Origin of the sequence: Pseudomonas sp. OG7, from assembly GCF_014192825.1 — a bacterium.
GTDB classification, from domain to species: Bacteria; Pseudomonadota; Gammaproteobacteria; order Pseudomonadales; family Pseudomonadaceae; genus Aquipseudomonas; species Aquipseudomonas monteilii.
Window position 1 is genome coordinate 57,672 of record NZ_JACHYK010000009.1, and the last position, 56,811, is coordinate 114,482.

The 56,811-nt window shown below is 62.4% G+C and carries 50 protein-coding genes (2 of these 50 running past the window's edge); 24 read left to right on the forward strand and 26 right to left on the reverse strand.

Annotation, left to right across the window (positions count from 1 at the left end):
• A protein-coding gene (locus FHW75_RS21275; RefSeq protein WP_025754986.1) for an ABC transporter permease crosses the window boundary here: on the reverse strand, positions 1-615 show its 5' end (the start). 975 nt of this gene lie to the left of the window's left edge; 615 of the gene's 1,590 nt are visible here — the first part of the coding sequence; its start codon is at positions 613-615; its stop codon lies beyond the left edge, outside the window.
• A 297-nt stretch (positions 616-912) separates the two neighbouring features.
• On the opposite strand from FHW75_RS21275, the gene FHW75_RS21280 reads away from it, so the two are divergent.
• Both FHW75_RS21280 and FHW75_RS21285 read left to right on the forward strand, forming a co-directional pair.
• Positions 913-1,950: an ABC transporter substrate-binding protein gene (locus FHW75_RS21280; RefSeq protein ID WP_159265794.1), complete on the forward strand. Its 1,038-nt coding sequence runs from the start codon at positions 913-915 to the stop codon at positions 1,948-1,950.
• Positions 1,951-1,989: 39 nt separating this feature from the next.
• Complete coding sequence (locus tag FHW75_RS21285; protein ID WP_025754984.1) at positions 1,990-2,895, forward strand: TauD/TfdA family dioxygenase; 906 nt, start codon at positions 1,990-1,992, stop codon at positions 2,893-2,895.
• A 114-nt stretch (positions 2,896-3,009) separates the two neighbouring features.
• Here FHW75_RS21285 and FHW75_RS21290 read toward each other — a convergent pair whose 3' ends face one another.
• Positions 3,010-3,924 (reverse strand): LysR family transcriptional regulator, encoded by a 915-nt coding sequence (locus FHW75_RS21290; RefSeq protein WP_183674500.1) that lies wholly within the window; start codon positions 3,922-3,924, stop codon positions 3,010-3,012.
• 192 nt (positions 3,925-4,116) lie between these two features.
• Here FHW75_RS21290 and FHW75_RS21295 point away from each other — a divergent pair, with 192 nt between their 5' ends.
• The 5 genes from FHW75_RS21295 (at position 4,117) to FHW75_RS21315 (ending at position 12,684) form a co-directional block, all read left to right on the forward strand.
• Positions 4,117-6,453, forward strand: coding sequence for a TonB-dependent receptor (locus FHW75_RS21295; RefSeq protein ID WP_183674503.1), 2,337 nt, complete (start codon positions 4,117-4,119; stop codon positions 6,451-6,453).
• A gap of 17 nt (positions 6,454-6,470) precedes the next feature.
• The gene (locus FHW75_RS21300) at positions 6,471-8,147 is read left to right on the forward strand and encodes an aryl-sulfate sulfotransferase (RefSeq protein ID WP_027610178.1); all 1,677 of its coding nucleotides are present in this window, start codon (positions 6,471-6,473) and stop codon (positions 8,145-8,147) included.
• 236 nt (positions 8,148-8,383) lie between these two features.
• Positions 8,384-9,826: an NADP-dependent succinate-semialdehyde dehydrogenase gene (gene gabD, locus FHW75_RS21305; protein WP_015268576.1), complete on the forward strand. Its 1,443-nt coding sequence runs from the start codon at positions 8,384-8,386 to the stop codon at positions 9,824-9,826.
• 182 nt (positions 9,827-10,008) lie between these two features.
• Positions 10,009-11,286 (forward strand): 4-aminobutyrate--2-oxoglutarate transaminase, encoded by a 1,278-nt coding sequence (gene gabT, locus FHW75_RS21310; RefSeq protein ID WP_019096490.1) that lies wholly within the window; start codon positions 10,009-10,011, stop codon positions 11,284-11,286.
• Between the two features lie 138 nt (positions 11,287-11,424).
• Positions 11,425-12,684 (forward strand): response regulator, encoded by a 1,260-nt coding sequence (locus FHW75_RS21315; protein ID WP_161751551.1) that lies wholly within the window; start codon positions 11,425-11,427, stop codon positions 12,682-12,684.
• A gap of 30 nt (positions 12,685-12,714) precedes the next feature.
• Here FHW75_RS21315 and FHW75_RS21320 read toward each other — a convergent pair whose 3' ends face one another.
• Together FHW75_RS21320 and desA are read right to left on the reverse strand one after the other, a co-directional pair.
• Complete coding sequence (locus FHW75_RS21320; RefSeq protein WP_016714437.1) at positions 12,715-13,743, reverse strand: sensor domain-containing diguanylate cyclase; 1,029 nt, start codon at positions 13,741-13,743, stop codon at positions 12,715-12,717.
• Positions 13,744-13,841: 98 nt separating this feature from the next.
• Positions 13,842-15,026: a delta-9 fatty acid desaturase DesA gene (gene desA, locus FHW75_RS21325; RefSeq protein ID WP_019096488.1), complete on the reverse strand. Its 1,185-nt coding sequence runs from the start codon at positions 15,024-15,026 to the stop codon at positions 13,842-13,844.
• A gap of 146 nt (positions 15,027-15,172) precedes the next feature.
• On the opposite strand from desA, the gene dibA reads away from it, so the two are divergent.
• Entirely contained in the window at positions 15,173-17,068 is a 1,896-nt protein-coding gene (dibA, locus tag FHW75_RS21330) for a phosphodiesterase DibA (RefSeq protein ID WP_025754087.1), read from the forward strand.
• Between the two features lie 31 nt (positions 17,069-17,099).
• Here the strand turns inward: dibA and FHW75_RS21335 are convergent, their stop codons facing one another.
• The 9 genes from FHW75_RS21335 to tcyJ form a co-directional block, all read right to left on the reverse strand.
• Positions 17,100-17,744, reverse strand: coding sequence for a methionine ABC transporter permease (locus FHW75_RS21335; protein WP_008096606.1), 645 nt, complete (start codon positions 17,742-17,744; stop codon positions 17,100-17,102).
• The gene (locus FHW75_RS21340; RefSeq protein WP_019096486.1) at positions 17,734-18,843 is read right to left on the reverse strand and encodes a methionine ABC transporter ATP-binding protein; all 1,110 of its coding nucleotides are present in this window, start codon (positions 18,841-18,843) and stop codon (positions 17,734-17,736) included. The genes FHW75_RS21335 and FHW75_RS21340 overlap by 11 nt, the downstream gene beginning before the upstream one ends.
• 1 nt (position 18,844) lies before the next feature.
• Positions 18,845-19,645 (reverse strand): MetQ/NlpA family ABC transporter substrate-binding protein, encoded by an 801-nt coding sequence (locus FHW75_RS21345; RefSeq protein WP_019096485.1) that lies wholly within the window; start codon positions 19,643-19,645, stop codon positions 18,845-18,847.
• On the reverse strand, positions 19,638-21,029 hold the full coding sequence (locus FHW75_RS21350; RefSeq protein WP_019096484.1) for an LLM class flavin-dependent oxidoreductase: 1,392 nt from the start codon (positions 21,027-21,029) through the stop codon (positions 19,638-19,640). The genes FHW75_RS21345 and FHW75_RS21350 overlap by 8 nt, the downstream gene beginning before the upstream one ends.
• Positions 21,029-22,210 (reverse strand): SfnB family sulfur acquisition oxidoreductase, encoded by a 1,182-nt coding sequence (locus FHW75_RS21355; protein WP_183674506.1) that lies wholly within the window; start codon positions 22,208-22,210, stop codon positions 21,029-21,031. The genes FHW75_RS21350 and FHW75_RS21355 overlap by 1 nt, the downstream gene beginning before the upstream one ends.
• A gap of 79 nt (positions 22,211-22,289) precedes the next feature.
• Positions 22,290-23,531, reverse strand: coding sequence for an SfnB family sulfur acquisition oxidoreductase (locus tag FHW75_RS21360; RefSeq protein WP_019096909.1), 1,242 nt, complete (start codon positions 23,529-23,531; stop codon positions 22,290-22,292).
• Positions 23,532-23,795: 264 nt separating this feature from the next.
• Complete coding sequence (gene tcyN / locus FHW75_RS21365; protein ID WP_019096908.1) at positions 23,796-24,554, reverse strand: L-cystine ABC transporter ATP-binding protein TcyN; 759 nt, start codon at positions 24,552-24,554, stop codon at positions 23,796-23,798.
• Between the two features lie 2 nt (positions 24,555-24,556).
• Positions 24,557-25,225 (reverse strand): cystine ABC transporter permease, encoded by a 669-nt coding sequence (gene tcyL, locus FHW75_RS21370; RefSeq protein WP_016714445.1) that lies wholly within the window; start codon positions 25,223-25,225, stop codon positions 24,557-24,559.
• A complete protein-coding gene (gene tcyJ, locus FHW75_RS21375; RefSeq protein ID WP_019096907.1) occupies positions 25,222-26,016 on the reverse strand; it encodes a cystine ABC transporter substrate-binding protein in 795 nt (264 codons plus the stop codon). Before tcyJ ends, tcyL begins: the two co-directional genes overlap by 4 nt.
• A gap of 308 nt (positions 26,017-26,324) precedes the next feature.
• Between tcyJ and epsC the strand changes: the two genes are divergently transcribed.
• Together epsC and betT are read left to right on the forward strand one after the other, a co-directional pair.
• The gene (gene epsC, locus FHW75_RS21380; protein WP_016714447.1) at positions 26,325-27,257 is read left to right on the forward strand and encodes a serine O-acetyltransferase EpsC; all 933 of its coding nucleotides are present in this window, start codon (positions 26,325-26,327) and stop codon (positions 27,255-27,257) included.
• Between the two features lie 271 nt (positions 27,258-27,528).
• Positions 27,529-29,490: a choline transporter BetT gene (gene betT, locus FHW75_RS21385; RefSeq protein WP_162998291.1), complete on the forward strand. Its 1,962-nt coding sequence runs from the start codon at positions 27,529-27,531 to the stop codon at positions 29,488-29,490.
• 71 nt (positions 29,491-29,561) lie between these two features.
• Here the strand turns inward: betT and tauD are convergent, their stop codons facing one another.
• The 4 genes from tauD to tauA are packed head-to-tail and all read right to left on the reverse strand — an operon-like array spanning position 29,562 to position 33,053.
• Positions 29,562-30,395: a taurine dioxygenase gene (gene tauD / locus FHW75_RS21390; protein WP_025754082.1), complete on the reverse strand. Its 834-nt coding sequence runs from the start codon at positions 30,393-30,395 to the stop codon at positions 29,562-29,564.
• 48 nt (positions 30,396-30,443) lie between these two features.
• Positions 30,444-31,283 carry a taurine ABC transporter permease TauC gene (gene tauC / locus FHW75_RS21395; RefSeq protein ID WP_016714450.1) on the reverse strand — a complete coding sequence of 280 codons (840 nt, stop codon included), beginning with the start codon at positions 31,281-31,283 and terminating at the stop codon, positions 30,444-30,446.
• The gene (tauB, locus tag FHW75_RS21400; protein ID WP_019096905.1) at positions 31,280-32,068 is read right to left on the reverse strand and encodes a taurine ABC transporter ATP-binding subunit; all 789 of its coding nucleotides are present in this window, start codon (positions 32,066-32,068) and stop codon (positions 31,280-31,282) included. The genes tauC and tauB overlap by 4 nt, the downstream gene beginning before the upstream one ends.
• A 13-nt stretch (positions 32,069-32,081) precedes the next feature.
• A complete protein-coding gene (gene tauA, locus FHW75_RS21405) occupies positions 32,082-33,053 on the reverse strand; it encodes a taurine ABC transporter substrate-binding protein (RefSeq protein WP_016714452.1) in 972 nt (323 codons plus the stop codon).
• A 498-nt stretch (positions 33,054-33,551) separates the two neighbouring features.
• Between tauA and FHW75_RS21410 the strand changes: the two genes are divergently transcribed.
• From FHW75_RS21410 to FHW75_RS21445, 8 genes are all read left to right on the forward strand, one after another.
• A complete protein-coding gene (locus FHW75_RS21410; protein WP_183674509.1) occupies positions 33,552-34,883 on the forward strand; it encodes an OprD family porin in 1,332 nt (443 codons plus the stop codon).
• 165 nt (positions 34,884-35,048) lie between these two features.
• Entirely contained in the window at positions 35,049-35,687 is a 639-nt protein-coding gene (locus FHW75_RS21415; RefSeq protein WP_016497546.1) for a peroxiredoxin, read from the forward strand.
• Positions 35,688-35,884: 197 nt separating this feature from the next.
• Positions 35,885-36,478, forward strand: a complete 594-nt coding sequence (gene ssuE, locus FHW75_RS21420) for an NADPH-dependent FMN reductase (protein ID WP_025754079.1) — start codon at positions 35,885-35,887, stop codon at positions 36,476-36,478.
• A gap of 84 nt (positions 36,479-36,562) precedes the next feature.
• Positions 36,563-37,528: a sulfonate ABC transporter substrate-binding protein gene (locus FHW75_RS21425; protein WP_183674512.1), complete on the forward strand. Its 966-nt coding sequence runs from the start codon at positions 36,563-36,565 to the stop codon at positions 37,526-37,528.
• Between the two features lie 59 nt (positions 37,529-37,587).
• Positions 37,588-38,736 carry an FMNH2-dependent alkanesulfonate monooxygenase gene (gene ssuD / locus FHW75_RS21430; RefSeq protein ID WP_183674515.1) on the forward strand — a complete coding sequence of 383 codons (1,149 nt, stop codon included), beginning with the start codon at positions 37,588-37,590 and terminating at the stop codon, positions 38,734-38,736.
• A 10-nt stretch (positions 38,737-38,746) separates the two neighbouring features.
• A complete protein-coding gene (gene ssuC / locus FHW75_RS21435; protein WP_016714458.1) occupies positions 38,747-39,544 on the forward strand; it encodes an aliphatic sulfonate ABC transporter permease SsuC in 798 nt (265 codons plus the stop codon).
• A complete protein-coding gene (ssuB, locus tag FHW75_RS21440) occupies positions 39,541-40,353 on the forward strand; it encodes an aliphatic sulfonates ABC transporter ATP-binding protein (RefSeq protein ID WP_019096900.1) in 813 nt (270 codons plus the stop codon). The genes ssuC and ssuB overlap by 4 nt, the downstream gene beginning before the upstream one ends.
• A 40-nt stretch (positions 40,354-40,393) precedes the next feature.
• Positions 40,394-40,609 carry a molybdopterin-binding protein gene (locus FHW75_RS21445; protein ID WP_003255829.1) on the forward strand — a complete coding sequence of 72 codons (216 nt, stop codon included), beginning with the start codon at positions 40,394-40,396 and terminating at the stop codon, positions 40,607-40,609.
• Positions 40,610-40,688: 79 nt separating this feature from the next.
• Here FHW75_RS21445 and FHW75_RS21450 read toward each other — a convergent pair whose 3' ends face one another.
• From FHW75_RS21450 to FHW75_RS21465, 4 genes are all read right to left on the reverse strand, one after another.
• The gene (locus FHW75_RS21450) at positions 40,689-41,321 is read right to left on the reverse strand and encodes a TetR/AcrR family transcriptional regulator (protein ID WP_025754078.1); all 633 of its coding nucleotides are present in this window, start codon (positions 41,319-41,321) and stop codon (positions 40,689-40,691) included.
• The gene (gene gshA / locus FHW75_RS21455; RefSeq protein ID WP_026020326.1) at positions 41,321-42,898 is read right to left on the reverse strand and encodes a glutamate--cysteine ligase; all 1,578 of its coding nucleotides are present in this window, start codon (positions 42,896-42,898) and stop codon (positions 41,321-41,323) included. The genes FHW75_RS21450 and gshA overlap by 1 nt, the downstream gene beginning before the upstream one ends.
• 153 nt (positions 42,899-43,051) lie before the next feature.
• Positions 43,052-43,435, reverse strand: a complete 384-nt coding sequence (locus tag FHW75_RS21460; RefSeq protein WP_019096897.1) for a PaaI family thioesterase — start codon at positions 43,433-43,435, stop codon at positions 43,052-43,054.
• Positions 43,435-45,759, reverse strand: coding sequence for a Tex family protein (locus FHW75_RS21465; protein WP_084297255.1), 2,325 nt, complete (start codon positions 45,757-45,759; stop codon positions 43,435-43,437). Before FHW75_RS21465 ends, FHW75_RS21460 begins: the two co-directional genes overlap by 1 nt.
• A 217-nt stretch (positions 45,760-45,976) precedes the next feature.
• Here FHW75_RS21465 and ompR point away from each other — a divergent pair, with 217 nt between their 5' ends.
• Together ompR and FHW75_RS21475 are read left to right on the forward strand one after the other, a co-directional pair.
• Positions 45,977-46,717 (forward strand): two-component system response regulator OmpR, encoded by a 741-nt coding sequence (gene ompR, locus FHW75_RS21470; protein ID WP_016484407.1) that lies wholly within the window; start codon positions 45,977-45,979, stop codon positions 46,715-46,717.
• Between the two features lie 13 nt (positions 46,718-46,730).
• Entirely contained in the window at positions 46,731-48,044 is a 1,314-nt protein-coding gene (locus FHW75_RS21475; protein ID WP_016714463.1) for an ATP-binding protein, read from the forward strand.
• 30 nt (positions 48,045-48,074) lie between these two features.
• Here the strand turns inward: FHW75_RS21475 and rimK are convergent, their stop codons facing one another.
• Both rimK and FHW75_RS21485 read right to left on the reverse strand, forming a co-directional pair.
• On the reverse strand, positions 48,075-48,980 hold the full coding sequence (rimK, locus tag FHW75_RS21480; protein ID WP_012316721.1) for a 30S ribosomal protein S6--L-glutamate ligase: 906 nt from the start codon (positions 48,978-48,980) through the stop codon (positions 48,075-48,077).
• Complete coding sequence (locus tag FHW75_RS21485) at positions 48,977-49,459, reverse strand: ATP-dependent zinc protease (protein WP_025754077.1); 483 nt, start codon at positions 49,457-49,459, stop codon at positions 48,977-48,979. Before FHW75_RS21485 ends, rimK begins: the two co-directional genes overlap by 4 nt.
• Before the next feature lie 109 nt (positions 49,460-49,568).
• Here FHW75_RS21485 and FHW75_RS21490 point away from each other — a divergent pair, with 109 nt between their 5' ends.
• Positions 49,569-49,970 (forward strand): RNA-binding S4 domain-containing protein, encoded by a 402-nt coding sequence (locus FHW75_RS21490; RefSeq protein ID WP_027610171.1) that lies wholly within the window; start codon positions 49,569-49,571, stop codon positions 49,968-49,970.
• Positions 49,971-49,997: 27 nt separating this feature from the next.
• Here FHW75_RS21490 and FHW75_RS21495 read toward each other — a convergent pair whose 3' ends face one another.
• Positions 49,998-50,792 carry a phosphatase PAP2 family protein gene (locus tag FHW75_RS21495; protein ID WP_019096895.1) on the reverse strand — a complete coding sequence of 265 codons (795 nt, stop codon included), beginning with the start codon at positions 50,790-50,792 and terminating at the stop codon, positions 49,998-50,000.
• Between the two features lie 120 nt (positions 50,793-50,912).
• Here FHW75_RS21495 and hslO point away from each other — a divergent pair, with 120 nt between their 5' ends.
• The 3 genes from hslO to FHW75_RS21510 all read left to right on the forward strand — a co-directional run bounded on the left by hslO (position 50,913) and on the right by FHW75_RS21510 (position 54,121).
• Positions 50,913-51,812, forward strand: a complete 900-nt coding sequence (hslO, locus tag FHW75_RS21500) for an Hsp33 family molecular chaperone HslO (RefSeq protein WP_183674518.1) — start codon at positions 50,913-50,915, stop codon at positions 51,810-51,812.
• 179 nt (positions 51,813-51,991) lie between these two features.
• Positions 51,992-53,533 (forward strand): phosphoenolpyruvate carboxykinase, encoded by a 1,542-nt coding sequence (locus FHW75_RS21505; RefSeq protein WP_019096893.1) that lies wholly within the window; start codon positions 51,992-51,994, stop codon positions 53,531-53,533.
• A 147-nt stretch (positions 53,534-53,680) separates the two neighbouring features.
• Positions 53,681-54,121, forward strand: coding sequence for a thioesterase family protein (locus FHW75_RS21510; RefSeq protein WP_183674521.1), 441 nt, complete (start codon positions 53,681-53,683; stop codon positions 54,119-54,121).
• Positions 54,122-54,177: 56 nt separating this feature from the next.
• On the opposite strand, the gene FHW75_RS21515 is transcribed toward FHW75_RS21510, so the two are convergent.
• Both FHW75_RS21515 and FHW75_RS21520 read right to left on the reverse strand, forming a co-directional pair.
• On the reverse strand, positions 54,178-54,660 hold the full coding sequence (locus FHW75_RS21515) for a glycine zipper domain-containing protein (protein WP_019096891.1): 483 nt from the start codon (positions 54,658-54,660) through the stop codon (positions 54,178-54,180).
• 196 nt (positions 54,661-54,856) lie between these two features.
• Positions 54,857-56,811, reverse strand: partial view of an FdhF/YdeP family oxidoreductase gene (locus FHW75_RS21520; RefSeq protein WP_183674523.1) — the 3' portion only. The gene runs 391 nt beyond the window's last position; 1,955 of the gene's 2,346 nt are visible here — the last part of the coding sequence; the start codon falls outside the window, past its right edge — the gene reads right to left on this strand; its stop codon occupies positions 54,857-54,859.

Sequence of the window (56,811 nt, forward strand, 5' to 3'; positions counted from 1 at the left end):
CAGGGCCAAGCGCACGCCGGTGAGAAACGCGGGCAGGGCAGCCGGCAACAGCAGGCGCAGAAACAGCAAGTGCCGGGGCAGGCGCAGGGCCAACGCGGCTTCACGCAGTTTGGGCTGGGCATCGCGTACACCTACCAGCGTGTGCAAGGTGACGGGAACGACCACGGCCTTTACCAGCACCACGAGCTTCAACAACTCGCCGATGCCGAAGAACAGCATGAACAACGGAATCCAGGCCAACGTAGGAATCTGTGCCAGTGCTACGAAGGTTGGCAGCACCAGTGTCTGTGCCCGCTGCGAAGCGCCCAGCCATACGCCCAGCAGCAAGCCGCTGCCGATACCTACCGCCAGCCCCCAGAACAACCGTTGCAAGCTTATCCACAGGTGCCCCCAAAGCTCGCCGGAGCCAAACTCCACCGCGCTCTGCCACACCAGCGCTGGCGCCGGCAGAATCTGCTCGCTCATCCAGTGCTGCCGGCTGGCCACCACCCACAACACGGCAATCGCCGCAGGCACTAAGTACGCAAGGCCTTTGTAGGAGCGGCCTTGCGCAGCGAATGGGCCGCGCAGCGGCCCTCGAACCCACCCCCGACCCTTGCTCAGAACTCCATTCATAGGCCATCTCTCAAAACGTTGTTATGTTATTCATTAATGGAATAAAAAATTTCCAAATATGACTTTCAAGAGATAACAGCATGCGCTTCCTGCATACGGAAGCCCCCCGCCGTTGCGTTTTCCTCATATTTTCCATGCACTTTTCGCAAGCCTGTCGCAGGCCCGCATGCCGCCTGATTTATGCCTTCCAGTTACTAAAAAATGAAGTTTTGATCTTTGTAGGTTCTAACCAGACCTGCCTAGCTTCTGGCCAAAGCGCCGGCCATCGCCGGTGGCAGCCTGCCAAGGAGCCTTGCCATGAAAACCCCGTTGCGCCACCTGATTACAGCCCTTGGGCTGGCCATCACCCTCAGCGCCCATGCGACCGAACCAGCCAAGCCTGAAACCATCCGCATCGCCGTACCCGACCTCAGCGCCGGCAGCAAGCCCAGCGCAGGCGGTGTAGTCGATGTATTGCGTGACCAGCAGTTGCTGGAGAAGGAATTCGCCAAGGATGGCATCCGCATCGACTGGCACTTCTTCAAGGGGGCCGGCCCTGTGGTGAACGAGGCGCTGGCCAACGGCCAGGCCGACTTTGCCTACCTGGGTGACCTGGCTGCGATCGTCGGCAAGGCCAATGGCCTGGATACCCGCGTGCTGACGGCGGGCGTGCGGGGGGTCAAGAGCTACCTGGGCGTGGTGCCTGGCTCTGGCATCAAGACCCTGCACGACCTCAAGGGCAAGCGCGTAGCGGTGTTCCGCGGTACAGCCAACCAGCTGTCGTTCGCCAGCGCCCTGGCCAGCCAAGGGCTGACCGAGCGTGAGCTGAAGGTGATCAACCTGGACTTCAACGCCGCCAATGCTGCGCTGGCAGCCAAGCAGATCGACGCCACCTGGGGCCTGTCCAACCTGCTGTCGCTGCGTGAACGCGGGCTGGTCGAGCTGCCGGTCAACTCGCGGGACCTCGAAGGCGCCGGTAGCACCCAGGCAGTGCTGTTGGGCACTGGTGACTTCATCCGCAAGTACCCCGAACTGGTCCAGCGCCTGGTCAACGCCCAGGAGCAGGCCAGTACCTGGTTGCGAGACGAACATAACCGTGACGCCTACATCAACCTGGTGGCCAACAACGCCAACTGGCCACGCAGCATCCTCAGCGATGACCTGGCCAAGGAAGACCTCGCCCACTACTTCGATCCCCGCCTGGATGCTGACTTCGTTGGCCAACTGCAGCAGGGCGTCGACCTGGCAGTCAAGGAACGCCTGATTCGCCGTGGCTTCCAGGTAGCCGACTGGATCGAACCACGCTTTCTCGATGCCGCACTGAAACAGGAACAGGCCGTGCAGGCTGCCCGCTGAACCCGAACAACCCGACAACAACCGCTAAGGACCACGACCATGAGCAATGCCGCCCTGGCCACCGCGCCACAAACCCTCGAACTCGACATTCACCCGGTTGCCGGCCGTATCGGCGCCGAAATCCGCGGTGTGCAACTGTCTGGCGACCTCGATGCCGCCACCCTGGACGCCATTCAGGCGGCGCTGGTGAAGCACAAGGTGATCTTCTTCCGTGGCCAGACCCACCTGGATGACCAGAGCCAGGAAGCCTTTGCCAAGCTGCTTGGCGAGCCGGTCGCCCACCCCACCGTGCCGGTGGTGGACGGCACCAGCTACCTGCTGCAACTCGATGGCGCCGAAGGCCAGCGGGCAAACTCCTGGCACACTGACGTGACCTTCGTCGACGCCTACCCCAAGGCCTCGATCCTGCGCAGCGTGGTGGCCCCGGCTTCGGGTGGCGATACCGTGTGGGCCAACACGGCTGCGGCCTATCAGGAACTGCCCGAGCCGCTGCGTGAGCTGGCCGACAAGCTGTGGGCGGTGCACAGCAACGAATACGACTATGCCAGCATCAAGCCAGATGTGGACCCGGCCAAGCTGGAGCGCTATCGCAAGGTATTCACATCGACCGTTTACGAGACCGAGCACCCGGTGGTGCGCGTGCACCCGATCAGTGGCGAGCGGGCGCTGCAGCTGGGGCATTTCGTGAAGCGCATCAAGGGCTATTCGCTGGCGGATTCGCAGCACCTGTTTGCGGTGTTGCAGGGGCATGTGACGCGCCTGGAGAACACCGTGCGCTGGCGCTGGCAGGCGGGGGATGTGGCGATCTGGGATAACCGGGCGACGCAGCACTATGCGGTGGATGACTATGGCACTCAGCCACGGGTAGTGCGCCGGGTGACGTTGGCGGGTGAGGTGCCGGTCGGGGTGGATGGGCAACTCAGCCGCACTACGCGTAAAGGCTGATATCGCCGGGGCCGCTTTGCGGCTCTTTCGCGACACAAGGCCGCTCCTGCAGGCGATCGCATACCCTTGTAGGAGCGGCCTCGTGCCGCGAAACGGGGGCGAAGCCGCCGCCAGCTACACCTCGGTATCACAGGCTATCAACTGCCTGACCAACCCTTGCGCCAACGGCGACAAGCCATAACCCACCCGGCTCACCACACCATAGCGGGTATAGAACGTCTGCTCCTGTTCCGGCGTCAGGTCCGCCAGCTTCAACGCCACCAGTCCCCGTTCCATCTCATACGGCCGCAAATTGGCATTGCAGGCAATGCCGATGGTGTCCGAATGCATCACTACATTCAGCAGCGCATAGCCATGCTCGCACTCTACCGATGGCAGGAAGTCCTGCCGTCCGCTCAGGTCGCTGAGGATTTTGCGGATATTCGGCGGCCTGAAGGTCGTGGCCAGCGGGTAGTCGAACAGGTCACGTGCCTGCACGCTCTCCTGTTCGGTCAGCGGGTGCCCGGCGCGGCAGCAGAAATGCCAGCGTTGCGGGGCCAGCTTGTGCACCTGGTAATCCGGGTCCGACTCGAACTGGCGGGTGTCGGCAACAAAGAACTCGATCTCTTCGGCAACCAGCTTGCGGTTCAGCGCCTGCCAGTTGTCCACCTGGAAGCAGGTGCGCGCCGCCGGGTACTCGGCCACGAAGCGCGCAACCGCCCGTGGCACCAACCCCCCGGCCGGCGCCGGACCGGAGCCGAAGCGCACCACGCCCGTAGTGGCGCCGTTGAACTGGTGGATTTCGTTGACCAGGTTGTGCGCCCCATGCACCAGCCGCCGCGAATGCTCCAGCACCAACAAGCCTTGGCGGGTGGGCGCCAGCTCCTTGCTGGCGCGGTCCACCAGGCGGCAGCCAATGTTGTGCTCCAAGGTCTGGATGCTGCGGCTGAACGCCGATTGTGACAGGTTCACGGCAGCCGCAGCGGCCACGAAACTGCGGTGCTCGACAAGGGCGATGTAGTGGCGCAACTGACGCAGATCGATATGCATTTTCTACATTAAAACCTTCGGTCAAATGCAATTGCTGACAAGGGTGAGTCCCCTTATAAAGGGTGTTACTTATTCCACTAAATATGAATTACAAATATTTATATCACTTAAAAGAATATAAGCCCGACTGACCGCGATTCGGTTCCGCCAACGGAAATGCTCGCCAGGGCCCATGCCTCAAGGAGCATTTGCATGTCCGGACTTTCCCGTTGGCCTGCGCGCGCGTCGCGTTTTACCTTGCAACCCTTGGCCGCTGGCGTGCTGCTGGCGGCGTCTTCTGGCAGCTTCGCCGAAGAACCGGTCAGCGCCAGCCCGGCGGTGGAGCAGGAAGCCAAGCTTGGCACTGTCACGGTCAATGCCCGCCGTCGCGAAGAAACCGCGCAGAGCGTGCCCACGCCGATCAGCGTGCTCGACAGCGAGACCCTGGAAACCCAGCGCATCTACCGCGTGCAGGATCTGCAACAGCTGGTGCCCAACACCAACGTCGCCTATGTGCATGCTCGCCAGTCGAGCATCTCGATTCGCGGCCTGGGCAACAACCCGGCCAGCGATGGTTTGGAGGGCAGCGTCGGCATCTATCTGGATAACGTCTACCTCGGTCGCCCCGGCATGGCGGTGTTCGACCTGCTGGACGTGGAGCAACTGGAGGTGCTGCGCGGCCCGCAGGGCACGCTGTTCGGCAAGAACACCACCGCCGGGGTGCTGAACATCACCACGCGCAAGCCCACCTTCCACCGCGAGGGCAGCATCCAGCAGTCGATTGGCGAAGACGGCTACCTGCAAACGCAAGGCAGCTTCTCGGGGCCGATCAGCGAGACCTTGGCCGGGCGTATCAGTGCCTACCGCACCGAAGATGATGGCTATGTGAAGAACATCCACAACGGCGACGACCTCAACGGAGGCAAGCGCCAGGGCTTTCGTACGCAGTTGCTGTTCAAGCCCAGCGACACCTTCAACCTGCGCTGGATCGGCGAGTACAACGAAGAAGACTCCAACAACGGCATCCTCAGCCTGTTCAGCACCGGCCCCACCATCAATGGCGTCAACCGCTACGAAAGCCTGGCCGCCCAGGCGGGCGCGACACTGGTGTCGGGCAAGGACCGCAAGGTCAATTTCGACGCCGACCAGCAAGTAACGGTGTTCCAGGGCGGCACCTCGGTGGAGGCCAACTGGACGTTGCCCAACGATTTCACCCTGACTTCGATCACCGCCTACCGCTGGTGGGACTTCACCCCGCGCAACGACGATGGCCTGAACGTGCCGGTGTTCTACAGCGCCGGGGTATCGGTGCGCGACAAGCAGTACTCGCAGGAAATCCGCCTGGCTTCGCCCACCGGTGGCGCCTTCGACTATGTGCTGGGGGCGTACTACTTCAAGCAGGACCTGGACAACAAGTCCTTCACTTATTACGGGCCGCAGGCGGATGTCTGGAACCTGACCCCCGCCGGTGCCTTGAACAATGTCGATACCATCGGCAACGGCCACATCGACACCGACAGCTACGCGCTGTTCGCCCAAGGCACCTGGCATGTCACCGATCGTCTGGATTTCACTGTCGGCATTCGCGGTACCTATGAGGAGAAGAGCGCTTGGGTAACCCGCGATGCACCAAGCGGCGGTGCGGCTGTAACGGGTGCTGCTGCAGCGGCGCGGCAGGCCCGGATAGGGGCCTACGACTCGGGTGACCTCAACCAGTACAGCTTCAGCCCCTCCGGCCTGCTGGGCCTGAGCTACCGCTTCAACGAGCAGTTGCTGGGCTACGCCACCCTGACCCACGGCGAGAAGTCGGGCGGCGTCAACCTTACCGTCGGTGCTGCGCCACGGTTGGGTACCGATTCGCTGCTGGTGGGCACCGAGCGGGTCAACAACGCCGAACTGGGTTTGAAAAGCACCCTGTTCGACGGTCGGCTGCAACTTAACAGCAACCTGTTCTGGGCCGAAGTACATGGCTACCAGGCCAACGTCTACGACCAGATCAACCGCGTGCAATACCTGGCCAACGCCGGCCGCGTGCGGTCGCGCGGGCTGGAGTTCGAGGCCACGGCGCTGCCGATCCGCGGGCTTACCGTCAACTTCAACGGCTCGTGGAACGATGTGCGCTACACCGAGTACAAGGACGCCCCGTGCCCACCTGAGGTGAGCCTGGCCAATGCCACCGCCACCTGCGACCTGTCCGGCCACCAGGTGGTCGGTGCCTCCAAGTACATCGCCAACCTCAACACCCAATACAAATGGCAGGCCACCGAGCACGTAGAACCCTACGTCACTGCCAGCTATGCCTTCCGCTCGAAGGCGGTGGGCACCATCGACGATTCCGATTTCGGCCAGATCCCCAGCTACGCGCTGGTCAACCTTTCAGCCGGTGTGCGCCTGGACCAGGGCGACGGCGTGGTCGACCTGTCGCTGTGGGTGAAAAACGCCGGCGACAAAACCTATTTCACCAGCCTGTGGAACTCCGCCAACGGTGGCTATGCCGGTGTACTCGGCACCCCGCGCACCTTCGGCGCAACTGCCCGTTACGACTTCTGAGCACAAGGAGCTTTGCCATGAATGCCAAGACTGAAACCCCTGCATTGCCTGAGGGCGCCTGCCTGACCGCGAAAGTGCCGGAACGCGACGAAACGCTGCTCGGTGACGTGGTGGTCAACCCCTACCGGCTGGCACCGCTGACCGCGATTATCCGCGACGGTGGGCGCAGCCTGAGTGACGCGCATGTGCGCGTGCTGGGGCGCGGCGAGCGCGGGGTGGACATCGTCTATGACGTGTCTGATCGCTCATTGTGGACCTACGGCGGCATCCCGGTGTTTGGCCTGTACCCGGACCACGTCAACCAGGTGGAAGTGACCTACAAGCTGGACGGCGAGCGCATTCGCCAGCAGTACCAGATCTACGCCCCGGCCGTGCGCCTGCCGGTGGTGGCGAAGCAGACCGCCGCGTTGCCGGAAGTGGAGCCGATCAAGGTGGCGTCGGGTTTCGAAAAGCGCCTTTACCTCTTCAACCACTTGCAGGGTGACATCCCGGGTGGCCGTGCCTTCAAGTGGAACGCCCTGGGCGGTGCGGCGGAGTGGGACCAGGTGGGCAACAACTGGATCGCCGACAGCAACGGCGATGTGCGCTGGTATCTGGACATCGAGCAGATCCACGATTCCAACCGCCGCGATGGCCTGGGCGGCACCATGGGTTTCCAGCAGACCCGCGATGGCAAGCTGATCTGGGGCCAGGGCCAGACCTATTCCAAGTACGACCTGCTGGGGCGGCGTATCTGGCAGCGCACGCTGCCCGACAAGTTCGCCGATTTCTCCCATGAAATCCGCGAGACCACCAACGGTACTTACCTGCTGCGGGTGGGTACCAGCGACTATCGCCGCCCGGACGGTAAGCGCGTACGTTCGATCCGTGACCACATCATCGAGGTTAACGAGGCCGGGGATGTGCTGGACTTCTGGGACCTCAACCAGATCCTCGATCCGTATCGAGGCGACTTGCTGGAAACCTTGGGCAAGGCCGCCATTCAGTTGCCGGAAGGGGTGCAGAAGCAAGACGAGCGGCTGGCAAATGAACTGGCCGAAGGTGATTTGCCCTTTGGTGACACCCCCGGCGTGGGCACCGGGCGCAACTGGGCGCACGTCAATGCCATCGACTACGACGCCGATGACGACAGCATCATCGTTTCAGCACGGCACCAGGGCGTGGCGAAGATCGGCCGCGACAAGCAGGTGAAATGGATCCTTGCCTCGCCCCAAGGCTGGCCGCGGCATCTGCGTGAGAAGGTACTGAAACCGGTCGAAAGCGAAGGTTTCGACTGGTCGTGGACCCAGCACACGGCCTGGCTGACCGGCAAGGGTACGCTGACCGTGTTCGACAACGGCTGGGGCCGTGACTTTGCACCGACCAAGCTGAGCGGCAACTACAGCCGGGCAGTGGAATACCGCATCGACGAGACCAAGGGCACGGTCGAGCAGGTGTGGGAGTACGGCAAGGAGCGCGGTGACGAGTGGTACAGCCCGGTCACTTCGGTGGTGGCTTACCGGCCGGAGACCGATACCCAGTTCATCTACTCGGCATCGGTAAACTTCCTGACGCCGGACAAGTTGACCACGACCGTGCTCAACGAAGTGCGGCGTGGGACCCAGGAGGTGCTGGTGGAGTTGAAGGTGCACAGCCGTCAGCCGGGCAGTGTCGGCTACCGGGCACTGGTGATCGACCTGGCCAAGGCCTTCTGATTCATCCCTGCCGGGAGGGCCGTCGGTCCTCCCTTCACATTTTCTTCAGCGCGTTGGTCTACCCTGTACCGGCCATTTTGCGGGCAATTTCGGATAGGGTGTTCAACCATTCGTTCTTTTTTTCGAACAGCCTATTGTCCAACACCCCAGCAGCCGCTTAGCATTCGTTTGAGATTTCAAACGCTCGATGCCCTGCCTTGGGCGCTTTTCAACAATCAACAATTCGGGAAGCCGACATGCAGCTCAAAGACGCTCAGTTGTTCCGCCAGCAAGCCTACATCAATGGTGAGTGGCTGGATGCGGACAACGGCCAGACCATCAAGGTGACCAACCCGGCCACCGGTGAAGTCATCGGTACCGTGCCGAAGATGGGCACCGCGGAAACCCGCCGCGCCATCGAAGCCGCCGACAAGGCCCTGCCGGCCTGGCGTGCCCTGACCGCCAAAGAGCGTTCGGCCAAGCTGCGTCGCTGGTTCGAACTGATGATCGAGAACCAGGACGACCTGGCTCGCCTGATGACCACCGAACAAGGCAAGCCACTGGCCGAAGCCAAGGGCGAAATCGCCTACGCCGCCTCGTTCATCGAGTGGTTTGCCGAAGAAGCCAAGCGCGTCTACGGTGACACCATCCCTGGCCACCAGCCAGACAAGCGTCTGATCGTCATCAAGCAGCCAATCGGCGTTACCGCGGCCATCACCCCGTGGAACTTCCCGGCCGCCATGATCACCCGTAAAGCCGGCCCGGCCCTGGCCGCTGGCTGCACCATGGTGCTCAAGCCTGCCTCGCAAACCCCATACTCGGCACTGGCTCTGGTCGAGCTGGCGCACCGTGCCGGTATCCCGGCTGGCGTGCTGAGCGTCGTCACCGGTAGCGCTGGCGAAGTGGGTGGCGAGCTGACCGGTAACTCCCTGGTACGCAAGCTGTCCTTCACCGGCTCGACCGAAATCGGTCGCCAGCTGATGGAAGAATGCGCCAAGGACATCAAGAAGGTTTCCCTGGAGCTGGGTGGCAACGCCCCGTTCATCGTGTTCGACGACGCCGACCTGGACAAGGCGGTCGAGGGCGCGATCATTTCCAAGTACCGTAACAACGGCCAGACCTGCGTCTGCGCCAACCGTATCTACGTGCAGGACGGCGTCTACGACGCGTTCGCCCAGAAGCTGGCCGCCGCTGTCGCCAAGCTGAAGATCGGTAACGGCCTGGAAGAAGGCACCACCACTGGCCCGCTGATCGACGGTAAAGCTGTCGCCAAGGTTCAGGAGCACATCGAAGACGCCGTTGGCAAAGGCGCCAAGGTGCTGTCCGGTGGCAAGATCATCGAAGGCAACTTCTTCGAGCCGACCATCCTGGTTGACGTACCGAAGACCGCTGCCGTCGCCAAGGAAGAGACCTTCGGCCCACTGGCGCCGCTGTTCCGCTTCAAAGACGAAGCCGAAGTCATCGCCATGTCCAACGACACCGAGTTCGGCCTGGCTTCGTACTTCTACGCCCGCGACATGAGCCGTGTGTTCCGTGTTGCCGAAGCCCTGGAATACGGCATGGTGGGTATCAACACCGGCCTGATCTCCAACGAAGTCGCGCCATTCGGCGGCATCAAGGCTTCGGGCCTGGGCCGCGAAGGTTCCAAGTACGGTATCGAGGACTACCTCGAAATCAAATACCTGTGCATCAGCGTCTGATAGCACGGTAAAGGCTTTACCTCTGCCAGCGGGGCGCGAGAGCGACGTCTCGCTGGCCTTTTTTACATCGCAGTACCTGGTGGCCAGGGCGTTTGCGGCAGTCGATCAACGAATACTGTTCGCGAGCACTCCCAGCCACCCCCGAATAAAAGCGCCATTCCTGTCGGCGCAATGAGGGCATTATGAGCAAGACCAACGAATCCTTGATGCAACGTCGTGTAGCTGCCGTCCCACGTGGCGTCGGTCAAATTCACCCGATCTTCGTCGACACCGCGAAGAACTCGACCGTGATCGACGTTGAAGGCCGCGAACTGATCGACTTCGCCGGCGGCATCGCAGTACTGAACACCGGCCACCTGCACCCGAAAGTGGTTGCAGCCGTGCAAGATCAGCTGACCAAAGTCAGCCACACCTGCTTCCAGGTGCTGGCCTACGAACCCTACGTAGAGCTGTGCGAAAAGATCAACAAGCTGGTACCAGGCGACTTCGACAAGAAGACCCTGCTGGTCACCACCGGCTCCGAAGCCGTTGAAAACGCCGTAAAAATCGCCCGTGCTGCCACTGGCCGCGCTGGTGTCATCGCCTTCACCGGCGGCTACCACGGCCGTACCATGATGACCCTGGGCCTGACCGGCAAGGTCGTGCCGTACTCCGCTGGCATGGGCCTGATGCCAGGCGGCATCTTCCGCGCCCTGTTCCCGAGCGAACTGCACGGTATCAGCGTTGACGACGCCATCGCCTCGGTCGAGCGCATCTTCAAGAACGATGCCGAGCCACGCGACATCGCCGCGATCATCCTCGAGCCAGTACAAGGCGAAGGCGGCTTCCTGCCAGCGCCGAAAGAGCTGATGAAGCGCCTGCGCGAACTGTGCGACAAGCACGGTATCCTGCTGATCGCCGACGAAGTACAGACCGGCGCTGGCCGTACTGGTACCTTCTTCGCCATGGAACAGATGGGCGTTGCGCCTGACCTGACCACCTTCGCCAAGTCCATCGCTGGCGGCTTCCCGCTGGCCGGTGTGTGCGGCAAGGCCGAGTACATGGACGCCATCGCGCCAGGCGGCCTGGGCGGCACCTACGCCGGTTCGCCGATCGCTTGCGCCGCGGCCCTGGCCGTGATCGAAGTGTTCGAAGAAGAGAAACTGCTGGACCGCAGCAAGGCTGTGGGTGAGCGCCTGACCACTGGCCTGCGCGAAATCCAGAAGAAGTTCCCGATCATCGGCGACGTCCGTGGTCTGGGCTCGATGATTGCTGTCGAAGTCTTCGAGAAAGGCACTCACACCCCGGACGCTGCTGCTGTTGGCCAGGTTGTTGCCAAGGCACGCGACAAGGGTCTGATCCTGCTGTCCTGCGGCACCTACGGCAACGTCCTGCGTATCCTGGTACCGCTGACTGCTGAAGACGCCCTGCTGGACAAAGGCCTGGCCATCATCGAAGAGTGCTTCGCTGAACTCGCTTGATGTGACGCGCTTCAGAAAAAACCCGCCTCGGCGGGTTTTTTTTGTGCCCAGAAAAGCCCTGGGGCGCTATCGTTAGCGGAGGATTTGCTTTGGAAGCTGCGACGGACTGTGTGTCAGGCTAATCAGGAGCTGTTGGCGATGAGCGCTGCAAACCCCACCGCACCACACGTACTGATTGTCGAGGGTGATCCCTGGGTACGTGACATGCTCAGCGAGATGCTGCTCAGCGTGCGTTGTGATGCCCGGCTGCAGGTATGCGCCGACGGCTCGCAGGCACTCAACCTGTTGGCCAACAAGCCTGACCTGATCATCGCCGCCCGCGAGCTGGCCGGTGTCGACGGCCTGGACCTGCTGCGCAAGGTCCGCGCCAAAGGGCCGGGCTTGCCGTTCATCCTCATGAGCAACCGCAGCGACAGCGCCAGTGTGCGCGAGGTGTTGCCTCTGCACCCCACCGCCTACCTGAGCAAACCACTGAACCTGGACAACCTGCGCAAGCGCCTGGAAGAGCTGCTGGTGGCCGTTGGCGAAGAAATCGCCTGCCCGGTGCCGGCCTTGCAGGCTGGCGCTAGCCTTCCCGCTTACCTTGAGCAGCGCCGTGCTACCGCCGATGGTGGGCCGCTGTTGGCCGATGTGCAGGTGGCGATCAAGCGAGCGCTCAACCCCCAGGGCCTGAACCTGAAGGTGCTCGAAGAGGAAGTGCGTAACGACCCTCAGGTTACCGCCGTGTTGATTGCCGCCGCCAACAGCGCCGCGCTGCACCGTGACGCCCCGGTACAAACGTTGCTGCAGGCCTTGAACAAGCTTGGCAGTACCCAGAGCATGAACCTGATCCTGGGCATGACCCTCAAGCGCAGCGCACGCCTCAGCGACCCGTTGCTGGCGGAACATGCCGCCCGTTACTGGGACCTGTCGCTGCACACTGCCGAATATGGCCGTACCTTGGCGCGCATGCTCGAACTGGACGAAGGGCGTTGCTATTGCGCGGGTTTGCTGCATTGCCTGGGTGACTTGGCGGTGTTGCGCTGCCTACAGGAGTGGCGCCTGGCCGGCGGCGAGCTGGACGAGGACTCGGTGCAGCTGTCGCTTGACGAATTTGGTGCGGCGTTCGGCTCGGCGCTGCGTACCCGCTGGCGCTTGCCGTTGACGCTGCGGGAGTTGATCGCGGCCATTTACCAGCTTGGCGGTGGTGTCTATTCGCGGGAGATTCTGGCCATGAACCTGGCTGGGCAGTTGTCACGGCTGCCGGCCGAGCAGGGGATGGAGAAGGTGGCCAGTGGCAAGACCGCGCGGTTGCTCAAGCTGGGTTTGCCGGAGTTGAGCCGCCTGCGCAAAGTGGAGAATCCGGATGTGAAGCCACAGGAAGAGCCGCCTTTGGCTGAGGCGGAAGTTTCCAGCTGAGGACTAGGGGCCGCAAAGCGCCCCCAAAGGCTAGCCGCAGACGATCTGGTTCTTGCCCTGCCGTTTGGCCTGGTACATTGCCGCATCGGCCCGGGCATACAGGCTATCCAGCGTCACATCTTCATCCGTTAGCGCAGTTAGCCCCTGGCTCACTGTCACCCCGTACACCTGCTCTTCATGGCTAAAGCTCAAACGCTGAATCGCCCGCTGCAAGCGTTCGGCAATCTGTTCTGCCGCCTGGGCATTGCAACCCGGGAACACCGCCGCGAATTCCTCACCACCAATACGCCCGAACAGGTCGCCACGGCGTAGCACGGCCTTGCCGCTGTCGGCGATGCGTTGTAGCACCTGATCGCCTTCCTGGTGACCGTAGCTGTCGTTGATGCGCTTGAAATCATCGATATCGAGCAGCAAAAAGGCCAACGGTGTGCCGTCTTCGCGGGCGCTGTCAAAGGCTCGCTGGGCGCACTCGAAGAAGTGCCGACGGTTACTGCTTTGAGTCAGCACGTCGGTGGTGGCCAGGCGTTGCAACTCGCCTTCAAGCTGCTTCTTTTCAGTGATGTCTTCGGCGATGCCGACAATGATCACCCGGTCGCCGTCGTGCTGCTGGTTGATGTAGCACTTGTCACTTAGCCAGCGCAGTTGACCGTCGGCATTGAGAATGCGGTATTCGCGGTCTTCCACCGAACCTTTGAGCAGCACCTGGGCCAGGCTGCGCTCGGCGTACTCCAGGTCGTCGGGGTAGATGCTGTCGCGCCATTCGTTGTAGTCGGCCAGCACCAGGCTGACCGGGCGGCCGAAGATTCGCTCGTAGGCGGGGCTTACGTACAGCACCTGGCGGGTTTCCCAGTCGAAGGCCCAGAGCACCGCATTGACACTGTCGAGCAGTGAACTGAACAGTTGCTCGCGTTCGCTCAGGCGGGCGACTTCGCCTTGGGCGTGGAGCAAGGCCAGCAGGGTCTGGGCGGCTTCAGGAGGCGGAGTGCCGGGCAGGATCGTGGGGATGTTCTTGGCCATGTGCACGAATCGGGTCTCGACTTGAAAGCGTGCGGCCAGCATCCTGCCCGCCACGCGGGCGATGTGCGATTTTGAGTGGTGGCGAGGGGGCGAAGTTCCGAACGGCATGCCCCGAAAGGGGGCATGCCGACTAACGGCGGTCAGGCGCCGGAGGGGCGTAGGGAATAGGTTTTCAGCTGCGCTGCGAAGTCGCGCAGGGCATGAATGCCGCTGGTTTCGGCTTCGTGTACCCAGTCCTTCATGGCCGCTAGCATGTCGTGCCCGTTGGCGCTGGTGCGCGCCCAGATCTGCTGCAGGGCCAGGCGTTTTTCGTAAATGGTCTTCAGCGCCTGGCTGTGCGCAAGCATGGACTCGATGCGCATGTGGTGGCGGTCTTCCAGCAGGCTGGTTTCACGCGACAGCAGGCGCTTGGCGCGGCGGAAGTGGTGACTTACCGACGCGTCTACCCGGGCCAGCTCCTGCTTGACCAGCGGGCCGATCACCAGCTTGCGGTACTGCGCCATGATCTGGAAGCGGTTGTTGAGGATGGCCATGGCGGTGTCCATGTCCAGGCTGGCCTTGCCCGCCACCCGGTGAGCGATCGGCGCCACACGCTGCACCTTGGCCAGGCGCAACAGGCAGAACAGGCGTATCCAGGCCCAGCCCATGTCGAACTCCCAGCGCTTGACCGACAGCTTGGCCGAGTTGGGGTAGGTGTGGTGGTTGTTGTGCAGTTCTTCACCCCCAATGACGATGCCCCATGGCACCAGGTTGGTGGCAGCGTCGCGGCATTCGAAGTTGCGATAGCCCAGTGCGTGGCCCAGGCCGTTGACCACGCCGGCCGCCCAGAACGGAATCCACATCATCTGCACGGCCCAGATGGTGATACCGATGGTGCCGAACAGCAGCAGGTCGATGACGGCCATCAGTGCAATGCCGCCCAGCTTGTAGCGCGAATAGAGGTTGCGCTCGATCCAGTCCTCCGGGCAGTTCTTGCCATAAATGCGCAGGGTTTCGGGGTTGCGCGCCTCTTCCCGGTACAGCTCGGCGCCCTTGCGCAATACCGTGCTCAGGCCTTTGTGAACAGGGCTGTGCGGGTCGTCGGGGGTTTCGCATTTGGCGTGGTGTTTGCGATGGACGGCGGTCCACTCGCGTGTGTTCTGCGCCGTGGTCAGCCACAGCCAGAAGCGGAAGAAGTGCTTGAGCGCGCCGTTGAGCTCCAGGGCCCGGTGCGCGGAGTAGCGATGCAGGTAGACCGTGACGCTGACAATGGTCACATGGGTCATCAACAGAGTGATGCCGACCAGTTGCCAGGCCGACAAGTCGAGCAGGCCGTTGTACCACATAGGTGTAAAAACCCTCGGAATGCAGGAGGAGGGGCTGATTATCCCTCGGGAGGGAAATAAAACCAGTCACCCGTTCAGATAGGAGGTCACGACATGTTTCAGCCTTTATACTGCCCCATTATTTCTGATGGGCTATCCCACCCGACATGTCTGTTTCCGTTCGCGACGCCTTGCGCATGGCTGCGCTGTATGTGGTGCTCTCGATCCTCTGGCTGGTGCTGGCCGAGGTGGTGCTGCACGGCATGACTGACGATCCCCTTGCATTGACCGTGGGGCGGCAGATCAACGTGGTGCTGTGGGTGCTGTTCAGTGCCTTGCTGATTTACGTGTCGCGGGTGCGCCTGCTGAACTTCATCGGCCGTGGTGCCCGCTTGCGTTGTGAAGACCGGGAACGGCTGCGCATGGCGGCTGCGGTGTTCGACAGCACACTCGAAGGGGTGCTGGTCACGGACCGCCACGGCCTGATCGTGCACGTCAACCGCGCGTTCATGCGCATCACAGGCTACCAACAGGATGAGGTCATCGGGCAGCGCCCGAACAAGTTCAAATCAGGCCGCCATGGGTTGCCGTTCTACGAGCAGATCTTCGCCACGCTGGCCGATAAGGGCGAATGGAGCGGGGAAATCTGGAACCGGCGCAAAAGCGGCGAAATCTACCCGCAATGGCAGACCATTCGCGCCATTCGCGGCGACGATGGTGAACTGAGCCATTACGTGGCGGTATTCAGTGACATCAGCGCAATCAAGCATTCGGAGCAGGAACTGGCCTACCTGGCCCACCACGACCCGTTGACCGGCCTGCCCAACCGCCTGCTGTTCACCGACCGCGTCGAGCAGGCCTTGGCGGCGGCCCAGGCCAACAAGCGCGGTTGTGCCCTGTTGCTGCTGGACCTGGACCACTTTCAGAGCATCAACGATGGCCTGGGCCACACCATCGGTGACCAGTTGCTGAAGCTGGTGGGCGAGCGCCTGGGGGAGGTACTGGGTGCAGGCGTGACCTTGGCGCGCCTGGGTGGCGACGAATTTGGCGTGCTGGCGGAGAACTGCCAGCAGGTCGGCCAGGCGGGCAAGCTGGCGCAGTGCATCATCGAGCGTATGCGCGAGCCGTTCCAGTTCGATGGCCATCGCCTGTTCATCAGTGTCAGTGCGGGCATCAGCCTGTTCCCCAGCGATGCGTTGAGTGCCGAACAACTGCTGCGCAATGCCGATTCGGCGCTGTTCAAAGCCAAGAGCAACGGGCGGGCGTGCTATGCGCTGTATACCGAAGAGCTGACCGCCCATGCCCAGCACCGGGTAGAGACCGCCGGTGATCTGCGCCGGGCCCTGGAGCAGGATGAGCTGCGGGTGTACTTCCAGCCGGTACATGACCTGGCTTCAGGCCGACAAGTCGGGGTCGAAGCGCTGGTGCGCTGGCAGCACCCCCAGCGCGGCCTGGTGCCGCCGGGCGAGTTCATCCCGATTGCCGAGCGCACGGGGCTGATTGCCGAGATCGACACCTGGGTGCTGCGCCAGGCCTGCCGACAAATGGTGCAGTGGCAGGCTGAAGGCCGGCAGCTGGCGTTCGTGGCGGTAAACATCTCCAGCCGCCTGTTTGGCCAGCACGAGTTGTACCGGCAAGTGGCCGAAGTGCTGCACGAGACGGGCCTGGCCCCGGCCATGCTGGAGCTCGAAGTAACCGAAAGCGCGGTGATGGAAGACCCGGAAGTGGCACTGGAGCAGTTGCACCGGTTGCGTGAGCTGGGGGTGACCTTGGCCATCGATGACTTTGGCACCGGGTATTCGTCGCTGCTGCGGCTCAAGCGTTTGCCGGTGCAGAAGCTGAAAATCGACCAGGGCTTCGTGGCCGGTTTGCCGCACGATGAAGACGACATCGCGATCGTGCGGGTGATCATCGCCCTGGCCCACAGCATGGGTATGCAGGTGCATGCCGAGGGCATCGAGCTGGCAGAGCAGGCCAGCTTCTTGCTGCAAGAGCAGTGTCAGCTGGGGCAGGGCTACTGGTTCGGGCGGCCGGTACCGGCTGGGGATCTTCGCTGGGATTGAGATTGCCGGGGCCGCAAGGCGGCCCCGGCATTCAACGCTTGTTCAAACCCTTCGCCAAGCGGTCCCCGCCCAGCTGGATCAACGCCACCAACGCCACCAGCATGGCGATCACGGTCAGCATGATCTGGCTGTCGAAACGCTGGTAGCCATACCGGTAGGCAATATCCCCCAACCCCCCCGCACCAATCGCGCCGGCCATGGCCGAAGAGTTGATCAGGGTTACCAGGGTAATGGTGAAGCCGCCGACAATGCCGGGCAGCGCCTCAGGCAAGAGCACATGCCAGACGATGTGCCAGCGTCGGCAGCCCATGGCCTGCGCAGCTTCCACCAGGCCATGATCCACTTCGCGCAGGCTGACCTCGGCAATCCGCGCGAAGAACGGGGTGGCGGCAATGGTCAGCGGCACCACCGCCGCCCATACGCCGTAAGTGGTGCCTACCACCAGGCGGGTGAAGGGAATCAGCGCGACCATCAGGATCAGGAACGGGATCGAGCGGAACAGGTTGACGAAGGCGCCCAACACGCGATTTAGCAGCGGTGCTTCGAAGATGCCACCTTTGTCGCTGGTGACCAGCAGCACCGCCATCGGTACCCCTACCAGCAGGGCGATCAGTGACGATACGCCGACCATCAACAGGGTATCGAGCAAACCTTCCAGCAGGCGATCAAACCACATGGCCCAGTACCTCCACGTCCTCGGCCCAGCGGCGGGCGCGCTCCAGTAATTGATGAGTGTCATGCGGCGAGTGCCGCACCGACAGGATCAGCTGGCCCAAGACATGTTCGCCAATGGTCTCCACGCCGCCCTGCAGCAAGCGCACACGCCCACCCAGTTCGTTGAACAGGGCAGACAGTTCAGGTTCGCCCAGCACCGTCAGTTTCAACACCACGGCACTGTCGCGGCTCGCCGGGCTGGCTTGCAGGCTGGCTTGCAGCGCGGCAGGCAGCCTGGCCTGCAGTGGTGCAAGCAAGGTGCGGGTGACCTCGTGGCGAGGCGAACCGAACACCCGCCAGACCTCGCCCTGTTCGACCACTTCGCCACGCTCGAGCACCACCACCCGGTGGCAGATATCGCGGATCACGGCCATTTCGTGGGTGATCAGCACGATGGTCAGCCCCAGGCGCTGGTTGATGTCGCGCAGCAGCTCAAGGATCGAGGCCGTGGTTTCCGGGTCCAGCGCGGAGGTGGCCTCGTCGCACAGCAGAATCTCGGGGTCGTGTACCAGCGCCCGGGCAATACCGACGCGCTGCTTTTGCCCGCCGGACAGCTGCGCCGGGTAGACGTGGTGTTTTTCCTGCAGGCCAACCAGCTCCAGCAGTTCACGCACCTTGCGCTGGCGCTCGGCCTTGGCCACACCGGCCACTTTCAACGGCAGCTCGACGTTCTGCCACACGGTTTTGGCCGACATCAGGTTGAAGTGCTGGAAGATCATGCCGATGCGCCGACGCAGCGCCACCAGGTGGTCTTCGTCGAAGGGGGCGATGTCCACCTGATCGATCAGCACCCGGCCCTGGCTGGGTTGCTCCAGCCGGTTGATGGTGCGCAGCAGCGATGACTTGCCGGCCCCGCTGCGGCCGATGATGCCGAAGATCTCGCCATGACGGATGTTCAGGTCGATGCCTTGCAAGGCCGGTTGTGCCTGGCCAGGGTAGGTCTTGCCCAGGCCGATGAAGCGCACATGGGCTTCATTGACCTCCGGGCGCAGGGCCTGTTCCTTGACCGTTGGCGGCAATGGTTGGGGGGTAGGCGCCCTGAGCGCGCTGGCCTGGCTCATGTCAGCCTTCCCAGCCGGCCTGGTAGAGCTTGCCGTGGGCTTTGTCGAGCGCTGCACGCACGGCTGGCGAGTGCTGGTAGATGTCGACGAACTTGGCCAGGCGCGGGTCGTCCTTGCTCTGTGGGCGAATGACGAACTGGATCACGTATTCCTTGTTCTCCAGGCCGTCGAACAGCAGCGCAGAGCCTGCGTCGAAGCTGTTGGCCAGGCGGATGTAGGCCGGGTACCCCTGCACCAGGTCGGCGTCATCGTAAGCGCGGACCAGCTGAACTGCCTCGACCTGAAGGATTTTCAGTTTTTTCGGGTTGGCGACGATGTCGTCCTCGGTGGCCTTGTAGCCAACGCCCGGCTTGAGGGTAATCAGCCCGGCCTTGGCCAGCAGTTGCAGGCCACGGCCGCTGTTGATCGGGTCGTTGGCAATGGCCACGCTGGCGCCTTCAGGCAGCTCGGCAAAGCTTTTGTACTTTTTCGAGTACAGGCCAACGTTGTTGATGATGCCCGGTGCATAAGGCACCAGGTTGAAGCCAGCAGCTGCCTTGGCGTTTTCCAGGAACGGGATGTGCTGGAAGTAGTTCACGTCGATGTCGCCGCTGTTGAGGCTGACGTTGGGTGCGATCCAGTCGCTGAACTCGATCAGCTTCACTTCCAGGCCTTGTTTGTGCGCTTCTTCCACGGCGGCTTCCAGCGGTATCGCAAAGGCCGAGGTGGTGCCGATCTTCAGTGGGTCGGCTGCCAGGGCGTGGGCGGACAGGCCAAGGGTGAGGGCAATGGCCGCGACGGGCCGGAACAGTTTCTCAAGCATGGTGCGGGACTCCAGTCGGGGCAGGGGAAGGGACAAAACGATAGGCCGAACCAGGGTGATCGGCGGGCAAGTGCGGGTGGTCGGACTGGAACAGCTTCTCGCGCAGGGTGCCTTCGGCGTAGGCCGTCTTGTAGCGGCCACGCCGCTGCAGTTGCGGGATGACCAGGTCGATGAAGTCTTCGAAGCTTTCCGGGGTGACGGTACGGGTCAGGTTGAAACCGTCCAGGCCGGTTTCATCAATCCATGCGATCAACTGATCGGCCACCTGTTCGGGTGCGCCGACCAAGGTTACGTAGCGGCCACCGAGGGCGTGCTGCTCAAGCAGACGGCGGCGGGTCCAGGCGTTGTCTTGTAACTGGCGCGTGGCGGACTGAATGGCGTTGCCCTGGCTGAAGCCGATTGGCTCATCCAGTTCATAGGCCGCAAAGTCTATGCCGGTGGATGCAGCGAAGTGCGCGACGCCGGCTTCAGGGCTTGCATGGCGCAAGTACTCGGCATGCTTGGCCTGGGCCTCTTGCTCGGTGGCTGCGACGATTACCGTGATCCCCATGAACACCTTGATTGCCTGCGGGTCGCGGCCGGCCGCTTGCGCAGCGGCGCGTACCTTGTCGACCTGGGCGCGTGTGGCCGCTTTGTCCTGGCCACTGATGAACACGCATTCGGCGTGGCTGCCGGCAAAGGCCAGGCCGCGCTGCGAGCTGCCGGCCTGGAACAGCACCGGCGTGCGCTGTGGCGAGGGTTCGCTCAGGTGATAGCCCTCGACGTTGTAGAACTCGCCGTGGTGGCTGACTTTGCGCACCTTGTCGGGCTGGGCGTACACGCGCTGCTGGCGGTCGGCGACCACCGCATCGTCGGCCCAGCTGCCTTCCAGCAGCTTGTACAGCACCTGCAGGTATTCGTCGGCCTGGTCGTAGCGGCGGTCATGCTCCGGTTGTTGCGCCAGGCCCATGGCCCGGGCGGCGCTGTCGAGGTAGCCGGTGACGATGTTCCAGCCCACCCGGCCATTGCTCAGGTGGTCGAGGGTGGACAGGCGGCGGGCGAACAGGTACGGCGCCTCGTAGGTGAGGTTGGCGGTAAGGCCGAAACCCAGGTGGCGGGTAACTGCTGCCATGGCCGAGACTAGCAGCAGCGGGTCGTTGACCGGCAGCTGGATCGACTCCTTGAGGGTGACGTCCAGCGACTGGCCGTAGATGTCGTAGGTACCCACGATGTCGGCAATGAACAGCCCATCGAACAGGCCGCGTTCCAGCAGGCGTGCCAGGTTGGTCCAGTAGTCCAGGGTCTTGTACTGGGTCGAGGTGTCCCGTGGGTGGGTCCACAGGCCGTGGTTGATGTGCCCGATGCAGTTCATGTTGAAGGCATTGAGCAGGAGCTGCTTGGCCATCAGATAGTCCCCCGGCGTGGCGGGTTGGCATCGTTGAGGTAGTAGTTGCCGATGGCGTGGTACTTCCAGCGCACCGGGTCGTGCAGGGTGTGCACGCGAGCGTTGCGCCAGTGTCGGTCGAGGTTGTGTTCGGACAGGGTGGCCTGGCTGCCGCCCAGTTCGAACAGGGCGGTACCGGCGGCAAGGGAAATCTCGGTGCTGATGGCCCGTGCTTCGGCCACGGCGATGGAGGCGGCGGCCACATTGTCGGCGGTGCTGTCGTCGCGGGCGCGGTCGAGGTATTCACCGGCGCGTTCCAGCAGGGCCTCGGCGGCGTGCAGGCGGATGGCCAGGTGGCCGAAGCTTTTGAGTGTCAGCGGGTCATCGGTGGCCTTGTCCAGCCCGGAATCGACCCACGGGCGGCTGCGGGTACGCACGAAGTGCAGGGCATCTTCATAAGCGGCGCGGGCGATGCCGGTGTCGATGGCGGCATGAAGGATCTGCGCCAGCGGGCCGACCGGAGTAGGGCGCTCGAAGGCGCTCTGGAACGGCACGACGTCGGCAGCGCTGACGTACACGTTGTCGAACACCACCGAGCCACTGCCGGTAGTGCGTTGGCCGAAACCGCTCCAGTCGTCGATCACTTGCAGGCCCTGGCTGTCGGCCGGGACGAAGGCCAGTTGCTGTACGCCTTGGTCATCAACGACCGAAGTCGGGATGCGCTGGGCATAAATGGCGCCAGTCGAATAGAACTTGCGGCCGTTTATGCGGAAACCGTCACCATCACGGCTCAGGCGAGTGGTGCGCTCGTTGGCGGTCTTGGTGCCCAGCTCGGCCAGGGCGTTGCCGAAACGCCTGCCGGCCAGTACTTCGGCGTACAGGCGTTGCTGCTGCTCGGGTGTACCGTTTACCCGTAGTACTTCCAGGCCGTAGAAGTGGTTTTGCGGGATTTGCCCGAGCGAGCCGTCGGCCTGGGCGATACGGGCGATGACCTTGGCCAGGGTGACGTTGGCCACGCCAGCGCCGCCGAAGGCCTTGGGTACGCTGATCGCCCACAGGCCGGAGCGGGTGAACAGCTCCAGTTCGGCGTGTGGCAGGCGGCGTTCGCGGTCGCGCAGGGCGCTGTCGCGGCGCAGTTGCTGGGCGATGTCTTCGGCGACTGCCAGGGCTTCGGTGTCGCTGGTGATGATATTTGTAGTCATGGTGTTCTCCGGGGGCCGCTGCGCAGCCCTTCGCGGGCTCGCCCGCGAAGGGCTGCGCAGCGGCCCCAAAGGCAGCAAATCAGATCCAGGAATGCCGCGCAGGCAGGGTGCCGTTGAGGTGGTACGCGCCCACCGCGTGGTACTTCCAGCGCACCGGGTCATGCAGGGTATGCACCCGGGCATTGCGCCAGTGGCGGTCGAGGTTGAATTCGGCAAGGGTGGCGCGGCTGCCGGCCAGCTCGAACAGCTTTTCGCTAGCCTGTAGGGCAATCTCGGTGGTCAGCACCTTGGCCTCTGCCACGGCAATCGAGGCTCGCGCCGCACTGGCTGCGTCGATTGGCGCGGCATTGACCTCGTCCAGTACCCGCGCAGCCTTGCTCAGCAGGGCTTCGGCGGCGTGTAGCTCAAGCTTCAGGCGGCCGATGTCGGCGATTACATACGGGTCGTCGCTGGCGCGGTCCACGTTGGCTTCGATCCACGGGCGAGACTTTTCGCGCACGAAGGTGATCGCATCATCAATCGCTGCTTCAGCGATGCCGGCATCAATTGCCGCCTGGATCAGCTGTGACGCCGCACCCTGGATGTTAGGGATCTCACGCTGGCGCCAGTTGTCGATCACCAGCTCCACGTCGACCGGCACCTGGTCGAGCAGCACGGTGCCGCTGGCGGTGGTACGTTGGCCAAACCCGGACCAGTCATCGACGATGCGCAACCCCGGGCTGCCGCGGCGCACGAACGCCAGGCGCTGGCGGCCCTCGTCGTCCAGTGCCTTGACGGCCACCCAGTGGGCGAACAGGGCGCCGGTGGAATAGAACTTCTCGCCGCTGATGCGATAGCTGTCGCCAGCGCGAGTGATCCGGGCCTTGAGGGTGAGGGTGTCTTTGGTGCCGCGTTCGGGGCCGGCATTGCCGATGCGCCAACCGTCGAGCACGCTGCGGAAGATCAGCGCCTGTTGCGCCTCGGTGGCTGTCAGGCGAATCAGTTGCAGCATGCCGAACTGGTTCTGCGGGATCTGCCCCAGAGCCGGGTCGGCGGCGCTGATCACGCGGAACACTTCGGCAACGGTTTCGAACGACACGTCGGGGCCGCCGTGGGCCTTGGGTACGCTGATGCTGCCCAGGCCGCTGCGGGTGAACAGTTCGATCTCGGCCCAAGGCAGTTTGCGTTGCTGGTCGCGGCGTGCGGCCTGCTCGCGGGCGACCTCAGCCAGTTCGCGGGCCGCTTGCAAGGCTTCGGCGTCGTTGCGCAGAACTTTGGCCGGCAGCAGCAAGGGCGAGCTGTCGAGATCGCTGTGGAATTGGGTGTTTGGCTGGCTGGACATCAGTACCGCTCCTTGGCTGCACTCAATGCCCTGGCGTTACGCACTGGGGTGATTGTGATCCTGACCATTCCTGACCTCACAAAAAAGTTGTGCCGCTACAGCTGATCGCGACAGATATGTGCTGGTCCGGTGGTCCGGTTTATATACCCTAATGCTTTATAAAAAGTTTATGAACTAACTCTTTGGAATATGTATAGAAGGAGGGATTTACAGCGGATGTGCCGGCCCTTTCGCGGGTAAACCCGCGAAGAGGCCGTAACAGGTTTACTCGGAGGCGGCAGTACCCAGGAACTTGCGCAAGAACTGCCGGGTACGCTCTTCCTTTGGCGCCGCAAACAGTGCCTTGGCTTCCCCCTGCTCCACGATCACGCCCTTGTCGAAGAAGATCACCCGGTTCGCCACATCCCGGGCAAAGCTCATTTCGTGCGTAACGATGATCATGGTGCGCTTCTCCTCGGCCAGGCCGCGGATGGTCGCCAGCACTTCACCCACCAGCTCCGGGTCCAGTGCCGAGGTGGGTTCGTCGAACAGGATCACCTCCGGCTCCATGGCCAGGGCACGGGCGATCGCCACTCGTTGCTGCTGGCCCCCGGACAGGCGCCGGGGGTAGGCGTCTTCCTTGCCTGCCAGGCCAACCTTGGCCAGCAGGCGCCGACCCAGCTCGATGGCTTGCTCGCGGGGCGTCTTCTTGACGATCACCGGCCCCTCGATCACGTTCTCCAGCGCGGTGCGGTGCGGGAACAGGTTGAAGTTCTGGAACACGAACCCGGCTTGCTGGCGCAATCGGCGAATCGCACTTTGCTGCCCGCCCAAGGGGCGGTTGGCATCGATGCTGATAGCGCCGATCTTGATCTGCCCGGCGTCGGGCGTCTCCAGCAGGTTGAGGCAGCGCAGGAAGGTGGTCTTGCCCGAGCCACTGGGGCCAATGATGGCCACCACTTCGCCGGGCTGTACGGTCAGGTCGATACCGTTGAGCACGGTCTGGCCCTTGAACCGCTTGGTCAGGCCTTTGACTTCAATCATGCTCAGTGCTCCTGGTCATGCTGGTTGACCCGCGCTTCCATGCGGTTCTGGAAGTGCGCAAGGATGCTGCACAGCACCCAGTAGATGACCGCGACCGCCACGTACATGGTGAACACTTCGAAGGTGCGTGCGGTAATCAGCTGCGCCTGGCGGAACAGTTCGGGCACCTGGATGGTGGCCGCCAGGGCGGTGTCCTTGACCAGCGAAATGAAGCTGTTGCCCAAGGGGGGCAGGGCAGTGCGCAAGGCTTGCGGCAGGATCGCCCGGCGCATGGCCTGAACGCGGGTCATGCCGATGCTGGCGGCCGCTTCCCACTGGCCGCGGTCGATCGAGGAGATTGCTGCGCGCAGGATTTCGCAGATGTAGGCCGCCATGTTCAACGACAGGCCGATCAGCGAGGCGGGGATGGGGTCGAGTTCGATGCCGATCTGCGGCATGCCGAAATAGATCACGAACAGCTGCACCAGCAGCGGCGTGCCGCGAAAGAACGACACGTAGATCCGCGCCAGCCAGTTCAGCGGCAAGATCTTCGACAGACGCATCAGCGCCAGGGCAAAGCCCAGCACCAGGCCGAAGAACATGCCGCCAACGCTGAGCAGCACCGTATAACCCGCGCCCTTCAGCAGGAAGGGCGTGGAGTCGACAACGAGTTGCAGGCTTTCAGCGATCATTTGGTGACATCAGCACCGAAGTATTTCTCGGACAGCTTGGCCAGCGTGCCGTCAGCCTTGAGCTTGTCGATGGCCTTGTTGATGGCATCGAGCAGCTCTGGCTCGCCCTTGCGCAGGGCTACGCCACTTTCCAGGCGGGAGAACGCATCGCCGGCCAGCTCCGTATCCTTGGCTTTTTGCGCGTATTCCAGTGCGGCCAGGCGGTCGATCAGGATGGCGTCGATGCGACCGTTACGCAGGTCGGCGAACTTGCTCGGGTCGTCTTCATAGGTGCGCACATCGGCTTGCGGCACGTCTTGTTTCACCCACTGTTCGTAGTTGGTGCCCAGGCCCACGCCCACTTTCTTGCCGGCCAGGTCGGCGGCCTTGTGGATGTTCAACTGCTCGGCCTTCTTCTTCAGGATCAGCGCCTGGATGCCGGAGATGGTGTAGGGCTCGGAGAAGTCGTACTTCTTCTTGCGCTCTTCGGAAATGGTCACCTGGTTGATGACTACGTCCAGGCGCTTGGACTCCAGCGCAGCGAGGATGCCGTCCCATTTGGTCGGCTGGACCTTGGCCTTGACCCCCAGCTCCTTGGCCAGCAACTCGGACAGTTCCACTTCGAAGCCGGTCAGCTTGCCGTTTTCGTCCTGGAAGCTGAACGGTGGGTAGGTGCCTTCCAGGCCGACGTTGATCACGCCTTTTTCCTGGATGGTCTTCAGCTGCTCGCCCGCGAAGGCCTGGCTGAGCAGGCCGGCACCCAGCAGAACAGCCAGGGTAGCGTTGAGTAGCGGTTTGGCGAATTTCGACATGTCAGAGCCCCGCGCTTGTTGTGTAAGTAGTGAGGTGGCGACTATAGGGTTGGCTGCTTAGGCCAGGAAATACTAAAAAATTATTTTGTTATTTCCATTTTGATTTGTGCCAGGAGCTGGCTGCTTTGAGGGTAGGCGAGGATGCCGGTGCCGTCATCGCGGCTTATGCCTGACTTAGCGCAGGATGGAATAAAGCGTTGTTTTTTCCAAGGGGCTGATTTGCCGTAGAGTGGATCGCATGTAGGCAGGCCCGGCCTCTTCGCGGGCCTGGCGACACCATTAGATGGCCTATACGGCAGGAGAAAACCGTGAGCGAACAACCTTCATCCGCGCACTGGCAGTTGCAGAGCATCGTCAGTGGCCTGCGCGGCGCCCGTGAGCAATGGCGCACCCGTAATGGCCGCAGCATTGGCGAGCAGGGCGGGCGCGAGTTGCCGTCGCGCGAGGCGATGCGGCAGATTCTGGAGCAACTGTGCGGCGCGCTGTTCCCCATGCGCCTGGGCCCAGTCGATTTGCGCGAAGAAAGCGAAGACTTCTATGTCGGCCATACCCTGGATGCCGCGCTGACCGCCTTGCTTGCCCAGGCTCGCCTTGAACTGCGCTATGCGGCACGGCAAAGCAAGGCTGAGCTGGCTGGCGTCGACGCCCATGCGCTGAGCCTGATCCAGGGTTTCGCAGCTGCGCTACCGGAGCTGCGCGTACTGCTCGACACCGACGTGCTGGCCGCCTACCACGGCGACCCGGCAGCGCGTAGCGTGGATGAAGTGCTGCTGTGCTACCCGGGTATCCTGGCGATCATCCACCACCGCCTGGCGCACCACCTGTACCAGGCCGGCTTGCCGCTGTTGGCGCGGATCAGCTCGGAGCTGGCGCATTCGGCCACCGGTATCGACATTCACCCTGGTGCGCAGATTGGCCCGAGCTTCTTCATCGACCACGGGACCGGTGTGGTGATTGGCGAAACCGCGATCATCGGCGAGCGCGTGCGCATCTACCAGGCCGTGACCCTGGGCGCCAAGCGCTTCCCGAGCGATGAGTCGGGAACCCTGCACAAAGGCCTGCCACGGCACCCGATTGTCGAGGACGATGTGGTGATCTATGCCGGGGCCACGGTGCTGGGGCGCATTACCATCGGCAAAGGTTCGACCATTGGCGGCAATGTGTGGCTGACCCGCAGTGTGCCGGCTGAAAGCAACATTACCCAGGCCAACCTGCAGCTGGATTGCCAGGACAAGAATTGATCTGGCATTTGTATTGGTTGTTCCGGCCTCTTCGCGGGCAAGCCCGCGAAGAGGCCGGAACAGGAAGGCACCAATCAGCACTCCAATTCGCAATGAAATCCGATCCATGTTTAACTTGAACGCTTGTTCAATGAAAAAACGCTGGTCCGCTGCCGGTGTTCAACAGGAGGATTCCTTTGCTGAACCCGTTCATTCCGAACCTTACGTCATTTGACGAGGTGCACGCCCGATGAGTGCACCGACCCCGTCCATTGCCAATGGCAAAATCCGCATGAACCCTCCGGTGTTCTACTTTGCGGCAAGTTTCATCCTCGTTTTTGGCCTGGTAGTCATTTCCAACCCGCAAGCGGCAGGTGACTGGTTGCTGGCAGCGCAGAACTGGGCGGCCAATACGGTCGGCTGGTACTACATGCTGGCCATGACGCTGTACCTGGTCTTCGTGGTGGTCACCGCCTTGTCCGGCTACGGCAAGATCAAGCTCGGTGCCGACCACGACGAACCCGAGTTCAGTTACCTGTCGTGGGCCGGCATGCTGTTTGCCGCCGGTATCAGCATCACGTTGTTCTTCTTCTGTGTTTCCGAACCTCTCACCCACATGCTGCAGCCGCCCCAGGGCGAAGCGGGCACGGCAGAGGCCGGGCGCCAGGCGATGCAGATTCTGTTCCTGCACTGGGGCCTGCATGGCTGGGGGGTGTTCGCCTTCGTCGGCATGGCCCTGGCCTATTTCGCCTACCGGCACAACCTGCCGCTGGCGTTGCGTTCGGCGCTGTACCCGCTGATCGGAAAGCGCATCAACGGGCCGATCGGCTACGCAGTGGATGGCTTCGGCATCATCGCCACGGTGTTCGGCCTGGGGGCCGACATGGGCTTTGGCGTGCTGCACCTGAACGCTGGCCTGGACTACCTGTTCGGCATCAGCCACAGCCAGTGGGTGCAGGTTATCCTCATCACCCTGATGATGGGCGCGGCGGTAGCCGTGGCCGTTGCCGGGGTGGAGAAGGGCGTGCGGGTGATGAGCGACATCAACCTGTTCCTGGCCTGCGCACTGCTGCTGTTCGTGCTGTTCGCCGGGCCGACCCAGCACCTGTTCAACACATTGATCCAGAACCTGGGTGACTACCTGGGCGCCTTGCCGCGCAAGAGCTTCGATGTGTATGCCTACGGTGAAAACCGTGACTGGCTGGGCGGCTGGACAGTGTTTTACTGGGCCTGGTGGATTGCCTGGGCACCGTTCGTGGGCCTGTTCATCGCCCGTATCTCCCGTGGCCGTACCATCCGCGAGTTCGTCTTTGGCGTGCTGCTGATTCCGTTGGGGTTCACCCTGGCGTGGATGTCGATCTTCGGCAACAGCGCGCTGGACCAGGTGATCAACCATGGCATGACCGCACTGGGCCAGTCGGCACTGGATGACCCGTCGATGAGCCTGTACCTGCTGCTGGAGACCTACCCCTGGAGCAAGGCGGTGATCGCCACCACGGTGTTCATCAGCTTCGTGTTCTTCGTCACGTCGGCCGACTCGGGCACCGTGGTGCTGTCGACCTTGTCGGCCAAGGGGGGCGAAGCCGATGAGGACGGGCCGAACTGGCTGCGCATCTTCTGGGGCGCGATGACCGCGCTGATCACCAGTGCGCTGTTGTTCGCGGGCAGCATCGACTCGCTGAAGTCGGCGGTGGTGCTGACCTCGCTGCCGTTCTCGCTGATTCTTTTGTGCATGATGTGGGGGCTGCACAAGGCGTTCTACCTGGAGTCGCAACGGCAGATCGCGCAGATGCACTCGCTGGCCCCGTTCGCCCAGTCACGTCGCGGTCGTGGTGGCTGGCGCCAGCGCCTGAGCCAGGCCGTGCATTTCCCGTCGCGTGATGAGGTGTACCGCTTCATGGACGACGTAGTGCGCCCGGCGATTGCCGAGGTCCGTGAAGTGTTCGAGCAGAAGGGCCTGGTGCTGATTACCCAGGATGACCCGAGCCACGACAACGTCAGCCTGAAGATTGGCCATGGCGAGGAGCAGCCGTTCATTTACCAGGTGCAGATGCGTGGGTATTTCACACCGTCGTTCGCCTTGGGTGGGCTGGGTACGCAGGAGTTGAAGAACCGCCGTTATTACCGGGCGGAGGTTCACCTGAGCGAAGGCAGCCAGAACTATGACCTGGTGGGCTACAGCAAGGAGCAGATCATCAACGACATTCTGGACCAGTACGAACGGCACATGCAGTACCTGCATCTGGTCCGCTAGGTTGTCGTTGGTTTCACCGGCCTCTTCGCGGGACAAGCCCGCGAAGAGGCCGGTACAGGTCACATCAAAGTTCAGAACGGCGCATCCCCCAGGATGGTCGCCCGGTGCATCACCCGCCGGTTCGGCCGGTAGTCATCCACCGCAAAATGCTGGGTCACGCGGTTGTCCCAGAACGCCACGTCATTCTCCTGCCAACGCCAGCGAATGCTGAACTCCGGCCGCGTCGCATGGGCGAACAGCAGCTTCAACAGCGCCTCGCTTTCCAGCTCGCTCAGCTCATTGATACGCGTGGTGAACCCTTCATTGACGAACAGCGCCTTGCGCCCGCTAACCGGGTGAGTGCGCACCACCGGGTGTGACAGCGGCGGGTTGTTGCGCCGGGTTGCTTCCCAGCGCGCCAGGTCTTCCGGCGTGGTGCCAAAGCGCTCCAGCGGAAACGACTTGGTGAAGTCGTGGGTGGCGGTCAGCCCATCGAGCATTGCACGCAGCGGCGCCGACAAGGCTTCGAAAGCGGCAATCCCGCTGGCCCACAGCGTATCGCCACCGTAAGCGGGCAATTGCTTGGCGCTGAGCACCGCGCCCAGTGCCGGGGTCGGCAAGAACGTCACGTCGGTGTGCCACACGGCGTTGTCGCGCACATCGGTCACTGCCGTGTCGAGCACCAGCACCTGCGGGGTTTCGGGCACGTTGGGATAGATCGGGTGAATGTGCAGGTCACCGAAGCGGGCTGCAAAGCGCGCTTGCTGTTCCGGGTTGATCGGCTGGTCGCGGAAGAACAGCACCTGATGCTGCAGCAGCGCCTGTTCGATGGCGTCGCGCTCTTCTGCGGTGATATCGCGGCTGATGTCTACGCCGCTGATCTGCGCACCCAGCGCCGGGCTGAGAGGTGTAACGGTCAGGCTCATGTCTTTTCTCGTTCTAGGCGCCGGGTTGCCGGCGTGGTCAATCGGCAATCAGTGGCTCTGCCCGTGCCAGGGCACCAGTTTGCGTTGCAGGGCACGCAGGCCCATTTCCAGGGCGAAGGCGATCAGGGCGATCAGCAGGATGCCCAACACCACCACATCGGTGACCAAAAACTGCGCCGCCGACTGCACCATGAAGCCCAGGCCGCTGGTGGCAGCAATCAGTTCGGCGGCCACCAAGGTCGACCAGCCGACCCCCAGGCCGATGCGGATGCCGGTAAGGATGTCGGGCAGCGCACTGGGCAGGATCACATGGCGGATCAGCTGGGCCTTGGTGGCGCCCAGCGACTGCGCCGCACGCAGCTTGGCCGGGTCGACCGTGCGCACGCCGGTGGCGGTGGCGATGGCGATGGGGGCGAAGATCGCCAGGTAAATCAGCAGCACCTTCGACAGCTCGCCGATGCCGCACCAGATGACGATCAGCGGCAGGTATGCAAGCGGCGGTATCGGCCGGTAGAACTCGATCAGCGGGTCGAGGATGCCACGGGCCACGCGGTTGTAGCCGATGGCGATGCCCACCGGGATCGCGGTCAGGGTCGCTGCAACCAGCGCCAGGCCAATGCGGCCCAGGCTTGCGCCCAGGTGCTGCCACAGGCTGGCGTCCATGTAGCCTTGGGTCAGCAGGGTCCAGGCCTTGGCCAGGATGTCGCCGGGCGAAGGCAGGAACAGCGGCTCGATCCAGCCAGCGGCGGTCACCAGCCACCAGACCAGCAGCAGGCTGGTCAGGGTCAGGGTACTGATCCAGCGGGTAGAGCGTTGGCGGCGTGCTGTTGCAACAGGCCGGGTTTGGGTGTCGTGCTTGCCGGCAACCGGCAGGTCCAGGCTGCTCATGCGCGCTCCTGCAGGCTTTGGCGTTGGGAGAACACCCGCGCCAGCACATGCTCGCGGGTTTCGATGAAGCGTGGGTCGGATTTGATTGCCCGGGCCGATTCGCCAGCGGCATAGCGCTGGCCGAAGTCCAGTTGCAGGCGCTCCACTACGCGGCCCGGGTTGGGTGCCAGTAGCACCAGCTCGCTGGCGAGGAACACCGCTTCTTCAATGTCGTGGGTAATCAGGAAAACCGGTTTGGCGGTGCGTTGCCAGACCTGCAGCAGCAGTTCCTGCATTTGTTCGCGGGTGAAGGCGTCGAGGGCGCCGAACGGTTCATCCATCAACAACACCCGTGGGTCGGCCGCCAGTGCGCGGGCCAGGCCTACGCGCTGCTTCTGGCCACCGGACAATTGCCAGATGCGCCGCTCGCCAAAGCCATCCAGGTCGACGAGTGCGAGCATTTCACGGGCCTTGGCTTCACGCTGGGCGCGGGGCACGCCAGCCAGTTCGAGGCCGAAGGCGACATTGCCCAGCACGTTCTGCCATGGCAGCAGGGCGTCGTCCTGGAACACTACGCCGCGCTCTGCACCCGGGCCTTGTACCGGTACGCCATCGAGGGTGATTCGCCCGCCACTGGGGGCGACGAAGCCGGCGATCAGGTTGAGCAGGGAGGTCTTGCCGCTGCCGGACGGCCCCAGGGCCACCAGCAGCTGGCGCGGGCCCAGGCTCAGGTTGATGTCGGCCAGCACCGGGGTGCTGGCGCCAGGGTACTGTGCGCTGATGCGCTCCAGTTCAAGCAAGGCCATGACGGGCTCCGGATCAGTTTGGAAGGAACTTGGCGCTGACGTACGGCGAGTAGTCCGGCAGCACGGCGTCAACCTTGCCTTGCTGCTTGAGGAAGTTGGCCGTGTCGGTCAGTGCCTGGGTGGTCGGCGCGCCCAGGGCGTTGGCCTGGTCGGCGGCCAGCGGGTAGACGTTGCCCTCCAGCAGCACCGGGATATCGCTGGCCTTGGCGCCCGAGAGCTTCACCAGTTTGTCGACGTTGCCTTTGTCGGCCAGCCAGGCTTTCGGGTCTTTGCGGTAGTCGGCGTAGGCGTCCAGCGTGACTTTGGCAAAGGCTTTGACCACCTCAGGGTGCTTGTCGGCGAAGTCTTTGCGCACGATCCAGGCATCGAAGGTGGGGGCGCCTTTCTGGGCCAGTTCGCCAGAAGTGATCAGCACCTTGCCGTTTTCCTTGGCTACGCCCAGGGCCGGGTCCCACACGTAGGTGGCGTCGATGTCACCACGTTTCCAGGCAGCAATGATGGCCGGTGGTGCCAGGTTGAGGATCTGTACCTTGGACGGGTCGATATTCCAGCTTTTGAGTGCGGCCAGCAGGCTGTAGTGGCCGGTGGACACGAACGGTACGGCGACTTTCTTGCCGATCAGGTCTTGCGGCGTCTTGATACTGTCGCGGGCAACCAACGCTTCACCGGCACCAATCTGGGTGGCGATGAGGAATGTTTCTACGGGCAGCTTGCGGGTGGCAGCAGCGGCCAGCGGGCTGGAACCCAGATAGCCGATCTGCACATCACCGCTGGCCACGGCGGTGATCACGTCGGCGCCATTATCGAATTTGCGCCAGTCGATGCTGGCCTTGCTGGCTTTTTCGTAGTCGCCATCGACCTGCGCCACTTTGGCAGGGTCGACGGTGGTCTGGTAGGCCACGGTCAGGTCGGCAGCCTGGGCAAACCAGCTGGTGCTGGCGAGGGTCAGGGCGGCAAACAGGCGCAGCGGAGCGTGCGGGATCATGGTGGACCTCTCGTCAGGCGATCGATGTGATGGATGACGAGAAGACTAAATGATCTAAGAATTTAAAAATAAATAACTTTTTTGCATTAGCTTAGGAGCCAAATGCTTTAAGCCCAGGATGGGTGATTACCCTCAATGGCGAATGTGGAGGTACCTGCTAGGCTTTTTCGTCCCTATAGAACGATACGGAATTAGGTTATGAGCAAACGTTTGCAAATAACCAAAGGTTATGAAAGACGTTGTCGCTACAACGAATGGCAGTAAAGGTTCCTAACATATTCCTTAAAAATCTTACAAATTCATAAAACGGTCATTTTGGATTTATAGGATTGTCATTATCCTGTAGCGCAGGTGACGCCTTAGACCAAAGTCTCGAAACGTTTAGAAACGATTGACTTATGAGTCACGCTTTGGGACTAAATCGCCAATCCACGGTGAGCGGGGCAGCAGACCTCGCCGCCAGAGATACACAAGAATTAGAACGTAGAGGAGCAAATTATGTACAAGTCCAGCCTGGCTCTGGCCGTGGCACTGGGGGTTCTCGCCCAACAAGCAGGCGCTGCCGGTTTCGTTGAAGACAGCAAACTGTCGCTCAGCTCGCGCACCATGTACTTCAACAACGACAACCGTGATGGCGGTGCCGACAACCGTGAGTCGGGTCAGGGCTTCAAGCTCGACTACATCTCCGGCTTCACTGAAGGCACCGTTGGCTTTGGTGTCGATGCCCAGGCCCTGTGGGGTATCCACCTGGATGGTGGCCGTGGCAAGCACCCAGACAACAGCAGCTTCTTCCCGAGCGACACCGACGGTTCGGCTGTAAGCCAGTGGGCTCGTGTTGGCGCCAACGCCAAGGCACGCTTCTCGAAGACTGAGGTTCACTACGGTAGCGCCCTGGCGCCAAACCTGCCGATCCTGGTCTCCAACGATGGCCGTCTGCTGCCGCAAACCTTCGAGGGTGGCACCATCCAGTCGAAGGAAATCGACAACCTGACCATCAACGCCGGCCAGCTGACCCACGCCATGGGCCGTGCTTCGAGCAACCGTACCGGCCTGTCGATTGCCGGTGCCAGCCAGGACAGCAACAAGTTCCGTTACGGCGGCCTGGACTACAAGCTCACCCCAGACCTGACCCTGCAGTACTACTACTCGAACCTGGAAGACTTCTACAAGCAGCACTTCCTGGGCGCGACGCACGTATTCAAGATCGCTGACGACCAGTCGTTCAAAACCGACCTGCGTTATTTCGACAGCAGCAGCGACGGCAAGAACGGCGACGGCGGCGGTTACAACTTCAACAACAACGGTGGCTATGCCAAGAACCTCGGCGAGGTCGACAACAAGACCTGGTCCGCGATCTTCACCTATACCCTGGGTGGCCACTCGTTCCTGCTCGGCCACCAGCGCGTCAATGACGACGGTGGCTTCGTCTGGCTGAACCAAGGTAGCGTTGTTGATGGCAACGGTCGCAACGAAGGCGCCGGCGGCTCCAGCTTCTACCTGTTTACCGACAGCATGATCAACCAGTTCGCCAAGGCCGGTGAAAACACCACCTTCGGTCAGTACGCCTATGATTTCGCACGTCTGGGCGTGCCAGGCCTGAAAGCTTCGGTTTCCTACCTGAAAGGTGAAGACGGCAAGAACGCCAACGGCAACGGCACCTTCAACGAATGGGAACGTGACGCCCGCGTTGACTACGTCATCCAGGAAGGCACCTTCAAAGGCCTGGGCGCCAGCCTGCGTCACGGCGTATACCGTGGCACCGGCACCAGCTCGCTGGCTGACCAGGATCAGACCCGTCTGATCTTCAACTACACTTACAACTTCCTGTAAGCCGTAGCTGATCCAAGAGCCTCGCCTAGTGCGAGGCTTTTTTGTGCCTACAAATTCGTATGCATTTTGGTTATAAATAAATCGTTATTTATTCTTTTTATTTTTAACCGAATGCAGGCACATTGAACCCATACGGTACAGAACCCAGCCAAGGAGCCGCAGCCCATGAGCCTCAAACTCGGCGATATCGCCCCCGATTTCGAACAGGATTCCAGCGAAGGCAAAATCCGCTTCCATGAGTGGCTGGGCAACAGCTGGGGGGTATTGTTCTCCCACCCGGCCGACTTCACCCCGGTGTGCACCACCGAGCTGGGCCTGACCGCAAAGCTCAAGGACGACTTCGCCAAACGCGGGGTCAAGGCCATCGCCCTGTCGGTAGACCCGGTCGACTCGCACCATAAATGGATCGAGGACATCAACGAGACCCAGAACACCGTGGTCAACTTCCCGATCATCGCTGATGCCGACCGCAAGGTGTCCGACCTGTACGACCTGATTCACCCGAACGCCAGCGACACCCTGACAGTGCGCTCGCTGTTCGTCATCGACCCGAACAAGAAGGTGCGCCTGACCATCACCTATCCGGCCAGTACCGGGCGCAACTTCAATGAAATTCTGCGGGTGATCGACTCGCTGCAGCTGACCGACAACCACAAGGTCGCCACCCCCGGTAACTGGCAGGACGGCGACGAGGTGGTGATCGTGCCTTCGCTCAAAGATGAGGAAGAGATCAAGCAGCGCTTCCCCAAAGGTTACCGGGCGGTCAAACCCTACCTGCGTCTGACCCCGCAGCCGAATCGTTAAATGCATTCCTCGTTGTATTGCTCTTAGCCAAGCAGGGATTTTCGGGCCGTTTCGACGGCCCTTTTTTATGCCTGCTGAAACAAGTGGAGGAAATTGAGGAAAAACAAAAATGGAATAAACAAATGAAAAAATATGATTTCTAGATATATGTGGCAGCTGTTAATGTCACTTCCAACAGAACACAAGGAAGCGCTGCAATGCTGGTCGTATCAATCGGTGGTAGCCCCAGTACCCGCTCACGCTCTGGCGTGCTGCTTGAGCGTTCGCGCCAGTGGCTGCAGAACCGTGGCGTAGAGGTCGTGACGTTCCAGGTACGTGACTTCCCCGCCGAAGACCTGTTGCATGCCCGTTTCGACAGCCCGCAGGTGCAGCACTTCCAACAGTTGGTAGCCCAGGCCGATGGCCTGATCGTTTCCACCCCGGTTTACAAGGCCTCGTTTGCCGGCGCCCTGAAAACACTGCTCGACCTGCTGCCCGAACGCGCTCTGGCGCACAAGATCGTTTTGCCGATCGCCACGGGCGGCAGCATCGCCCACATGCTGGCAGTGGATTACGCATTGAAACCCGTGCTGTCGGCACTCAAGGCTCAAGAGACCCTGCAAGGGATCTTCGCCGATGACAGCCAGGTGGCTTACGCAGAAGGCTCCAAACCCGCGCAGCTGGCACTGGCGCTGGAAGAACGCCTGCTGGACTCGCTGGAAACCTTCCATGTTGCCTTGGCCCGCCGGCCAAGCCCCGTGGCCCCCGGCGTACTGAATGAACGCCTGATCAGCGCTCGCTGGAGCATCTGACCGGCCCAACCCGCTTCAACACCTTACTCGCCCGACAACGAGGCAAGCAGGTGCAACCCGAACCCAAACGTACAGGAGAGCGCCATGCGCACAGTCTTCTTGCGTCGCGGTCTGGTCGCCCTGTTTGCGGCGGCTGTGTCCTTCGGCGCCATTACCCAAGCCCAGGCCGAAAGCCTGCGTATCGGTTACCAGAAATACGGCACCCTGGTGCTGCTCAAGGCCAAGGGCACGCTGGAAAAGCGCCTGGCCGAGCAGGGCGTGCAGGTGCAGTGGACCGAATTCCCCGGTGGCCCGCAGTTGCTTGAAGGGCTGAACGTCGGTTCCATTGATTTTGGCGTCACCGGCGAGACCCCGCCCGTATTTGCCCAGGCCGCTGGTGCCGATCTGCTCTACGTGGCCTACGAGCCGCCAGCACCGCACAGCGAAGCGATCCTGGTACCGAAGGGTTCGCCAGTCCAGTCGGTCAAAGACCTCAAGGGTAAGAAAGTCGCCCTCAACAAAGGCTCCAACGTGCACTACCTGCTGGTTCGTGCTCTGGAAGATGCTGGCCTGAAGTACAGCGACATCCAGCCCGTGTACCTGCCGCCAGCCGATGCCCGTGCCGCCTTCGAACGTGGCAGGGTGGATGCCTGGGTGATCTGGGACCCTTACCAGGCCGCTGCCGAACAGCAGTTGCAGGCACGCACCCTGCGTGACGGCAAGGGCCTGGTCGACAACCACCAGTTCTACCTGGCCACCCGCAACTACGCCACCCAGCACCCGGCGGTGATCAACACCGTGATCGAGGAAGTGCGCGCCGTGGGCGAGTGGTCCCAGGCCAACCCGCAAGAAGTGACCGACCAGGTCGCACCGCTGCTCGGCCTGCCCGCCAACATCACCCTGACCTCGGTCAAACGCCAAGGCTACGGCGCTGCGCCGCTCACCCCCGAGGTAGTGGCTGCGCAACAGAAGATCGCCGACACCTTCCAGGCGCTCAAGCTGATACCCAAGCCGCTGAGCATCAAGGACGTAATCTGGACACCCCCGGCCAAGGTCGCTAGCGCGCCTTGATTGATTCGCCTGCGCCGGGGCGCCGCCCTGGCTGAGCCACCCTTGAGGAGACAACTCCAATGAGCCTTAACATTTTCTGGTTCCTCCCAACCCACGGTGACGGCAAGTACCTGGGCACTTCCGACGGCGCACGTGCGGTCGACCGCGGCTACCTGCAGCAGATCGCCCAGGCCGCCGACCGCCTTGGTTTTGGTGGGGTGCTGATCCCTACCGGCCGTTCCTGCGAGGACTCCTGGCTGGTGGCCGCGTCGCTGATCCCAGTGACCCAGCGCCTGAAATTCCTGGTAGCCCTGCGCCCCGGCATCATTTCGCCAACCGTGGCAGCACGCCAGGCGGCAACGCTGGACCGCCTGTCCAATGGCCGTGCCCTGTTCAACCTGGTCACCGGTGGCGACCCGGACGAACTGGCCGGTGATGGCCTGCACCTGAACCACCAGGAACGCTACGAAGCCTCGGTCGAGTTCACCCGTATCTGGCGCAAGGTGCTGGAGGGCGAAAACGTCGATTACGACGGCAAGCACATCCAGGTGAAGGGCGCCAAGCTGCTCTACCCACCTATTCAGCAGCCACGTCCGCCACTGTACTTCGGCGGTTCGTCCGAAGCCGCTCAGGACCTCGCCGCTGAACAAGTCGAGTTGTACCTGACCTGGGGCGAGCCACCGGCAGCCGTTGCCGAGAAAATCGCCCAGGTGCGTGAAAAGGCTGCTGCCCAAGGCCGTGAAGTGCGCTTCGGCATCCGCCTGCACGTGATCGTGCGTGAAACCAACGAAGAAGCCTGGGCCGCCGCCGACAAGCTGATCTCGCACCTGGACGACGACACCATCGCCCGTGCCCAGGCCTCGCTGTCGCGCTTCGATTCGGTGGGCCAGCAGCGCATGGCTGCCCTGCACGGCGGCAACCGTGACAACCTGGAAGTCAGCCCCAACCTGTGGGCAGGTGTTGGCCTGGTCCGCGGCGGCGCCGGTACCGCACTGGTGGGCGATGGCCCGACTGTGGCGGCACGGGTCAAGGAATACGCCGAGCTGGGTATCGATACCTTCATCTTCTCGGGTTATCCACACCTGGAAGAGTCGTACCGGGTTGCCGAACTGCTGTTCCCGCACCTCGATGTGCAACGCCCGGAGCAACCGAAAACCGGCGGCTACGTAAGCCCGTTCGGCGAGATGGTGGCCAACGACATCCTGCCCAAGTCCGTGTCGCAGAGCTGAGGGCCGGGCCATGAGTCGTGCAACTTCTTCCAACCTGGCCCAGCGCCTGGCGCCGTGGGCGCTGCCGGTACTGCTGTTGGCAGCCTGGCAGCTGGCGGTCAGCGCTGGCTGGCTGTCGACGCGCATTCTGCCGGCACCCAGCGCTGTGGTCAGCGCCGGTGTCGAGCTGGTGCGCAGCGGTGATATCTGGACCCACCTGGCCATCAGTGGCTGGCGTGCCGGTCTGGGCTTTGCCATCGGCGGCAGCATCGGCCTGGTGCTGGGATTCATCACCGGCCTGTCGAACTGGGGCGAACGCCTGCTCGACAGCTCGGTGCAGATGATCCGCAACGTGCCACACCTGGCGCTGATCCCGCTGGTGATCCTGTGGTTCGGTATCGACGAGTCGGCAAAGATTTTCCTGGTCGCGCTGGGCACGTTGTTCCCGATTTACCTGAACACCTACCACGGCATTCGTAATGTCGACCCGGCATTGGTGGAAATGGCGCGCAGCTATGGCTTGTCCGGCTTCAGCCTGTTCCGCCAGGTGATCCTGCCGGGGGCGCTGCCATCGATTCTGGTGGGTGTGCGCTTCGCGCTGGGCTTCATGTGGCTGACCTTGATCGTGGCGGAAACCATCTCGGCCAACGCCGGCATCGGTTACCTGGCAATGAATGCCCGAGAGTTCCTGCAGACCGACGTGGTGGTACTGGCCATCGTCTTGTACGCCGTGCTTGGCAAGCTTGCCGACCTCGCCGCTCGCGGCCTGGAGCGTGTGTGGTTGCGCTGGCACCCGGCCTATCAAGTAGCCAGGAAGGAGGGCGCATGACCGTGCTCAAGGAACAACCGCCTCGCCTGCTGCGTGGCATCCCGCTGGCCTCCAACGGCCTGCGCAAGACCTTTGGCCAGCGCGAAGTGCTGAAAGGTATCGACCTGCATATTCCGGCCGGTCAGTTCGTTGCCATCGTTGGCCGCAGCGGTTGCGGCAAGAGCACCTTGCTGCGCCTGCTGGCCGGGCTCGATCAACCCACCGCCGGCCAACTCCTGGCCGGTGCTGCGCCGCTGGAAGAGGCCCGTGAGGAAACCCGCCTGATGTTCCAGGACGCACGGCTGCTGCCCTGGAAGAAGGTGATCGACAACGTTGGCCTGGGCCTGTCTGGCGACTGGCGCCCGCGTGCTCTGGAAGCGCTGGAGGCGGTAGGCCTGGCTGACCGCGCCAATGAATGGCCGGCCGCGCTTTCGGGTGGCCAGAAGCAGCGCGTGGCCTTGGCCCGGGCGCTGATCCACCAGCCGCGTCTGCTGCTGCTGGACGAGCCGCTCGGTGCACTGGATGCGTTGACCCGGATCGAGATGCAGCAACTGATCGAGCGCCTCTGGCGTCAGCATGGCTTCACCGTGCTGTTGGTTACCCATGATGTCAGCGAAGCGGTTGCCGTGGCTGACCGGGTGATCCTGATCGAGGACGGCGAGGTCGGGCTCGATCTCACTGTCGACCTGGCACGGCCTCGGGCGCGTGGTTCGCACCGCCTGGCTGCGCTGGAAAGCGAAGTGCTCAACCGCGTTCTGTCGGCCCCGGGCACTGCGCCCGAGCCGGACCCTGTAGCCCCTCTGCCCACGCAGTTGCGTTGGGCGCACTGACTCACTTACCAGACTGAAGCCAACGAGAAGGAATCAAATCATGACTATCAAAGCCATCAACGTCCGTAACCAGTTCAAAGGCACTGTGAAAGAAATCCTCGAAGGCCCGGTATTGTCGGAAATCGACGTGCAGACCGCCTCGGGGATCGTGACTTCGGTCATCACCACCCGTTCTGTGAGGGAGCTGGAATTGCAGGTTGGCAGCGAAGTGATTGCTTTCGTGAAATCGACTGAAGTGTCTATCGCCAAGCTGTGATGAAAATAGGCCAATGGGGCTGCTTTGCAGCCCTTTGCGGGCACGCCCGCGAAGGGCCGCAACGCGGCCCCGATCATTTTCAGCTGGAACGCTTGGCCAGAAACGGCGGCAGATACAACCCCAGATACGCCTCGCACACCCGCTTGCCCTCTTCGGCCATACGCGGCGTAATCGTCTCGTGCAACTGCACCGATCGCGCATACACCCGGTCGCTCAGTTCCATGGCCAGGGCAAACACATCCACATCCAGTGGCATCACCGGCAGGTGAAAATGCTGGTCGAACAACTTGTGCATCAAGTCGCCCAGTTCCATGTCGTGCTGCCGATCGGCCTGCACCACTTCGCTCAGCCCATGCTGGGCCAGGATTAGCTGCCGCGCCGCAGCATCTTGGTTATAGATACACAGCATGCGTTCTTCGATGAGCCGTGACAGTTCGTGCCAGGTGCTGAACGCGCTGCTGTCGATCGGTGCACTCAGTGCTTCGCGAAAGGCCCGGTGTATGTCGGCAGTCAGTGCTTCCAGCAACGCTGGCACGCTGGCGAAGAAGTGATACACCGACGACGGCGGAATCTGTGCCCGTTCGGCCACGCTGTAGATGGACAGTGCCGCCACCCCTTGCTCTGCCAGCAACTCGCGTGCAGCCGTCAGGATCGCTTCGATTCTAGCCTGGCTGCTGGCGCGCGGCTTGCGCGGGGTGGCGGTACGGGTCATCAGTTGCTGATCGCCAGGATACTGGCCTGGTAGGCACCGACGAACAAGTCGAAGTCACCGACTTCTTCCTGTTCCAGCTCGGACTGCTTGGCAAGCGATTCACGGGCCAGTGTTTCGAACGCCTGCTGTTGCTCGTTGCTCAGAGGCTGCTCGCGGAACGTGTCGGCGTGGATCCGGCTTTGGCGCAGAGAGAACTGGACGAAGCTTTCGTCGTGTTCGGTCATGCGTGCCAGCACCTGGGCCGACGGGGTCAGCGAAGCGTCGTCGACCTTGGCCTGCTGCGCATCCAGGGCCTTGGCGTGATCCTCACCACCTTGCGCCTGGTCGAGCAGGTCGGCCAACGGTCGAATACGCTGAATCAGTTCGCTGGCCCAGTCTTTCAGGCTGATCGGCTGGCCATTGCGGTGCAGCTCCAGGCCCGGGCGGCGGCCTTCCTTGACCACGGTCAGGAAGTTGCTGGTGCACTGGCCGCATTCACCGTTGTCCAGCTGCGGGCTGTCTTCCAGTGCGCAGAACAGCAGGAACGCATCGAGGAAGCGTGCCTCAGGCAGGTCGATGCCTACCGGCAGGAACGGGTTGATGTCCAGGCAACGCACTTCCACGTACTGCACGCCACGCGAGGTCAGGGCCTGGATCGGCCGTTCGCCGGTGTAGGTGACCCGTTTGGGGCGAATGTTCGAGTAGTACTCGTTTTCGATCTGCAGGATGTTGGTGTTCAGCTGCACCCACTCGCCGTCCACGTGCGTGCCCACTTCAACGTATGGCGGGTAGGGCGTGCCGACTGCCTTGCGCAGGCTGTCGGTGTAGCTGGCCAGGTTGTTGTAGCACGGCGTGAGGCCGGCCTGGGCGTTGCTCTGATAGCCCAGGTCACTCATGCGCAGGCTGGTGGCGTAGGGCAGGAACAGGGTTTCGGCGTCCAGCTCTTCGAGCTGGTGCGGGCGGCCACGCAGGAAGCCTTTGTCCAGGGCTGGCGAAGCGCCGAACAGGTACATCAGCAGCCAGCTGTAGCGGCGGAAATTGCGGATCAGGGCGATGTAAGCCGACGACTGGTAGTCGCGGTTGTCTTCAGTGCTGCCTTCGGCTTCGCGGAGCAGCGGCCACAGGGCTTCGGGCAGTGAGAAATTGTAATGAATACCGGCGATGCACTGCATGGTGCGACCGTAGCGCAGGGCCAGGCCTTTGCGGTACACGTGCTTGAGCTTGCCGATGTTCGAGCTGCCGTACTCGGCGATCGGGATGTCCTCTTCGGCCGGCAGCGTGCACGGCATCGACGGGCTCCACAGGTATTCGTCGCCCAGCTTGCTGTAGACGAAGCGGTGGGTCTGTTCGAGGCTTTCGAGCACCTTGGCCGGGTCGGGCAGGGCTGGGGTGATGAACTCCAGCAGCGACTCGGAATAATCGGTAGTGATCTGCTCGTTGGTCAGCGCCGACCCCAGGGCTTCCGGGTGCGGGGTCTGGGCCAGGCGACCTTCGTCGGTCACGCGCAGGCATTCGCGCTCAATACCGTGCAGGCACTGCTTGAGCAGGGAGAGATTGGCGCCGAGCAGGCTCAGGCGGCGGTTGAGGAGGTCGCTCAAGATGTATTCCTTCACGCGTCAGTCGCCCCAATATGGGGGTAGAGATAACGGTCTACAAGGGTAGGAAGAAAGGAACTGGCGTTGTCGCCTGGTTTACGCGGTTCCAGCAGGGCCAGCGCACTGCTGAAAATACCGCAGATACAGCTTGGTGAGCTAGAGAACCGCGAAGGTTCCTTGCGCTTTTGCCACCAGTTTGTCGCCCTGGACTACGTCAGCGTCGACCACCAGGGTACGCCGCCCGGCGTGCAGCACGCGGGCGGTACACAGCACTTCGCCGTCACTGACGGCGCGCATGTAGTTGATCTTGCACTCGATGGTGACGCTTTGCCGGTCAAAGCCATGGTTGGCCGAGCAGGCCAGGCCCATGGCGATGTCCACCAGGCTGAAGATCGCCCCGCCGTGCAGCTTCTGGCCCCGGTTGCGCAAGTGCGGCTCAAGCGCCAGGGCTACCTCGGCAACACCGGTTTCCAGGCGTTGCAGGCGGCAGCCCAGCAGTTGGCTGAAGGCGCTCTCGACGTATTCGCGTGGTACGTCCATCACTTCTTTTTCAGCTGCTTGGCGTTGGCGAACAGGGCGGCCATGGCGTTGTTGGCCGGTGCGGCAGTGGCGGTTTCACGCTGGCGCGGGGCCTGCTGCTGACGGTTGCCGCCATTGCCACGGTTGCCGCCGCGGTTGCCTTCGACTTTTTCGCCCGGTGTGTCGCTCATGCGCATGGACAGGCCGACGCGCTTGCGCGGGATGTCCACTTCCATGACCTTGACCTTGACCACGTCGCCAGCCTTGACCGCTTCACGCGGGTCCTTGACGAACTTTTCCGACAGCGCCGAGATGTGGACCAGGCCGTCCTGGTGTACGCCGATGTCGACGAAGGCGCCAAAGTTGGTGACGTTGGTGACCACGCCTTCGAGGATCATGCCCGGCTCCAGGTCCTTGAGGTCTTCAACGCCGTCCTGGAAGGTGGCGGTCTTGAACTCGGGGCGTGGGTCGCGGCCCGGCTTGTCCAGCTCCTGCAGGATGTCGGTGACGGTCGGCAGGCCGAAGGTTTCGTCGGTGAACTTTTTCGGGTCCAGGCGCTTGAGGAAGCTGCTGTCGCCGATCAGCGAACGGATGTCGCGGTCGGTGTCGGCGGCAATGCGTTGCACCAGCGGGTAGGCCTCGGGGTGTACTGCAGAGGCGTCCAGCGGGTTGTCGCCGTTCATCACACGCAGGAAGCCGGCGGCTTGTTCGAAGGTTTTCTCACCGAGGCGGCTGACCTTTTTCAGGGCTGCACGGGTAGCGAACGGGCCGTTGGCATCGCGGTGGGCGACGATATTCTGCGCCAGCGTGGCGTTAAGGCCGGAAATACGGGTCAGCAGCGCCACCGAGGCGGTGTTCACGTCCACGCCCACGGCGTTCACGCAGTCCTCGACCACGGCATCCAGGCTACGCGCCAGTTTCAACTGGGACACGTCGTGCTGGTACTGGCCGACACCGATGGATTTCGGGTCGATCTTCACCAGCTCTGCCAGTGGGTCCTGCAGGCGGCGGGCGATCGACACGGCGCCTCGGATCGACACGTCCAGGTCCGGGAACTCGCGGGCGGCCAGTTCCGACGCCGAGTACACCGAAGCACCGGCTTCGGAGACCATGATTTTGGTGATTTTCAACGCTGGGTATTTTTTGACCAGCTCGGCCACCAGCTTGTCGCTTTCGCGGCTGGCGGTGCCGTTGCCGATGGCGACCAGCTCCACCGAGTGCTTGGCGCACAGCGCGGCCATGATGGACAGGGTGCGGTCCCAGTCATTTTTCGGCGCGTGCGGGTAGACCGTGGTGTGGTCCAGCAGCTTGCCGGTGGCATCGACCACGGCGATCTTGCAGCCGGTGCGCAGGCCCGGGTCGAAGCCCAGGGTGGCGCGCGGGCCGGCCGGGGCGGCCAGCAGCAGGTCGTGCAGATTGTGGGCGAACACGTTGATCGCCTCGCCTTCGGCGTTGTCGCGCAACTCGCCGAACAGGTCGGTTTCCAGGTGGGTGTACAGCTTGACCTTCCAGGTCCAGCGCACCACTTCTCCCAGCCACTTGTCGGCCGGGCGGCTGCGGTTTTCGATGCCGACGTGGTTGCCGATCATCACTTCGCACGGGTGCAGGGTGCCAGGCAGCTCTTCGCCCACTTTCAGCGAGGCGCTCAGCACGCCTTCGTTGCGCCCGCGGAAGATTGCCAGGGCGCGGTGTGACGGGGCGGTGCGCAGCGGTTCGTCGTGGGCGAAGTAGTCGCGGAACTTGGCGCCTTCTTCTTCCTTGCCAGCTACCACGCGGGCGCTGAGCACCGACTCCTGCTTGAGGAAGCTGCGCAGTTTTTCGAGCAGCGAGGCGTCTTCGGCGAAACGCTCCATCAGGATGTACTTGGCGCCTTCCAGCGCAGCCTTGACGTCGGCCACGCCTTTTTCGGCGTTGACGAAGCGTGCGGCTTCGCTTTCCGGTGCCAGGGTCGGGTCGTTGAACAGGCCGTCGGCCAGTTCGCCCAGGCCGGCTTCCAGGGCGATCTGGCCCTTGGTGCGGCGCTTTTGCTTGTACGGCAGGTACAGGTCTTCGAGGCGGGTCTTGGTGTCGGCCAGCTTGATTTCGCGGGCCAGCTCCGGGGTCAGCTTGCCTTGTTCCTCGATGCTGGACAGGATGCTGGCGCGGCGCTCGTCGAGTTCGCGCAGGTAGCGCAGGCGCTCTTCCAGATGGCGCAGTTGGGTGTCGTCCAGGCTACCGGTCACTTCCTTGCGATAACGGGCGATGAAAGGCACGGTCGAGCCTTCGTCCAACAGGCCCACGGCCGCCTCGACCTGCTGGGGGCGTACGCCCAGTTCCTCGGCGATACGGCTGTTGATGCTGTCCATGTAAACCACCTGACATTTGTGAATACGGGGGTCGCCTGTGGGCTTTTCGCCCGGCGGCGCTGGATGAAAGCCGCGCATTATACCCATCGCAAACGGCTTGCGGTGATGGCGCCCGGCCAGCCGGAACTGGCGTCCGGGGAAAAATCTGCTAACAATGCTCACGCAACGTGCAGCAATGGCTACGCCATAATGCGCGGCGATATCAGAGGAGTTATTCATGACCGGCACCGCAAACACCGCTGAAGGTGACAAGATTCTCATCGTCGACGACGACCCGGGGCTAAGCAGCCTGCTGGAACGTTTCTTCACCAGCAAGGGCTACCGTGCCCGTGCAGTGCCCAATACCGAACAGATGGACCGCCTGCTGCAGCGCGAGGTGTTCAACCTGGTGGTGCTCGACCTGATGCTGCCGGGCGAAGATGGCCTGTCCGCATGCAAGCGCCTGCGCCAGCAGAACAACCAGATCCCGATCATCATGCTCACCGCAAAAGGCGATGAGTTGAGCCGTATCAAAGGTCTGGAGCTGGGCGCCGACGACTACCTGGGCAAGCCGTTCAACCCGGACGAGCTGATGGCCCGTGTCAAGGCCGTGCTGCGCCGGCAGGCTCCCGCTGTACCGGGGGCACCGGGTAGCGAAGACGAATCGGTCACTTTCGGTGATTACGAGCTGTCGCTGGCTACCCGCGAACTCAAGCGTGGCGATGAAGTGCACATGCTCACCACCGGTGAGTTCGCCGTGCTCAAGGCCTTGGTGATGCACGCCCGCGAACCGCTGACCCGTGACAAGCTGATGAACCTGGCCCGTGGCCGCGAGTGGGATGCACTGGAGCGCTCCATCGACGTGCAGATCTCGCGCCTGCGCCGCATGATCGAGCCGGACCCGTCCAAGCCGCGTTACATCCAGACCGTCTGGGGCGTGGGCTACGTGTTCGTGCCAGACGGAAACGCCGGTAAATGATGCCTGGCCGTCGATGAAAACCCCGCTCTGGTTTCCGCAAAGCTTCTTCGCCCGCACCCTGTGGCTGGTGTTGATCGTGGTCCTGTTCAGCAAGGCCTTAACCCTGGTCTACCTGCTGATGAACGAGGACGTGCTGGTCGACCGTCAGTACAGCCACGGTGTGGCGCTGACCTTGCGTGCCTATTGGGCTGCCGACGAAGAAAACCGCGACAAGATTGCCGAGGCGGCTGGCCTTATCCGCGTGACCGGCTCGGGTGTGCCCGAGGGTGAACAGCACTGGCCCTACAGCGAGATCTACCAGCGGCAGATGCAGGCGGAGCTGGGCGAGGACACCGAGGTTCGGCTGCGCATTCACGCGCCACCGGCGTTGTGGGTCAATGCGCCAAGCCTGGGCCCCGGCTGGCTGAAAGTGCCGCTGTACCCGCACCCGCTGCGCGGGCAGAAAATCTGGAACGTACTGGGCTGGTTCCTGGCCATTGGCCTGCTGTCCACCGCTTCGGCGTGGATTTTCGTGCGCCAGTTGAACCAGCCGCTCAAGCGCCTGGTGTTCGCCGCTCGTCAGCTGGGCCAGGGGCGCAGCGTGCGCCTGCCGATCAGCGATACGCCCAGCGAAATGACCGAGGTGTACAAGGCCTTCAACCAGATGGCCGAGGACGTCGAGCAGGCCGGCCGCGAGCGTGAGCTGATGCTGGCCGGGGTTTCCCATGACCTGCGCACACCGCTGACCCGTTTGCGCCTGTCGCTGTCACTGCTGAACAGCGACAGCGACTTGAGCGAGGACATGGTCCGCGATATCGAAGACATGGACGCCATCCTCGATCAGTTCCTGGCCTTTATCCGCGATGGCCGTGACGAGCCGGTAGAAGAGGTCGACCTGGCGGACCTTGTGCGCGAAGTGGTGGCGCCGTACAACCAGCCGGAAGAACGTGTGCGCCTTTGCCTGGAGCCTATTCCGCCATTTCCGCTGCGCCGGGTTTCGCTCAAGCGCATGTTGGGCAACCTGATCGGCAATGCGCTTCACCACGCTGGCAAAGGGGTCGAGGTGGCGGCCTATGTGTCGGGTGACGAGAGTGCGCCGTATGTGGTGCTGAGCGTGCTGGACCGTGGCACAGGGATCGACGAATCGGAGCTGGAGACCATCTTCAACCCGTTCATTCGTGGTGACCGGGCGCGGGGTGGCAAGGGCACCGGGCTGGGGCTGGCGATCGTCAAGCGGATCGCGGCGCAGCATGGCGGGAATGTAGAGCTGCGCAACCGGTCCGGTGGTGGGATCGAGGCGCGGGTGCGGTTGCCGCTAGGGTTGTTGTTACCGCGTAATGCTGTGTGATTGCTGGGGCTGCAAAGCAGCCCCACAATTTCAGCCCTTACCCTTGGTCCGGGTCTGATTAGGCCCGCCGTTCTTCTCCAGGTGCTCGATGATCATCCCGGCCACGTTCTTGCCGGTGGTCACCTCAATGCCTTCCAGCCCCGGTGACGAGTTCACCTCCATCACCAGCGGGCCATGGTTGGAACGCAGGATATCCACACCCGCCACACTCAACCCCATCACCTTGGCTGCACGAATCGCGGTAATCCGCTCTTCAGGGGTAATCTTGATAAGGCTGGCGACGCCCCCCCGGTGCAGGTTGGAGCGGAACTCGCCCGGCTTGGCCTGGCGCTTCATCGAGGCAATCACCTTGTCGCCCACCACGAAGCAGCGAATGTCGGCGCCACCGGCCTCCTTGATGTATTCCTGAACCATGATGTTCTGCTTCAGGCCCATGAACGCCTCGATCACCGACTCGGCCGCCTGGGTGGTTTCACACAGCACCACACCAATGCCTTGGGTACCTTCCAGCACCTTGATCACCAGCGGGGCACCATTGACCATCTGGATCAGGTCGGGGATATCGTCCGGCGAATGGGCGAAACCGGTGATCGGCAGGCCAATGCCGCGTCGTGACAGCAATTGCAACGAGCGCAGTTTGTCGCGCGAGCGGGCAATGGCCACCGACTCGTTGAGCGGATACACCCCCATCATCTCGAACTGGCGCAGGACTGCGCAGCCGTAGAAGGTGACCGAGGCACCGATACGCGGGATAACCGCGTCGAAACCTTCCAGCGGCTTGCCGCGGTAGTGGATCTGCGGCTTGTGGCTGGCAATGTTCATGTAGGCCCGCAGGGTATCGATCACCACCATTTCGTGACCGCGCTGGGTACCGGCTTCGACCAGGCGGCGGGTGGAATACAGACGCGGATTGCGCGACAGCACAGCGATCTTCATGCAGCACCTGTGGCAGGAGAAAGAGTGGCCGGAAAGGCCGGTTTGTCTTGTACGTATTTCAGGCCAGGGTTGACCACCAACTGGCCGTGAATCAGGGCCTTGGAACCCAGCAACAGGCGGTAGCGCATGTTCTTGCGGCAGGCCAGGGTGAACTCCACTTCCCAGACACCATCGCCCAAGGCCAGTGACGTGCGGATGACATAACGGGTCTGGGCCTGGCCGTTGGAGCTCTTGATGGTTTTCATGGTCACCAGCGGCGCTTCGCAACGGCGGTGACGCAGTTGTACCACCGAGCCCAGGTGCGCCGTGAAGCGGACCCAGGGCTGGCCGTCGCGCTCGAAGGGTTCCACCTCGGTGGCGTGCAGGCTGGAGGTACTGGCGCCGGTGTCGATCTTGGCGCGCAACCCGGCCACGCCGAGGTCAGGCAGGGCGACCCACTCGCGCAGGCCGATCACAGTCAAATGGTCAAATGTCTTCACGAAGCGCACCCTGCGAATGAGGTGGTGAACTGTAAGCACGGCGGGGATTTTTTGCATCCGCTGGTTACGGTAGTACAGTTCGATGAAACACAGTGTTCGAGGTAACGGGATGGCACAAAAAGCCGAAGACGACGACAAGGTTCGTCTGGACAAGTGGCTGTGGGCGGCGCGCTTCTACAAGACGCGGGCGCTGGCCAAGGCGGCGATCGAGAGTGGCAAGGTGCATTGCCGGGGCGAGCGTTGCAAGCCGGGCAAGGAGCCGCGTGTAGGGGACGAATTTGTGCTGCGCACCGGGTTTGACGAACGCACCGTGGTGGTGAAGGCGTTGTCGGTGGTGCGGCGTGGGGCGCCGGAGGCGCAGACGTTATACGAGGAAACCGAAGAAAGTGTGCGCCGGCGCGAGCAGGCAGCTGAAATGCGCAAGACCGGGGCCATGGGCGTGACCACCGATGGCCGGCCGACCAAGAAGCAGCGCCGGCAGATTCACCAGCTGCATGGGAGCTTTGATTGAATGGGGCCGCAAAGCGGCCCCAACGATTTAGCGGATAACCGCCAATCGCCTGACCAACGGTAGCTTGGCCGCGATGTTGAACAACGGCGCCGTCCAGCGCATCAACGCTGCGCTACCCTTGGCCGCCAGCGGCGTGTAATAGCTCCAGCCCAACGCCAGCACCGCCATCAGCAACCCGCCGATGTAGTCGTCCTGCCCCCAGTGAGCACCGGCCACCAGGCGCGGCAACATGAACAGCACCGCCAGCCCCCAGATCACCAGGTACTGCACCAGCCGGCGGCTGAACACGCTCATGAACAGCGCCCAGATCAGCAACACCGAGGCGTGATCCCCCGGGAAACTCTTGCTGGAACGGTCTTTCAGCTCCCAGGCTGCCTCCAGGTTCGGGTAGTAGTCACTGAGGTGGACGACGTCGTCAAACATCATCGACGGGCTCTTGTGTTGCCATCCTGCTGCATCCACCCACTTGGAAAACAGCGCACGAATCACCACTAAGAGGAGTAGCGTGACCAGAAAGCCGAAAAAGGCCTGGCGAACTTGAGCGGCCTTGAACACCCAGTCGCCACGGATAAGCACCGCCAGAAGGATCAGACCGACAACGATGTCGAACGGGCGCAGGCTGCCGACGGTCCAGATGTAGCGCCAGGTAGTGCTGTCGGCCAGCGGCGCATTGAGGCTGTGGAACAGCCACTCGTCGAAAGTCAGGCACAAGATCTGGCCAATGGGCCATAACCAGAAACACAGTAGAGCGATGGGTAGCAGCGTGCAGGCTGCCAATGGCCCCAAGGACCACCTTGCTTGGAACAGTGGTCGATTGTCCATAAAATACCTCTATTGCAAACAGAAATCGGAGCGACTTGTGATCGCTCTGTCACGGGTTCTCGCAGGTTTTTCGATAACCCTTGTAACCATTTTGTCACCATTTTTAGATAGCCAAAACCTATGAGCGATTTGCCTGATACCAATTTCACCCAACGTTTCATCTTCGACGAGCGCGATGTGCGCGGCGAGTGGGTGTCTCTCGACGACAGCTACGCTGCGGTGCTGGCGCGTCATGAGTACCCTCAGCCGGTCAAGGCACTGCTTGGCGAACTGATGGCCGCCACCGCCTTGCTGGTGGGAGCATTGAAGTTCGATGGCCTGCTGATTTTGCAGGCGCGTTCCGCAGGGCCGATTCCCCTGCTGATGGTGGAATGTTCCGGTGACCGCGACATCCGCGGCATGGCCCGTTACGAGGCAGACCAGATTCCGGCAGATGCCACCCTGTCGCAGTTGATGCCCGACGGCCACCTGACCCTGACCATCGATCCGGTCAAGGGCCAGCGCTACCAGGGCACCGTGGACCTCGATGGCGCCAACCTGTCGGAGTGCTTCACCAACTACTTCGTTCAGTCGCAACAGCTCAATACCCGCTTCTGGCTCAATGCCGAAGCCGGCAAGGCCCGTGGCCTGCTGCTGCAGCAACTGCCGCGTGATCGTCAGCCGGACGACGAAGAGCGTGAAGAAAGCTGGCAGCACGTCGTGGCATTGGCCACCACGCTCAAGGCTGATGAGTGGGCGCTGGACAATGAAACCCTGCTGCACCGCCTGTACCACGAAGACGCCGTGCGCCTGTTCGATATCCAGCCACTGCGCTTCAATTGCAGCTGCTCGCGCGAGCGCTCCGGTAATGCGCTGGTCAGCCTGGGTGAGCACGACGCCAAGGCGTTGGTGGAAGAATGCGGCGGGACGGTGGAGATCGATTGCCAGTTCTGCAACGAGCGCTATTTCTTCGATGCCAGCGATGTGGCGCAACTGTTTGCCGGTGGTGGCACGGACGTCGCCTCAGAAACTCGTCACTGAAACGTTTAATTGCAGGGAAATCTCCTGTCGAATTGCGCAAAAGCGCGGTTACGACAGGAGGGGCCTACTTTTTTTGGGCGTTTCTGGCATAATCCGGCCACTTTTTTCGCTGTAGTAGTTTTTTCAAGACAACTACAAAACGTTTGGAGCACTCGGCCTCGGGCCGGATGGGGTATCTCATGACGCAAGCCAACAACACCGTGTACACCGACCTGAGCGTCGATGAGCTGGTAAAAGAAGCGCTGCAACGCGGTGAAGGCGTACTAGCCGATACTGGTGCACTGGTCGTGGAGACTGGTCACCGTACTGGCCGTTCGCCGGCTGACCGTTTCATCGTCGAAGAACCTTCCACCCAGGACGCCATTTCCTGGGGCCCGATCAACCGCAAGTTCCCGGCCGACAAGTTCGATGCCCTGTGGGACCGCGTCGAGGCGTTCAACAACGCCCAGGATCACTTCGTTTCCTACGTTCACGTAGGGGCGGCCGCCGAGCACTACCTGCCGGTTAAGATGACCACCCAGACTGCCTGGCAGAACCTGTTCGGCCGTTGCCTGTTCATCAACCCGGAGCAGTTCAACCCGGCTGGTCGCGACCAGTGGCAGGTCCTGAACGTCGCCAACTTCGTGTGCGAGCCTGAGCGTGACGGCACCAATTCCGATGGTTGTGTGATCATCAACTTCGCCCAGAAGAAGGTGCTGATCGCTGGCATGCGCTACGCCGGCGAAATGAAGAAAGCCATGTTCTCGGTGCAGAACTTCCTGCTGCCAGCTGCCGACGTGCTGCCGATGCACTGCGCGGCCAACATCGGCGAAGAAGGCGATGTGACCCTGTTCTTCGGCCTGTCCGGTACTGGCAAGACCACCCTGTCGGCCGACGAAAGCCGTTACCTGATCGGTGACGACGAGCACGGTTGGGGCGAAGGCGTTGTCTTCAACATGGAAGGCGGCTGCTACGCCAAGTGCATCGACCTGTCCGAGAAGAACGAGCCGGTCATCTGGAAAGCCATCAAGCACGGTGCGGTGCTGGAAAACGTCGTGCTCGACGCCAACAAGCACGCCGACTACACCGATGTCAGCCTGACCCAGAACAGCCGTGCGGCCTACCCGCTGGAGCACGTTGCCAAGCGTTCCGAAGCGAACCTGGGCGGCGAGCCTAACGCAGTCATCTTCCTGACCTGCGACCTGACCGGTGTTCTGCCACCGGTTTCGATCCTGAACAACGAGCAGGCGGCCTACCACTTCCTGTCCGGCTACACCGCGCTGGTCGGTTCGACCGAAATGGGCTCGGGCGGCGGCATCAAGTCGACCTTCTCCACCTGCTTCGGCGCCCCGTTCTTCCCGCGCCCGGCTGGCGAGTATGCCGAGCTGCTGATCAAGCGTATCAACGGCTTCAACTCCAAGGTCTACCTGGTCAACACCGGCTGGACCGGCGGTGGCTACGGCGTTGGCAAGCGCTTCAGCATCCCGACTACCCGTGCCGTGATCGCTGCGATCCAGAGCGGCGCGCTGATCGGTGCTGAAACCGAGCACCTGGACATCATCAACCTGGACGTGCCTAAGGCCGTTCCGGGCGTTGAAACCGAGCTGCTCAACCCGCGCACCAACTGGGCTGACAAAGCGGCCTACGACGAGGCCGCCAAAGGCCTGGCCAAGCTGTTCATCGAAAACTTCAAGAAGTTCGAAGTTTCCGACGCCATCAAGGCTGCTGGTCCACAGCTGTAAGCTGAACCCGCGCAACGAGAGAGCCGCCCTTAGGGGCGGCTTTTTTGTTTCTGCAAATCGGTGCGGTCATTGTGGGAGCTCAGGCAGCGCAAAGCTGGATTTTCTGTTTCACTGTCAGCACCGATTGCGAAGACTAGAGCCAGACAGATGACCGAATCCCCTCAGCGCACTACCTTCTCCCACTTCCACCCCATCCTTACCCGCCCTCAGGACAACGACCTGAACGGCCATATCGCCGGCGCCACCGTGCATGGCTTCTTCGAAACGGCCATTCAAGCGTTTCTTGTAGAGCAGGCCGAGCTGGACCTGCGTGACGGTGAACTGGCGGCCTTCGTGGTCAGTTCGGCGGCGGACTTCTACGCGCTGCCGGGCTTCCCGGATGTGCTGGAGGTGGGCTTGGGCGTGACGCGCCTGGCGGGCAGTACGGTGGAGTACCGCCTGGCGCTGTTCCGCCCAGGCGAGCCGGAGGCGTGCGCGGCAGGCACGGTGGTGCAGGTGTTCATCGAACGTGCCAGTGGCCGGCCTGTGACGCTGCCAGAGGCGCTGCAGGTGATCCTGTCCGGCCTGGTGCTGGAACCACAGGTATAAAAAAGCCCCGCCGGCAGGGGGCGGGGCTTTTGTTGCCGGGGCGAGGCCCTCAGGCATTAGTCGCGCCAGTGGCGCTTGTGCTTGCGGTGGCCGTAGTGGTGCCCACGGTCCCAGTGGCGACGGTCGTCGTCGTAGCCACGACGGTAACGGCGGCCATCGTGGTAGTCGTCCCTGTCGGCCTCCTTGCCCATGTAGTTACCCAGTGCGCCACCGGCACCACCGCCGGCTGCTGCGCCAATGTAGCTACCGGTGGTGCCGCCCACCGAGCGCCCCACCACGTTACCGCCTGCAGCGCCCAGTGCGCCGCCGATAGCGGCCTCACCGCGCTGGCGCTTGTCGGCGCCCAAGGCACCGCCGGCTGCGCCGCCAAGACCGGCACCAATGGCGCCACCGGTGCTACCACCGATGGAGTTGCCCACCACTGAGCCCAGTACCCCACCCAATGCGCCGCCAATGCCGGCCTCGGTGGTGCCGCCTGCCATGGCCACGCCGCTGAGCAAGCTAAAAGACAACAACAGAATCGAGGAGTACTTCTTCATCAAGAGAGCCTCATAAGGATGACGAGGCGAATGTGAGGCTATCGAGCGTGGCTGGCAATGGAAATCCGACGAGTAACACGAGTTGTACACAATTCTCTAAGTTACTGTATTTGCTGTGAAACTTTATCGATTTTCGGGTGTCTGAGATGTTTATGACAAAGCCCTGAGCCGTTACGGAACAGGGCTTTTTTCGTTTTTACAGGATACGCCCGTCGTCCAGCGCCCGCTCCAGTTTGATGGCGATGAACTTCGAGGTTGGCGTATGGCTGCCATCGCCAATACTCTCCAGCGGCACCAGCGGGTTCACCTCGGGGTAGTACGCCGCCGCCTGTCCGGCCGGGATATCGAAGGCCAGCAGGGTGAAGCCCTGCACCCGGCGCACATGCCCATCCCCCCACAACGAGACGATGTCCACTTTCTGCCCCGGCTGGAAGCCCAGGCGGATGATGTCGGCTTCGTTGGCAAACAGCACCTCGCGCTGGCCGCGCACACCACGATAGCGGTCGTCCAGGCCGTAGATGGTGGTGTTGTACTGATCGTGCGAACGCATCGATTGCATGATTAGATCCGGCAGTTGGCCGCTGGCGCGCACGCGCTCGTCGAGCAACGTATCCGGCAGCAGGTTGGCCTTGAAGTTGGCGCGGCCGGTGCTGGTCTTCCACTCGCGGCTGGCGGCGCTGTTACCCAGGTAGAATCCGCCGGGGTGTTGCAGGCGCTGGTTGAAATGACTGAAGCCCGCGATGGTATCGCCGATCAGGTCGCGAATACGGTCGTAGTCGGCCACCAACCAGTGCCAGTCCACCGGTTGCTTGCCCAAGGTGGCAGCGGCAATGCCGGCTACCACTGCCGGTTCCGAGCGCATCTGTGAGGACAGAGGCTTCAGTTGCCCGTTTGAGGCATGGACCATGCTGAACGAGTCTTCCACCGTGACAGCCTGCGGCCCGTCGGCTTGCAGGTCGATGTCGGTGCGGCCAAGGCACGGCAGGATCAGCGCCTGCTTGCCATGCACCAGGTGGCTGCGGTTGAGCTTGGTGCTGATGTGCACGGTCAGTTCGCAATTACGCAGCGCCTGGGCGGTACGTTCGGTGTCTGGCGTGGCTTGGGCGAAGTTGCCGCCAAGACCGATGAATACCTTGGATCGGCCATCCAGCATGGCGTGGATCGCTTCGACGGTGTTGTGGCCGTTGTGCCGCGGTACGGGGAAGCCGAAGCGTTTCTCGATGGCATCCAGCAGCGCGACCGGTGGGCGTTCGTTGATGCCCATGGTGCGGTCACCCTGCACGTTGCTGTGCCCGCGTACCGGGCACAGGCCTGCGCCTGGTGCGCCAATGTTGCCGCGCAGCATCTGCAGGTTGACGATTTCCTGGATGGTCGGCACCGAGTGGCGGTGCTGGGTGATGCCCATCGCCCAGCACATGATCACCCGTTTGCCGCGGCAGTACATGCGCGCAGCCAGCTCGATATCCGCCAGTGTCAGGCCAGACTGTGCCTGGATGTGTTCCCATGGTGTGGCATCCACCACTGCCAGGTACTCGTCGACGCCATGGCCATGTTCAGCGATGAACGCGTGATCGAACACGGCCGGTTCGCCGTTGGCCTGGGCCTCGCGTTCCCACTGCAGGACGAACTTGGCCATGCCGCGCAGCATTGCCATGTCGCCGCCCAGCGCCGGGCGGAAGAAGGCGGTGTTGGTCGGCCGGTCGCTGTTGGTGAGCATCTCCAGCGGGTTCTGCGGGTGCTGGAAGCGCTCAAGGCCACGTTCCTTGAGCGGGTTGATACACACCACCTGGGCGCCACGCTTAACCGCATCGCGCAGCGGGTCGAGCATGCGTGGGTGGTTGGTGCCAGGGTTCTGGCCCCAGACGAAAATCGCATCAGCATGCTCGAAGTCGTCGAAGGTGACGGTGCCCTTGCCGACCCCGACGCTCTGCCCCAGGGCAACGCCACTGGCTTCGTGGCACATGTTCGAGCAGTCGGGGAAGTTGTTGGTGCCGTAAGCACGCACGAAAAGCTGGTACAGGTAGGCCGCTTCGTTGCTGGCGCGCCCCGAGGTATAGAACTCGGCCTGGTCAGGGGTGGCCAGTTTGTTCAGCTCGCGGGCGATCAGGGCGAAGGCAGCATCCCAGCTGATGGGTTGGTAGCGATCGCTGG

Excerpts from the sequence above, each read along its gene's own strand:
- tauD (WP_025754082.1), bottom strand. The coding sequence starts at position 30,395 with ATGAGCCTGACCGTTACACCTCTCAGCCCGGCGCTGGGTGCGCAGATC.
- ssuC (WP_016714458.1), top strand. The coding sequence starts at position 38,747 with ATGAGTCGTGCAACTTCTTCCAACCTGGCCCAGCGCCTGGCGCCGTGG.
- tcyN (WP_019096908.1), bottom strand. The coding sequence starts at position 24,554 with ATGATTGAAGTCAAAGGCCTGACCAAGCGGTTCAAGGGCCAGACCGTG.
- FHW75_RS21360 (WP_019096909.1), bottom strand. The coding sequence starts at position 23,531 with ATGTCCAGCCAGCCAAACACCCAATTCCACAGCGATCTCGACAGCTCG.
- FHW75_RS21510 (WP_183674521.1), top strand. The coding sequence starts at position 53,681 with ATGACCGAATCCCCTCAGCGCACTACCTTCTCCCACTTCCACCCCATC.
- FHW75_RS21465 (WP_084297255.1), bottom strand. The coding sequence starts at position 45,759 with ATGGACAGCATCAACAGCCGTATCGCCGAGGAACTGGGCGTACGCCCC.
- FHW75_RS21410 (WP_183674509.1), top strand. The coding sequence starts at position 33,552 with ATGTACAAGTCCAGCCTGGCTCTGGCCGTGGCACTGGGGGTTCTCGCC.
- FHW75_RS21295 (WP_183674503.1), top strand. The coding sequence starts at position 4,117 with ATGTCCGGACTTTCCCGTTGGCCTGCGCGCGCGTCGCGTTTTACCTTG.
- dibA (WP_025754087.1), top strand. The coding sequence starts at position 15,173 with ATGTCTGTTTCCGTTCGCGACGCCTTGCGCATGGCTGCGCTGTATGTG.
- tauC (WP_016714450.1), bottom strand. The coding sequence starts at position 31,283 with ATGAGCAGCCTGGACCTGCCGGTTGCCGGCAAGCACGACACCCAAACC.
- gabD (WP_015268576.1), top strand. The coding sequence starts at position 8,384 with ATGCAGCTCAAAGACGCTCAGTTGTTCCGCCAGCAAGCCTACATCAAT.
- FHW75_RS21280 (WP_159265794.1), top strand. The coding sequence starts at position 913 with ATGAAAACCCCGTTGCGCCACCTGATTACAGCCCTTGGGCTGGCCATC.
- rimK (WP_012316721.1), bottom strand. The coding sequence starts at position 48,980 with ATGAAGATCGCTGTGCTGTCGCGCAATCCGCGTCTGTATTCCACCCGC.
- FHW75_RS21425 (WP_183674512.1), top strand. The coding sequence starts at position 36,563 with ATGCGCACAGTCTTCTTGCGTCGCGGTCTGGTCGCCCTGTTTGCGGCG.
- ssuE (WP_025754079.1), top strand. The coding sequence starts at position 35,885 with ATGCTGGTCGTATCAATCGGTGGTAGCCCCAGTACCCGCTCACGCTCT.
- FHW75_RS21320 (WP_016714437.1), bottom strand. The coding sequence starts at position 13,743 with ATGCTGGCCGCACGCTTTCAAGTCGAGACCCGATTCGTGCACATGGCC.
- FHW75_RS21495 (WP_019096895.1), bottom strand. The coding sequence starts at position 50,792 with ATGGACAATCGACCACTGTTCCAAGCAAGGTGGTCCTTGGGGCCATTG.
- tauB (WP_019096905.1), bottom strand. The coding sequence starts at position 32,068 with ATGGCCTTGCTTGAACTGGAGCGCATCAGCGCACAGTACCCTGGCGCC.
- tauA (WP_016714452.1), bottom strand. The coding sequence starts at position 33,053 with ATGATCCCGCACGCTCCGCTGCGCCTGTTTGCCGCCCTGACCCTCGCC.
- FHW75_RS21300 (WP_027610178.1), top strand. The coding sequence starts at position 6,471 with ATGAATGCCAAGACTGAAACCCCTGCATTGCCTGAGGGCGCCTGCCTG.
- ssuD (WP_183674515.1), top strand. The coding sequence starts at position 37,588 with ATGAGCCTTAACATTTTCTGGTTCCTCCCAACCCACGGTGACGGCAAG.
- hslO (WP_183674518.1), top strand. The coding sequence starts at position 50,913 with ATGAGCGATTTGCCTGATACCAATTTCACCCAACGTTTCATCTTCGAC.
- FHW75_RS21475 (WP_016714463.1), top strand. The coding sequence starts at position 46,731 with ATGAAAACCCCGCTCTGGTTTCCGCAAAGCTTCTTCGCCCGCACCCTG.
- FHW75_RS21350 (WP_019096484.1), bottom strand. The coding sequence starts at position 21,029 with ATGGCCAAGCAGCTCCTGCTCAATGCCTTCAACATGAACTGCATCGGG.
- FHW75_RS21285 (WP_025754984.1), top strand. The coding sequence starts at position 1,990 with ATGAGCAATGCCGCCCTGGCCACCGCGCCACAAACCCTCGAACTCGAC.
- FHW75_RS21450 (WP_025754078.1), bottom strand. The coding sequence starts at position 41,321 with ATGACCCGTACCGCCACCCCGCGCAAGCCGCGCGCCAGCAGCCAGGCT.
- ssuB (WP_019096900.1), top strand. The coding sequence starts at position 39,541 with ATGACCGTGCTCAAGGAACAACCGCCTCGCCTGCTGCGTGGCATCCCG.
- FHW75_RS21345 (WP_019096485.1), bottom strand. The coding sequence starts at position 19,645 with ATGCTTGAGAAACTGTTCCGGCCCGTCGCGGCCATTGCCCTCACCCTT.
- gabT (WP_019096490.1), top strand. The coding sequence starts at position 10,009 with ATGAGCAAGACCAACGAATCCTTGATGCAACGTCGTGTAGCTGCCGTC.
- FHW75_RS21315 (WP_161751551.1), top strand. The coding sequence starts at position 11,425 with ATGAGCGCTGCAAACCCCACCGCACCACACGTACTGATTGTCGAGGGT.
- tcyL (WP_016714445.1), bottom strand. The coding sequence starts at position 25,225 with ATGATCGCTGAAAGCCTGCAACTCGTTGTCGACTCCACGCCCTTCCTG.
- FHW75_RS21340 (WP_019096486.1), bottom strand. The coding sequence starts at position 18,843 with ATGAGCCAGGCCAGCGCGCTCAGGGCGCCTACCCCCCAACCATTGCCG.
- FHW75_RS21515 (WP_019096891.1), bottom strand. The coding sequence starts at position 54,660 with ATGAAGAAGTACTCCTCGATTCTGTTGTTGTCTTTTAGCTTGCTCAGC.
- FHW75_RS21445 (WP_003255829.1), top strand. The coding sequence starts at position 40,394 with ATGACTATCAAAGCCATCAACGTCCGTAACCAGTTCAAAGGCACTGTG.
- FHW75_RS21355 (WP_183674506.1), bottom strand. The coding sequence starts at position 22,210 with ATGACTACAAATATCATCACCAGCGACACCGAAGCCCTGGCAGTCGCC.
- FHW75_RS21335 (WP_008096606.1), bottom strand. The coding sequence starts at position 17,744 with ATGTGGTTTGATCGCCTGCTGGAAGGTTTGCTCGATACCCTGTTGATG.
- tcyJ (WP_019096907.1), bottom strand. The coding sequence starts at position 26,016 with ATGTCGAAATTCGCCAAACCGCTACTCAACGCTACCCTGGCTGTTCTG.
- FHW75_RS21415 (WP_016497546.1), top strand. The coding sequence starts at position 35,049 with ATGAGCCTCAAACTCGGCGATATCGCCCCCGATTTCGAACAGGATTCC.
- FHW75_RS21490 (WP_027610171.1), top strand. The coding sequence starts at position 49,569 with ATGGCACAAAAAGCCGAAGACGACGACAAGGTTCGTCTGGACAAGTGG.
- FHW75_RS21505 (WP_019096893.1), top strand. The coding sequence starts at position 51,992 with ATGACGCAAGCCAACAACACCGTGTACACCGACCTGAGCGTCGATGAG.
- betT (WP_162998291.1), top strand. The coding sequence starts at position 27,529 with ATGAACCCTCCGGTGTTCTACTTTGCGGCAAGTTTCATCCTCGTTTTT.
- FHW75_RS21460 (WP_019096897.1), bottom strand. The coding sequence starts at position 43,435 with ATGGACGTACCACGCGAATACGTCGAGAGCGCCTTCAGCCAACTGCTG.
- FHW75_RS21290 (WP_183674500.1), bottom strand. The coding sequence starts at position 3,924 with ATGCATATCGATCTGCGTCAGTTGCGCCACTACATCGCCCTTGTCGAG.
- desA (WP_019096488.1), bottom strand. The coding sequence starts at position 15,026 with ATGTGGTACAACGGCCTGCTCGACTTGTCGGCCTGGCAACTGGTCGGC.
- ompR (WP_016484407.1), top strand. The coding sequence starts at position 45,977 with ATGACCGGCACCGCAAACACCGCTGAAGGTGACAAGATTCTCATCGTC.